General features: G+C 58.9%; 59 protein-coding genes and 2 tRNA genes (1 of these 61 cut by a window edge). 28 read left to right on the plus strand and 33 right to left on the minus strand.

Features of this window, described 5'->3' with window-relative positions; genetic code table 11:
- Positions 1 to 15 precede the first annotated feature (15 nt).
- Positions 16 to 465, minus strand: coding sequence for a MarR family winged helix-turn-helix transcriptional regulator (locus tag SVU69_07010; GenBank protein MDY6942749.1), 450 nt, complete (start codon positions 463 to 465; stop codon positions 16 to 18).
- A 68-nt stretch (positions 466 to 533) separates the two neighbouring features.
- Here SVU69_07010 and ilvE point away from each other — a divergent pair, with 68 nt between their 5' ends.
- Both ilvE and SVU69_07020 read left to right on the plus strand, forming a co-directional pair.
- Entirely contained in the window at positions 534 to 1,409 is an 876-nt protein-coding gene (gene ilvE / locus SVU69_07015; protein ID MDY6942750.1) for a branched-chain-amino-acid transaminase, read from the plus strand.
- Positions 1,410 to 1,557: 148 nt separating this feature from the next.
- Positions 1,558 to 2,019 (plus strand): N-acetyltransferase, encoded by a 462-nt coding sequence (locus tag SVU69_07020; protein ID MDY6942751.1) that lies wholly within the window; start codon positions 1,558 to 1,560, stop codon positions 2,017 to 2,019.
- A 52-nt stretch (positions 2,020 to 2,071) separates the two neighbouring features.
- Here the strand turns inward: SVU69_07020 and SVU69_07025 are convergent, their stop codons facing one another.
- The 4 genes from SVU69_07025 to SVU69_07040 form a co-directional block, all read right to left on the minus strand.
- Entirely contained in the window at positions 2,072 to 2,518 is a 447-nt protein-coding gene (locus SVU69_07025; protein MDY6942752.1) for a hypothetical protein, read from the minus strand.
- A gap of 99 nt (positions 2,519 to 2,617) precedes the next feature.
- Positions 2,618 to 3,331: an endonuclease/exonuclease/phosphatase family protein gene (locus SVU69_07030; protein MDY6942753.1), complete on the minus strand. Its 714-nt coding sequence runs from the start codon at positions 3,329 to 3,331 to the stop codon at positions 2,618 to 2,620.
- Positions 3,332 to 3,335: 4 nt separating this feature from the next.
- Positions 3,336 to 4,040, minus strand: coding sequence for a VTT domain-containing protein (locus SVU69_07035; protein ID MDY6942754.1), 705 nt, complete (start codon positions 4,038 to 4,040; stop codon positions 3,336 to 3,338).
- The gene (locus tag SVU69_07040; GenBank protein ID MDY6942755.1) at positions 4,030 to 5,493 is read right to left on the minus strand and encodes a phospholipase D-like domain-containing protein; all 1,464 of its coding nucleotides are present in this window, start codon (positions 5,491 to 5,493) and stop codon (positions 4,030 to 4,032) included. The genes SVU69_07035 and SVU69_07040 overlap by 11 nt, the downstream gene beginning before the upstream one ends.
- A 299-nt stretch (positions 5,494 to 5,792) precedes the next feature.
- Between SVU69_07040 and SVU69_07045 the strand changes: the two genes are divergently transcribed.
- Positions 5,793 to 7,280, plus strand: a complete 1,488-nt coding sequence (locus SVU69_07045) for a hypothetical protein (GenBank protein MDY6942756.1) — start codon at positions 5,793 to 5,795, stop codon at positions 7,278 to 7,280.
- 23 nt (positions 7,281 to 7,303) lie between these two features.
- Here the strand turns inward: SVU69_07045 and SVU69_07050 are convergent, their stop codons facing one another.
- Positions 7,304 to 7,783: a restriction endonuclease gene (locus SVU69_07050; GenBank protein MDY6942757.1), complete on the minus strand. Its 480-nt coding sequence runs from the start codon at positions 7,781 to 7,783 to the stop codon at positions 7,304 to 7,306.
- 93 nt (positions 7,784 to 7,876) lie between these two features.
- Entirely contained in the window at positions 7,877 to 8,815 is a 939-nt protein-coding gene (locus SVU69_07055) for a class I SAM-dependent methyltransferase (GenBank protein ID MDY6942758.1), read from the minus strand.
- A gap of 212 nt (positions 8,816 to 9,027) precedes the next feature.
- Here SVU69_07055 and SVU69_07060 point away from each other — a divergent pair, with 212 nt between their 5' ends.
- Positions 9,028 to 9,705, plus strand: a complete 678-nt coding sequence (locus tag SVU69_07060) for a DUF502 domain-containing protein (protein ID MDY6942759.1) — start codon at positions 9,028 to 9,030, stop codon at positions 9,703 to 9,705.
- Positions 9,706 to 9,709: 4 nt separating this feature from the next.
- Here SVU69_07060 and SVU69_07065 read toward each other — a convergent pair whose 3' ends face one another.
- The gene (locus SVU69_07065; protein MDY6942760.1) at positions 9,710 to 10,132 is read right to left on the minus strand and encodes a secondary thiamine-phosphate synthase enzyme YjbQ; all 423 of its coding nucleotides are present in this window, start codon (positions 10,130 to 10,132) and stop codon (positions 9,710 to 9,712) included.
- A gap of 143 nt (positions 10,133 to 10,275) precedes the next feature.
- Between SVU69_07065 and SVU69_07070 the strand changes: the two genes are divergently transcribed.
- On the plus strand, positions 10,276 to 11,370 hold the full coding sequence (locus SVU69_07070; GenBank protein ID MDY6942761.1) for an NAD(P)/FAD-dependent oxidoreductase: 1,095 nt from the start codon (positions 10,276 to 10,278) through the stop codon (positions 11,368 to 11,370).
- Position 11,371: 1 nt separating this feature from the next.
- Here SVU69_07070 and fghA read toward each other — a convergent pair whose 3' ends face one another.
- The 4 genes from fghA to amrB all read right to left on the minus strand — a co-directional run bounded on the left by fghA (position 11,372) and on the right by amrB (position 14,992).
- The gene (fghA, locus tag SVU69_07075) at positions 11,372 to 12,223 is read right to left on the minus strand and encodes an S-formylglutathione hydrolase (protein MDY6942762.1); all 852 of its coding nucleotides are present in this window, start codon (positions 12,221 to 12,223) and stop codon (positions 11,372 to 11,374) included.
- Between the two features lie 163 nt (positions 12,224 to 12,386).
- Positions 12,387 to 13,496, minus strand: a complete 1,110-nt coding sequence (locus SVU69_07080) for an S-(hydroxymethyl)glutathione dehydrogenase/class III alcohol dehydrogenase (protein ID MDY6942763.1) — start codon at positions 13,494 to 13,496, stop codon at positions 12,387 to 12,389.
- Positions 13,497 to 13,631: 135 nt separating this feature from the next.
- On the minus strand, positions 13,632 to 14,192 hold the full coding sequence (amrA, locus tag SVU69_07085; GenBank protein ID MDY6942764.1) for an AmmeMemoRadiSam system protein A: 561 nt from the start codon (positions 14,190 to 14,192) through the stop codon (positions 13,632 to 13,634).
- Positions 14,193 to 14,206: 14 nt separating this feature from the next.
- Positions 14,207 to 14,992 carry an AmmeMemoRadiSam system protein B gene (gene amrB, locus SVU69_07090; protein ID MDY6942765.1) on the minus strand — a complete coding sequence of 262 codons (786 nt, stop codon included), beginning with the start codon at positions 14,990 to 14,992 and terminating at the stop codon, positions 14,207 to 14,209.
- Between the two features lie 119 nt (positions 14,993 to 15,111).
- Between amrB and amrS the strand changes: the two genes are divergently transcribed.
- Entirely contained in the window at positions 15,112 to 16,200 is a 1,089-nt protein-coding gene (gene amrS, locus SVU69_07095; protein ID MDY6942766.1) for an AmmeMemoRadiSam system radical SAM enzyme, read from the plus strand.
- Between the two features lie 25 nt (positions 16,201 to 16,225).
- On the opposite strand, the gene SVU69_07100 is transcribed toward amrS, so the two are convergent.
- Positions 16,226 to 16,600 (minus strand): SirB2 family protein, encoded by a 375-nt coding sequence (locus SVU69_07100; protein MDY6942767.1) that lies wholly within the window; start codon positions 16,598 to 16,600, stop codon positions 16,226 to 16,228.
- Positions 16,601 to 16,821: 221 nt separating this feature from the next.
- Between SVU69_07100 and SVU69_07105 the strand changes: the two genes are divergently transcribed.
- Together SVU69_07105 and SVU69_07110 are read left to right on the plus strand one after the other, a co-directional pair.
- Positions 16,822 to 17,604 (plus strand): Sir2 family NAD-dependent protein deacetylase, encoded by a 783-nt coding sequence (locus tag SVU69_07105; GenBank protein MDY6942768.1) that lies wholly within the window; start codon positions 16,822 to 16,824, stop codon positions 17,602 to 17,604.
- Between the two features lie 49 nt (positions 17,605 to 17,653).
- Positions 17,654 to 18,526, plus strand: coding sequence for a DMT family transporter (locus SVU69_07110; GenBank protein ID MDY6942769.1), 873 nt, complete (start codon positions 17,654 to 17,656; stop codon positions 18,524 to 18,526).
- 16 nt (positions 18,527 to 18,542) lie between these two features.
- Here the strand turns inward: SVU69_07110 and SVU69_07115 are convergent, their stop codons facing one another.
- Positions 18,543 to 20,420, minus strand: a complete 1,878-nt coding sequence (locus tag SVU69_07115; protein ID MDY6942770.1) for an autotransporter domain-containing protein — start codon at positions 20,418 to 20,420, stop codon at positions 18,543 to 18,545.
- Between the two features lie 461 nt (positions 20,421 to 20,881).
- Between SVU69_07115 and SVU69_07120 the strand changes: the two genes are divergently transcribed.
- Complete coding sequence (locus SVU69_07120) at positions 20,882 to 21,289, plus strand: hypothetical protein (GenBank protein MDY6942771.1); 408 nt, start codon at positions 20,882 to 20,884, stop codon at positions 21,287 to 21,289.
- Positions 21,290 to 21,408: 119 nt separating this feature from the next.
- Here the strand turns inward: SVU69_07120 and SVU69_07125 are convergent, their stop codons facing one another.
- Positions 21,409 to 22,047: an MBL fold metallo-hydrolase gene (locus tag SVU69_07125; protein MDY6942772.1), complete on the minus strand. Its 639-nt coding sequence runs from the start codon at positions 22,045 to 22,047 to the stop codon at positions 21,409 to 21,411.
- 253 nt (positions 22,048 to 22,300) lie between these two features.
- Between SVU69_07125 and SVU69_07130 the strand changes: the two genes are divergently transcribed.
- A complete protein-coding gene (locus SVU69_07130; protein MDY6942773.1) occupies positions 22,301 to 22,966 on the plus strand; it encodes a VTT domain-containing protein in 666 nt (221 codons plus the stop codon).
- 38 nt (positions 22,967 to 23,004) lie between these two features.
- On the opposite strand, the gene SVU69_07135 is transcribed toward SVU69_07130, so the two are convergent.
- The 3 genes from SVU69_07135 to SVU69_07145 form a co-directional block, all read right to left on the minus strand.
- The gene (locus tag SVU69_07135; GenBank protein MDY6942774.1) at positions 23,005 to 23,775 is read right to left on the minus strand and encodes a methane monooxygenase/ammonia monooxygenase subunit C; all 771 of its coding nucleotides are present in this window, start codon (positions 23,773 to 23,775) and stop codon (positions 23,005 to 23,007) included.
- Between the two features lie 145 nt (positions 23,776 to 23,920).
- Complete coding sequence (locus SVU69_07140; GenBank protein ID MDY6942775.1) at positions 23,921 to 25,693, minus strand: PAS domain S-box protein; 1,773 nt, start codon at positions 25,691 to 25,693, stop codon at positions 23,921 to 23,923.
- Positions 25,694 to 25,842: 149 nt separating this feature from the next.
- Positions 25,843 to 27,027 carry an alkaline phosphatase family protein gene (locus tag SVU69_07145; GenBank protein ID MDY6942776.1) on the minus strand — a complete coding sequence of 395 codons (1,185 nt, stop codon included), beginning with the start codon at positions 27,025 to 27,027 and terminating at the stop codon, positions 25,843 to 25,845.
- A gap of 336 nt (positions 27,028 to 27,363) precedes the next feature.
- Here SVU69_07145 and SVU69_07150 point away from each other — a divergent pair, with 336 nt between their 5' ends.
- The 3 genes from SVU69_07150 to SVU69_07160 all read left to right on the plus strand — a co-directional run bounded on the left by SVU69_07150 (position 27,364) and on the right by SVU69_07160 (position 30,285).
- Positions 27,364 to 27,828, plus strand: coding sequence for a hotdog fold domain-containing protein (locus SVU69_07150; GenBank protein ID MDY6942777.1), 465 nt, complete (start codon positions 27,364 to 27,366; stop codon positions 27,826 to 27,828).
- Between the two features lie 126 nt (positions 27,829 to 27,954).
- Entirely contained in the window at positions 27,955 to 29,226 is a 1,272-nt protein-coding gene (locus SVU69_07155) for a metallophosphoesterase family protein (protein MDY6942778.1), read from the plus strand.
- Between the two features lie 135 nt (positions 29,227 to 29,361).
- Positions 29,362 to 30,285 carry an SDR family NAD(P)-dependent oxidoreductase gene (locus SVU69_07160; GenBank protein MDY6942779.1) on the plus strand — a complete coding sequence of 308 codons (924 nt, stop codon included), beginning with the start codon at positions 29,362 to 29,364 and terminating at the stop codon, positions 30,283 to 30,285.
- A gap of 48 nt (positions 30,286 to 30,333) precedes the next feature.
- Here SVU69_07160 and SVU69_07165 read toward each other — a convergent pair whose 3' ends face one another.
- Positions 30,334 to 30,876, minus strand: coding sequence for a DUF1775 domain-containing protein (locus tag SVU69_07165; protein MDY6942780.1), 543 nt, complete (start codon positions 30,874 to 30,876; stop codon positions 30,334 to 30,336).
- Between the two features lie 205 nt (positions 30,877 to 31,081).
- Here SVU69_07165 and SVU69_07170 point away from each other — a divergent pair, with 205 nt between their 5' ends.
- Positions 31,082 to 31,777, plus strand: coding sequence for a transglutaminase family protein (locus SVU69_07170; GenBank protein MDY6942781.1), 696 nt, complete (start codon positions 31,082 to 31,084; stop codon positions 31,775 to 31,777).
- 55 nt (positions 31,778 to 31,832) lie between these two features.
- On the opposite strand, the gene pqqE is transcribed toward SVU69_07170, so the two are convergent.
- The 5 genes from pqqE to pqqA all read right to left on the minus strand — a co-directional run bounded on the left by pqqE (position 31,833) and on the right by pqqA (position 35,067).
- Positions 31,833 to 32,957, minus strand: a complete 1,125-nt coding sequence (gene pqqE, locus SVU69_07175) for a pyrroloquinoline quinone biosynthesis protein PqqE (protein ID MDY6942782.1) — start codon at positions 32,955 to 32,957, stop codon at positions 31,833 to 31,835.
- On the minus strand, positions 32,932 to 33,207 hold the full coding sequence (gene pqqD, locus SVU69_07180) for a pyrroloquinoline quinone biosynthesis peptide chaperone PqqD (protein ID MDY6942783.1): 276 nt from the start codon (positions 33,205 to 33,207) through the stop codon (positions 32,932 to 32,934). Before pqqD ends, pqqE begins: the two co-directional genes overlap by 26 nt.
- A 17-nt stretch (positions 33,208 to 33,224) precedes the next feature.
- Positions 33,225 to 33,959 carry a pyrroloquinoline-quinone synthase PqqC gene (gene pqqC / locus SVU69_07185; protein ID MDY6942784.1) on the minus strand — a complete coding sequence of 245 codons (735 nt, stop codon included), beginning with the start codon at positions 33,957 to 33,959 and terminating at the stop codon, positions 33,225 to 33,227.
- 8 nt (positions 33,960 to 33,967) lie between these two features.
- Entirely contained in the window at positions 33,968 to 34,882 is a 915-nt protein-coding gene (pqqB, locus tag SVU69_07190; GenBank protein ID MDY6942785.1) for a pyrroloquinoline quinone biosynthesis protein PqqB, read from the minus strand.
- Positions 34,883 to 34,992: 110 nt separating this feature from the next.
- A complete protein-coding gene (gene pqqA / locus SVU69_07195) occupies positions 34,993 to 35,067 on the minus strand; it encodes a pyrroloquinoline quinone precursor peptide PqqA (protein ID MDY6942786.1) in 75 nt (24 codons plus the stop codon).
- Positions 35,068 to 35,230: 163 nt separating this feature from the next.
- Here pqqA and argB point away from each other — a divergent pair, with 163 nt between their 5' ends.
- Entirely contained in the window at positions 35,231 to 36,115 is an 885-nt protein-coding gene (gene argB, locus SVU69_07200; protein ID MDY6942787.1) for an acetylglutamate kinase, read from the plus strand.
- Here the strand turns inward: argB and SVU69_07205 are convergent, their stop codons facing one another.
- Together SVU69_07205 and pyrE are read right to left on the minus strand one after the other, a co-directional pair.
- Positions 36,116 to 36,778, minus strand: a complete 663-nt coding sequence (locus SVU69_07205; GenBank protein MDY6942788.1) for a DUF4124 domain-containing protein — start codon at positions 36,776 to 36,778, stop codon at positions 36,116 to 36,118.
- Between the two features lie 235 nt (positions 36,779 to 37,013).
- A complete protein-coding gene (pyrE, locus tag SVU69_07210) occupies positions 37,014 to 37,655 on the minus strand; it encodes an orotate phosphoribosyltransferase (protein ID MDY6942789.1) in 642 nt (213 codons plus the stop codon).
- A gap of 79 nt (positions 37,656 to 37,734) precedes the next feature.
- Between pyrE and SVU69_07215 the strand changes: the two genes are divergently transcribed.
- From SVU69_07215 to SVU69_07235, 5 genes are all read left to right on the plus strand, one after another.
- A complete protein-coding gene (locus tag SVU69_07215; protein MDY6942790.1) occupies positions 37,735 to 38,502 on the plus strand; it encodes an exodeoxyribonuclease III in 768 nt (255 codons plus the stop codon).
- A 122-nt stretch (positions 38,503 to 38,624) separates the two neighbouring features.
- Positions 38,625 to 39,857 (plus strand): MFS transporter, encoded by a 1,233-nt coding sequence (locus SVU69_07220; protein ID MDY6942791.1) that lies wholly within the window; start codon positions 38,625 to 38,627, stop codon positions 39,855 to 39,857.
- An 11-nt stretch (positions 39,858 to 39,868) separates the two neighbouring features.
- On the plus strand, positions 39,869 to 40,234 hold the full coding sequence (locus SVU69_07225; protein MDY6942792.1) for a Rieske 2Fe-2S domain-containing protein: 366 nt from the start codon (positions 39,869 to 39,871) through the stop codon (positions 40,232 to 40,234).
- A 151-nt stretch (positions 40,235 to 40,385) separates the two neighbouring features.
- A complete protein-coding gene (locus tag SVU69_07230; protein MDY6942793.1) occupies positions 40,386 to 41,117 on the plus strand; it encodes an ABC transporter ATP-binding protein in 732 nt (243 codons plus the stop codon).
- Entirely contained in the window at positions 41,117 to 41,932 is an 816-nt protein-coding gene (locus SVU69_07235; protein MDY6942794.1) for an ABC transporter permease, read from the plus strand. The genes SVU69_07230 and SVU69_07235 overlap by 1 nt, the downstream gene beginning before the upstream one ends.
- Positions 41,933 to 42,045: 113 nt before the next feature.
- Here the strand turns inward: SVU69_07235 and SVU69_07240 are convergent, their stop codons facing one another.
- From SVU69_07240 to thiS, 5 genes are all read right to left on the minus strand, one after another.
- Positions 42,046 to 43,086, minus strand: coding sequence for an NADP(H)-dependent aldo-keto reductase (locus SVU69_07240; GenBank protein MDY6942795.1), 1,041 nt, complete (start codon positions 43,084 to 43,086; stop codon positions 42,046 to 42,048).
- 39 nt (positions 43,087 to 43,125) lie between these two features.
- Positions 43,126 to 44,040 (minus strand): phosphoribulokinase, encoded by a 915-nt coding sequence (locus SVU69_07245; protein MDY6942796.1) that lies wholly within the window; start codon positions 44,038 to 44,040, stop codon positions 43,126 to 43,128.
- 189 nt (positions 44,041 to 44,229) lie between these two features.
- Complete coding sequence (gene trmB, locus SVU69_07250) at positions 44,230 to 44,928, minus strand: tRNA (guanosine(46)-N7)-methyltransferase TrmB (GenBank protein ID MDY6942797.1); 699 nt, start codon at positions 44,926 to 44,928, stop codon at positions 44,230 to 44,232.
- A 20-nt stretch (positions 44,929 to 44,948) separates the two neighbouring features.
- On the minus strand, positions 44,949 to 45,749 hold the full coding sequence (locus tag SVU69_07255) for a thiazole synthase (protein MDY6942798.1): 801 nt from the start codon (positions 45,747 to 45,749) through the stop codon (positions 44,949 to 44,951).
- A 22-nt stretch (positions 45,750 to 45,771) separates the two neighbouring features.
- Complete coding sequence (gene thiS, locus SVU69_07260; GenBank protein MDY6942799.1) at positions 45,772 to 45,972, minus strand: sulfur carrier protein ThiS; 201 nt, start codon at positions 45,970 to 45,972, stop codon at positions 45,772 to 45,774.
- Positions 45,973 to 46,125: 153 nt separating this feature from the next.
- Here thiS and SVU69_07265 point away from each other — a divergent pair.
- From SVU69_07265 to SVU69_07300, 8 genes are all read left to right on the plus strand, one after another.
- Positions 46,126 to 46,199: transfer RNA gene (locus SVU69_07265), tRNA-Gly, on the plus strand.
- 218 nt (positions 46,200 to 46,417) lie between these two features.
- On the plus strand, positions 46,418 to 48,886 hold the full coding sequence (locus tag SVU69_07270; GenBank protein ID MDY6942800.1) for an AsmA family protein: 2,469 nt from the start codon (positions 46,418 to 46,420) through the stop codon (positions 48,884 to 48,886).
- The gene (gene mutY / locus SVU69_07275) at positions 48,886 to 49,959 is read left to right on the plus strand and encodes an A/G-specific adenine glycosylase (protein ID MDY6942801.1); all 1,074 of its coding nucleotides are present in this window, start codon (positions 48,886 to 48,888) and stop codon (positions 49,957 to 49,959) included. Before SVU69_07270 ends, mutY begins: the two co-directional genes overlap by 1 nt.
- 166 nt (positions 49,960 to 50,125) lie before the next feature.
- Entirely contained in the window at positions 50,126 to 50,401 is a 276-nt protein-coding gene (locus SVU69_07280) for an oxidative damage protection protein (GenBank protein MDY6942802.1), read from the plus strand.
- Between the two features lie 154 nt (positions 50,402 to 50,555).
- A tRNA-Phe gene (locus SVU69_07285) sits at positions 50,556 to 50,631 on the plus strand.
- Positions 50,632 to 50,780: 149 nt separating this feature from the next.
- Positions 50,781 to 51,554 carry an alpha/beta fold hydrolase gene (locus SVU69_07290; GenBank protein ID MDY6942803.1) on the plus strand — a complete coding sequence of 258 codons (774 nt, stop codon included), beginning with the start codon at positions 50,781 to 50,783 and terminating at the stop codon, positions 51,552 to 51,554.
- Between the two features lie 91 nt (positions 51,555 to 51,645).
- Positions 51,646 to 52,293 carry a hypothetical protein gene (locus SVU69_07295; protein MDY6942804.1) on the plus strand — a complete coding sequence of 216 codons (648 nt, stop codon included), beginning with the start codon at positions 51,646 to 51,648 and terminating at the stop codon, positions 52,291 to 52,293.
- Between the two features lie 359 nt (positions 52,294 to 52,652).
- Positions 52,653 to 52,901, plus strand: a complete 249-nt coding sequence (locus tag SVU69_07300; GenBank protein ID MDY6942805.1) for a hypothetical protein — start codon at positions 52,653 to 52,655, stop codon at positions 52,899 to 52,901.
- A 127-nt stretch (positions 52,902 to 53,028) separates the two neighbouring features.
- Here the strand turns inward: SVU69_07300 and SVU69_07305 are convergent, their stop codons facing one another.
- Together SVU69_07305 and SVU69_07310 are read right to left on the minus strand one after the other, a co-directional pair.
- Positions 53,029 to 54,195, minus strand: a complete 1,167-nt coding sequence (locus tag SVU69_07305; GenBank protein ID MDY6942806.1) for a glycerophosphodiester phosphodiesterase family protein — start codon at positions 54,193 to 54,195, stop codon at positions 53,029 to 53,031.
- 231 nt (positions 54,196 to 54,426) lie between these two features.
- On the minus strand, positions 54,427 to 54,529 hold the 3' portion of the coding sequence (locus SVU69_07310) for a DUF1269 domain-containing protein (GenBank protein MDY6942807.1). Its footprint extends 410 nt past the window's final position; the window shows 103 of its 513 coding nt (coding positions 411-513); the start codon falls outside the window, past its right edge; the stop codon is at positions 54,427 to 54,429.

Genomic DNA, 54,529 nt, shown 5'->3' on the forward strand with positions numbered 1-54,529 from the left:
CCCGCTATTTTGTGTTTACTCGTCCTGGGATTCAGCGAGCAATGCCATGACCTTCCGCCAGCCTGCTTCGGATTCGGGCCCGGCCTTGGCGAATACCCGCTCGAAGCGTGCCCGCTGATTGCCGCTTAGCTGATTTTCCAGCCTGCTCCCGGTCTTGCTCAGTTGCAGCCTTTTCACGCGCCGGTCGTTGGGGTCGGGGCAAACGTGTATGTGGCCGTCCGCGATGAGTCGTTGTAACGGCCGGTGCAGGTATTGCTTGGAGACCTGCATGATGCCCAGCAACTCGTTGATGCTGCAGCCGGAATTGCGGCCTGTAAAAAAAAGGATGCGGTGGTGGATTCGCGAGTAGCCCAGGCTGGCGAGTCGTGCGTCGGGCTGGGCGGTAAGGGCGCGAAAGCCAAAATGAATTGCCTCCAGGGCGGCGTTGAGTTGTCGTTCGCGCTCGCTGCTATTTGAGTCAACCATGTTGACATACTATCACCGTGCCCCTGAGAATCATAAAGGTCAGTGATGTTGACTTAGTTGGAGGCGATATGTCGGCCCATGGTGTGTGTTGGCTCGGCGGCCAGGTGCTGCCGTTGGCGTCGGCCAAGGTTTCGGTGATGGATCATGGTCTACTTTATGGCGATGGCGTTTTCGAGGGGATACGGTTCTATTCCGCTCGGCCGTTGCTTTTGGCGGCGCACCTTCGTCGGCTGGAGAACTCGGCATCGGCAATCGCGCTGACGCTGCCGTGGTCTGAGCAGGAAATCACAAGCGTCGTTAGCGAGGTGATTGCGGCTTACGGGCAGCCGGACGGCTATATCCGTTTGGTGGTGACACGCGGTGTCGGCGCGCTGGGCATTAACCCCGCAAGCTGCAGCAACCCGGAGCTCATTGTTATCGCCGACGGTCTGCGGATGATCAGTGCCGAGGCTCGCGAGCAGGGCGTTTGCGCCGTTATCGCCTCCACCCGCCGGTTGCCGCTGGATGGCCTGGACCCGCGCGTTAAGAGCCTGAATTACCTGAATCAAATTCTCGCGCGGATCGAGGCTAACCGCGCCGGGGCGGAAGAAGCGCTGATGCTCAATGCTCAAGGCCGGGTGGCGGAAGGAACCGCCGACAATGTGTTTGTGGTGCGAGGCGGTGAGTTGCTCACGCCGCCGGTCACCGATGGCGCGCTGGAGGGAATCACCCGGGGTGTGGTGATGCAACTGGGGCGAGAGGCGGGCTTGGGGGTTCGCGAGGTGAGTCTGGCACCTTATGATCTGTATACCGCCGATGAGTGCTTTCTCACCGGAACCGGCGCTGAGCTGATTCCGGTGCGCGAAATTGACGGTCGTGGCATGAAGATCTGCCCTGGCCCGGTCTACGGGATGTTGTCCCGGGCCTTTGCCGATTTTATCGTTCAGCAAACCGGAGATTTCTGAGCGAGCACGCGTTAGTGTCGGATCTCAGCCGCCGGGTTGAAGAACGGCGAGTTGCGGCTGCCGCGCTGGCCCGGGTCGATGGGAACACGATCAATGCGTCAAAAGCCATCCGGCCCCACGTGGGGCCTATCAGGAGATCGTTAGCATCATGCACGCGGTGGACTATCTTCGCTTGAGTGACATCGACCCAGCGGATCTCCTGCCCTTTTTGAATAGCGAAAAGGTCCGCAAACACTTGATGCAGCACCCGCCGTTTACCGTGGATACCGTAACGGCGTGGGTGAACGCCAAGCTTGAGGTCGACGCCACCGCCGGTTGCCGGGTGAGAGCCATCGTGTGCGATGGGGCGTTGGCCGGGTGGTGCGGCATTCAATTAGAGAACGAAAGCTACGAGTTGGCTATCGTCATCGACGAGCGATTTTGGGGCCTGGGCCACCAAGTGTTTAACGACATGATGCGCTGGGCGAAAGAGCTGGGGCACGCGGAAGTGTTGATCCACTTTCTGCACACCCGGCGGAATTACCGGTTTTTGAACAAAATCGCGAAAGAGGTGTACCAAACCGAGATGTTCGGAACCCGATTCACCACCTACCGATTGCGCGTGGAGTAGGGCCTTAGCGTGCCCTACCCTTCTTGCCGGGCTGGAGAAAGGCGCTCCGGTGCTACGGGGTGGCCATTATCCGCAATGTGTTCGCTACCATGGACAAACAGCCCGTCGCGACAATCGATAACCGGACCAGCTTGCTTACGGCGAATACTTCTTCCCCTCGCTTTTGGTAAAGATCACCGGTGAGCCCGGCGATGATGACGATGGGGGGAAACAGCAGCAAAGAAGCTATCCCGGCCCATGTTTTTCGATACCAGGGGATCTGGTCGTAGGAAAGCTCGGTCGGCGTGGGTTCCGAGCGTGCTGCGATTTGTTCTCTTTTTTCGAAAACGAACGCGATCACAAAAGCGCTTGCAGCCCCGAAGAAGGTCAGTATCCCAATGAGTGATTGGGCCTTATCGGTCATTCGCCCATAGCGCGCGTGCGAGTCCAAACCGATGAAGTAATAAGAAAGACAAAAGGCGACGATTCCTACCAGAACCGCGATGATCAAAGACCGCATTGTCAGCTCCGTTGTGATGCGAAAGCGCCGTATAGTAGCGATATACGATTCTTCTAGATAGGCCCTGCTTAAAAAGAGATCGATCACTCCGTTCGTGGGTTAGGGTTGGTCGCCATAGTGGAGCTGGGCGATCAGCGGCAGGTGGTCGGATGCTTCACGGGCCATGCCACCGCGCTCCGCTCGGACGTCGCTCAACCGGGCAGGCGGGGAGACCCACATTTGATCCAACGAAAACAAAGGGAACCGGGATGGAAAGCTCCGTGGTACGGCACTGGGCACGCCAAAATGGGCCCGTAGCCATCGCAGTGGGCGGCCCCAGAGAAACCACTCGTTGAAATCGCCCATTAACAGGGTGATATCGGCGTGGAAATCCGACTCGCTCATGGCTTGGATCAGGCGGCGGACCTGTTGTCGCCTTTCGTAAGGCTTTAGACCCAAGTGTGTGGCCAAAACTTCGATCACGGTGTCGTTATGCCTGAGCGCGGCGTGAATCGCGCTGCGGGCTTCTCTTTTCTCCACGCTCAAATCGATCAGGCGATAGTCTTGCACCGGCAGGCGGGTGATGAGCGCATTGCCATAGTGGCCTTGTTCCCGGCGCAGGGTGGGGCCAGAGATTACATACCATGCATCGGTGTCTTGATAAGGGGCCAAAACATCCCGGCCGTGGTGATAGGTTTCCACTTCCTGCAGGGCGATGAGATCGGCTTCGAGTCGGTCGATCACACGTCGAACGCGTGTGGGATCAAAACATCGGTCGGTGCCGACACAGCCATGGATGTTGTAGGTGGCCACCCGCAAAGACTGTGTCGGCATGGGGTCAACTTTCGGTTTGTTCGGAGGCGTTGGCGCGATAACGCAAGACCAGACGGTTGAGCCCGAAAACGAGCAGCAGAAAGCAGATGCCGGCAAACACCAGCGAGGCCACCGTTTGCCAGTTGGGGTCTTGCAGGCTGGCTCGCAGCCGGTCGGCAAAGAACGCCAGCGCGGCGATGCCCGGACCCATACCGAAGAGGGTGCCGAGGATATAGTCCCAAAGTCGGATACGATAGGAGCCGCCCACCAGATTGATCACGGCGAAAGGCGCGACCGGCACGATCCGAACGGTGGCGATCGCCAACAGCCCGTTGCGCTCGATCTGCTCGCCGATGGCCTTAAAGCGGTTGTTCAACCGGTCGGCGCCGAGTGTTTTTCCCAACCAGGCGCCGATCGTATAGCCGGCCAGGGCGGCACCCAGCGTACCGGTCATTGCGTAGGCAAATCCCAACCACGGTCCGAACACCAAGATCATGGCGATGTTCAAGGCGGTGACCGGCACCATCAACAAACACGCCACGATGAATATCACCAGCAACAGGACCGGGGCGAGGGGTTGCTGCCGTATGGATTCAATGCCTTGGCGTAAAGCCTCCAGTTCCAGCCACTGGCCCAGTGGCGTAAAACGCCAGGTCAGCGCGAGCAACAGCAGAAATAGCGCCACGCCCAGCGCGGCAAACAGCCGGGGTCGGATTCCATCAGTCGTCATCGAGCAACAGCGCCTTGAGCAGTTCCGCCGGTTCGACGGGTTGTTCCGGATCGGTCAGCTGTTGTTGGGTCAATAAACCCTCCTGGTATTCGGGCAGCTCGGACATCAGTGGGCGCAGCGAGCGATTGTGGGTACGCAAGGCCTCGATGGCCGCCAAGATGCTGCCATGCTCGCCGATGGCCCGGGCGACGGTCGTCGGGTCAGTGTCCAGATGCTCGGCCAACAGGCGGTCGCGAAAGTGCGCGATCCCGCGCTGCTCGACGGCTTGTTCCGGTGTCAGTTCGATGGCCAGATCGCATTCGGTATCCAGCCCCATGGACCGGTTGTTGATATTGGCCGATCCAACCCGCACGAAGCGGTCATCGATGACCAGAGCCTTGGTGTGTACGCGGATGCTGTCTTCGCCGTTCAGGTCCGGAATATGGGGGTAGTAGACCCCCAATCGGTTGTGGCGGTCAGCGTCCTGAAGGTGATTGAGGATGCGCACGCGCATCATGTCCATGGTCTGTTGGGAGAGCCAGCCGTCGGTGCACAGTGGCAAGACGATAATCACTTCCGGCCCGTCCTGGGTTTGCAAGCGCTCAGCCAGCGCCCGGGCGACGGAGTCGGTGGTGAGGTATTGGTTTTCGATGTAAATACTCTTCCGCGCCGCGGGGATGCTATCCAGATAGAGTTGTTCGATTTCCCGAACCTCTGCTTGCTCTCCCAATTTCGGGCGAGTTCGGGCGATGGCGACTTCGACATCGCATAGATCCGGTTCGACGCCTTTCGGCCAAGGCGGTCGGGCGCCATCGGGGATTGCCGGCGGTGGTTCGGGCGGGGTGGTCTCACTGGCGGTGGCGTGTCGCCAGCGCTGCCGGGCCAACTCACCCACGGCGGCAGCCACCGGCCCTTGCACCAACACTTGCACATCGTGATGCGGCCGACCGCCGAGCCCATCCGCCGCGGTCCGGCGCGGGTCGGTTAATTGGTGTGACTGGGTGTCCCAGCGCCCCCGGGCCAAGTCCAAGCCGCCGACATAAGCCAGGTGGTCGTCCACGATCACGTTCTTTTCGTGGTGCGCGCCACCGAACGGGCAGTGGCTATCGAAGCGAAAATACAGCTGCTCGTGAGTCGTCCAACCCAATTTAAGCTCGGTCAGCCATTCCCGGCCTTGGGCCAATAGGGGGGAGTAGTCCCAGTTCAACATGAAAACCCGCAATTGCTCGTGGGCTCTCACCTGCTGATCCAGTAAATTCCGCAGCGTGGGGACCTCGGGTTCCGATTGTTCCGGGCGCAAGCGAAGCCCGCTGAAAAGATCCCAGGTGAGGATAAAAACGCACTCACGGGCGGCGAGGAGGCTGTCGTAGAGCGCGGAAAAGTAGTTTCGGCCGTCGATTAAAAAGGCGACCTTCTCGGCGCGTTCGATTCGCCAGCAATTCCGGCCCGGTTTGAGAATGGGTGTCGACGACATGCTGGGTGTGTCCCCGTGGATTCCGGGTGAGAGGTTATGTTCCAAGATTCCAAATTGCAGCGGTGATGTAAAGCGTTCATCGCAACGGCCAAAGGGTTTGGCACCTCGCTGCATTAAATCGCGAGCGTGGGCTTGCGGATTCGTTTCAGGCCATGGTGGAAACTGTTAGCTAAAATTTCATATTGTCCCTGCGCAGCCGACAAGGTCAGTGGTCGGCGTTTGTCGGCGTGAATCCGGGATATTCTGCAGCCTATCGGGTGGATGCAGGTCATTTCATTGCGGTGTTCGGGAGCAAAAAAATGAAGCAGCACTTATACGTAACCGTGGCGCTCAGCGCCACACTCGGCCTAGGACCACTCACGGCCAACTCGGCGGATGAATCGCTCAGTGCCACGGCCTCCCGGTCCGAGACGGCCACTTTTCCAGCCGGATTCGACTGGCCCGCGAATCCAGAGCGGCTCCAGACCGACATCAGCCAAAAAAATACGCCCGCCCTGCGTGCCCATTCCTGGTGGTTGTGGGCCGGCATCAACAGCTTAGATGACGCTGGCCAGCCGATTTGGTGGGAATGGCCAACCGCCACCCAAACTTATCCTTATCAACCGCATCCCGGCGAGATCAAAAAGCCGGGAAATGCCCATGCCGATCAAACCCAACACGGCCTGCGCGGCAAGAATGCGCTCAATACGCCGATTGATCTCGACGGCCCGATCTACCCTCCGCCAACCATCGTCGATGGCCAATGCCGTTCCACCGCGCTCCCAACCCCGGCGCTGCCGGATGGTCCGCGGTTCCAGTCCAATGGCGACATCATGATTGCCGGGGTGATATACAACGGGAGCGCGTTCGACTGGATACAACAACGCCAACTGTACAACAGCGATGTGCTGACGAAGCGCTGGAACGGCGGGGCAGGCGATAAGGATATCGCGCCTTTTCCGGCAGATTCGATTGTGCTGAAGAATATGTATTGGCCGGTGAAGGGCGATGATTTCACGGCGTTGCCGGTATGGCGCGACAACTTCCCGCCGGGGTATGGGCAATACGCGGGCTACGAAACCTGGGATTCGGTGGTGATCGTCGATCCGCGGGCCAAGGGCCCCCGATCCGGGCAGAGCGGCGTAACACGCTACCTCTACCATGTCCTCGATTCGCAAGGAAAACCCATCGAGCCCAAACTGGCGTCGGGGCCGATTTTTCCCGTCGATGCGTTCTATCATCAAAAGGTCGATGCGGGTTTTCTAACGGCCATGGATCCGCGCGACCGGGCGATTTTGGATGCCTCGGCCTGTTGGTTGTACAACCGTCCGTTCAAGGCCGGAGATTATCTGGTGGCGGTGGCCATGCACATCATCACCAAGGAGATCCCGCAGTGGACTCTGCAAAGCCTTTGGTGGTCGGATCAACCGAATGTTGGCCCGTTCGCGGCCGATCGGCCGGATATCCCCAAAGCGCAAGCGCCGGGCCCGTGGCGGCACTATTTGCTGACCGTGGAGTACGGCATCGAATCCGCTCCCGGGATGTTGCCGGTTTCGTTCAACCCCTACATCGAACTCGCGGCCAGTCATCCCGTGTCCACCAATTGCCGCAACTGCCATATCCGTGCGGCCTGGCCCCGCAGCGGCGCCGTCCAGCCGGCCCCCCAGGCGGTCAGCTCTTATGAAGCGGCCGGTGGTCCCGGTCCTTTGGTGGATATCCAGTTCGACGACCCCGTTTTCGATGAGCTGATGCGGTTGGATTTTCAATGGGCGGTGTCCGACCGCGCGGGCAAACCGCCACGGCCATAACGGGCCGGGTCCCGCTTGCGGGGTTAGCGAGGGGCGGTTTGTCCTGCACCGCTGAGCAGCCGGTGCAGGCCGTCGCCTTCAATGAGTTCGATACCCGCCTGCTCGGCGTACTTTTTGGCGTCCGTGGTGAAATGCCCGGTGGTCAGCGCGATGGCGCCGGCGGCGCCTTCGGCCTTGACCAGTGCGGACAACGACTGCAAGGGCTCCAGCCCCACGAACTGAGCGCGCCAGTACTTGCATTGCATGAGGTATCGCCGCCCTTCGCGCGCCAGGACCAGGTTGATGTCCGCTTCCGGGTTGGGCGGCTGTTCAATCACCCGGTAGCCTTGCCGACGCATACTTTCGGCCACCAGTTTTTGAAAATTCTGCCATTCCAGTTCCCGGAGCCCTTCGAGGCTCCAACCGTTTTGGCGTCGTATCCGCCAGACCACGAAGGCGAATAGGGCCGCCACCGCAAGCAAGGCGATGATGGCGGTTAAGTTGTCGGCGAGGGTGCTCGGCATGTTCGGGTCGGAACGCGATGGTGGCAGGAAAGGGATGCTCCATTGTAGCAGTGCCGGTTCTCGGCAGGCTACGAAGCGATGCGATCTGTGGCCTTAGGTGGCGAGCGCGGTGCCGGAGGTGGTCGGTGGCGTGTGCGTCCGGTCGGGCGCCGCCTGCGGAGGGGCGTGGACGTGTGCCACGTGAATGTACCCCCGCGGTTGGAACGGACCGAGTTCCTCCGCCGGAACATAGTGACGTAAAGACGGCCCCACCAGATCTTCGACCACGATGTATCCCATATGATTGAAGTCGCACGCCAATTCTTCGGCATCGAAGGCGGTGCCGAGCGGTTCGCCGATGGAGCGGAGCAGTCGCATCAGCCATTGGCTGCTGCGAATGGCCGTGCGGTTGTGGTGGTAACGGGCGTCCAGATAATCGAACACCACATCGACGCCGCCTTCGCACAAATCGGCCAGCTCTTCGAACACGTCGGCCACGATATCGATGGGCAAGTAATAGGTGACGCCGAGCCAGTTCACAAAGGTGGGCAGGCTGGGGTCGAAGCCGTTTTTGAGCAATTCCTCGCCAATGGATTGGCGTTGAAAATCGATGGGAATGAAGGTGACATTCTCCGGTACGCAAAGGCTCCGCTTCGCCAGTCGGCGCCGCTTGGCGTTCTGGGTGGCCGGGTGATCCAACTCGAAGACTTTGAGCTCGGCCACCAAATCGGGGCGTCTGACCACGAACGAGTCCCAGCCGGCACCAAGAATCACATACTGGCGCACGCCTTCGTTCATCGCCTGGACCAGTTGGTCTTCGGTGTAGCGCGCGCGCACCAAAACCGACATCAGCGCCTGTAAGATCGGCCGGCGACCCACCGCCCGGGCGAAGTGCCGGTGAAAACGGGGCCGGTGTGTCAGGCGGCGCAAGGGGTATGGCAAAAACTGTTCCGCATACGGATCGTCGAACACTTGGGTGTCCGGCGAATTGGTGGCGGCGGCGCGTAGAAACGTCACGCCGATGGCAGTTAAGCTGCTGATTCCCTTCAGCATACTCGGCATCCTCCAGCGGTTCTTTCGGACCGTGGGCATCAATCCGGTCCGTCACTGAGAAATATAGCCGAGCCATTCCATCCTTGCCGTTTGACTCTGGCGTACCCGGCGGTAGCGGATAGCGGGCCGTATCGGTAGCATTTCCCCACCGGATCGCCCCTGATGACGGGCCGAGTGGCCGGGATTGATTCGCGGACGGGGATGGTGAGCCGATGCCGAAACATTCTTTTATGGCCCGCGCCCAGCGCTACCTGCTAACCGGAGTGGTCACCGTGGTGCCGCTGTGGATCACTTGGTGGGTCTTGCAACTGATTCTCTCGTGGCTGTCGTCGTTTAGTCTGCCGTGGATTCGCGCCTTGTCCAAACAGGTCAATGGCTCGTCGGCCGTGCCGGCGCTGGATTGGCTGGGTCACCCTTGGGTTCAGACCGGCGCGGCTGCCGGTCTGACTATCATCGCTTTGTACTTTCTCGGTTGGGTGGCCACGTTCGTGGTGGGACGCCGGTTGATCGCTCTGGTCGATGCCTTGTTTCACCGAATTCCGTTGGTGCAGACCGTCTACGGCGGGACCAAGAAGCTGCTCGCTGCCTTGGAACAACAGCACGGGGAGTTGCAACGGGTGGTCCTGATCGAGTTTCCCACGCCCCGGATGAAGGCGGTGGGCTTTGTGACCCGGGTGCTCAAAGACCAGGCCACCGGCGCCGAGTTGGCGGCGGTTTATGTGCCGACCACACCGAATCCCACCTCCGGCTACGTGGAGATTGTGCCCGTGGGGCACTTGGTGTCATTGGATTGGAGCATCGATGAAGCCATGAGCTTTATCATCTCCGGCGGGTCCATCGCACCCGACTATGTGCGGTACTCATTGCCCGAAGAGGACAAACCAGCCTAGCGTTTCACGTCGATTCGCCGAGAATCGTCACCGTAATCCGCCGCCGGTGTCCGTGGTGACGGTGTTCCCACAGGAAAACCCCTTGCCAGGTGCCCAGGGCGCAGCGGCCGTCGGTGACCGGTAAGGTGAGATCCGGGTGCGTGAAGATGCTGCGGATATGGGCGGGCATGTCGTCCGGGCCTTCCAGGGAATGGGCGTAGCGCGGATCGCCATCGGGGGCGAAACGCGCCGCAAAGGCTTCCAGATCGTCGCGAACCGAGGGGTCGGCGTTCTCGCAAATAATCAGCGAGGCGCTGGTATGATGTTGAAACACATGGCACAAGCCGCTGCGGATGCCTGACTGGCAGACGATGGCTTGAATCTTGTCGGTGATTTCGTGGGTTCCCCGCCCCGGGGTCGTGATGGTCAGTTGCTCTTGCTTCACCATATCGCTCGTTCCCATTTGCGCGTTGCCATGCCGTACCCTGCCGTTCAATTGTATCTTGGGATCGGCCGGTTTCCTCAGCGCGGGGTCATTCAGCATTCTGCCGTTGGGAGAACGATCTCCCGCGCGAGCTCGGTGATAAACCATTGGACAAGCTGGACTGTGTCGTTGTTGGCGCCGGTGTGGTGGGTTTAGCGGTAGCCCGCAGCCTCGCCCTGCGCGGACGGGAGGTGGTTGTCCTGGAGGCCGAGCCGGCTGTGGGCAGTCAGATCAGCGCCCGAAACAGCGAGGTGATCCACGCCGGTCTTTACTACGCCACTGACAGTCTCAAGGCGCGGCTGTCTCTGGCCGGTCGTACCGCGCTCTATGCGTATTGCCAAAGCCGGTCCATACCCCACCGGCGCGTGGGTAAGTGGGTTGTGGCCACGGGCGAAGCACAACAGGCCGATTTGCGGGCCTTGCAGGCCAAGGCCGTGGCCAATGGCGTGACCGGGCTTCAGTACCTCGATGGCGGGCAAGTCCGCTCGCAATGCCCCGAGTTGGCTTGCGTGGCGGCGCTCTATTCGCCCGATACGGGCATTGTCGACAGCCACGCCTTGATGCAGGCCCTGCAAGCCGAAGCCGAATCTCACGGCGCGGTGGTGGTGCTGCGCAGTCCTGTTGCCGGCGGGCGTGTGGGCAATGGCGAGTGCGTTGTTCAGTTGGCGGATGGCACCGCGTTCGGCTGCCGGAGCTTGATCAACAGTGCCGGACTGTCGGCCACGCAGCTCGCCCGCGCGCTGGCGGGGTTGCCGGCGCGGTGGGTGCCGCCTTTGTATTACGCCAAAGGCCGTTATTTCGCCTTCTCGGGGCGGTGTCCCTTTTCGCAGCTGGTGTATCCGTTGCCGCAATCCGGTGGTTTGGGCGTTCACTTGACGCTGAATCTGGCCGGGCAAGCGCGCTTCGGGCCGGATGTCCAGTGGGTGGACGCGCCAGATTACGGTGTGGATGCGGGCTGTCAAACAGCGTTCGAACAGGCCATTCGGGCCTATTGGCCGGGACTGCCATCCGATGCTTTACGGCCCGATTTCGCCGGGATTCGCCCCAAACTCGCCGGTCCCGGTGAGCCGGCGGCCGATTTTCGTATTGATGGTCCCGCCCAACATGGCGTGCCGGGATTGGTGAATCTGTTCGGTATCGAATCGCCCGGCTTGACCGCCAGCTTGGCCATTGGCGAGTACGTGGCCGATTTGCTGGCCTGAATCAGGTCGCCGCGTTTAAGGCTTTGGCGTGGTGGTTGATATGGTCTTCGATAAAGCTGGCGATGAAGTAGTAGCTGTGATCGTACCCCGGATGCTCCCGCAAGGTGAGTTCCACCCCCGCCGCTTTGCACGCGGTCGCGAAGCGCTGGGGATGAAGCTGTTCGGATAGAAACTCATCGTCCAGGCCCTGGTCGATGAGAATCGGCAAGGTGCTGCCGTTTTCCCGCACCAGGTGGGTGGCGTCATATTCCTGCCAGCTTTGCTCGTCCGGCCCCAGATAGCCGGTAAAAGCATCGCGGCCCCAGGGGCAGCGAGTGGGATTGCATATCGGCGAGAAGGCCGAAACGGAGCGGTATCGCCCCGGATTGCGCAAGTGCGCCACCAATGCCCCGTGGCCACCCATGGAGTGCCCGAAGATGCCGCTGCGTTCGGTGTCGGCGGGAAAGTGGGCGGCGATCAGCTCGGGCAGTTCGCTGATCACGTAGTCGTACATGCGGTAGTTTTCCGACCACGGCGACTGGCGGGCGTTGAGGTAAAAGCCCGCGCCGCTGCCGAAGTCGTAGCGGTCGTCCTCACCGGGTAGTCCCAGCCCGCGCGGGCTGGTGTCCGGCGCAACCAGAATCAGGCCGTGTCGAGCGGCCGCGCGTTGGGCCCCGGCTTTGACCATGAAGTTCTGTTCCGTGCAGGTCAAACCGGAGAGGAAATACAACACCGGGCAGCGTTGCTGCGCCGCCTGGGGCGGCAGATAGACGGCGAAGCGCATCGGGCAGCCACACTGGCTGGAATCGTGGGAATAAAATCGGGTCCAACCGTCGAAGTGACGGTGCTGTTCGATGAGCTCTGGTGCGGACATTCTCAACCCCATGCGCAGTCGATCCGAGGGTTACGATTCATCAGGGTCATCCTAGTCGCTTTCACTTGAAGAAAAACATCGCCGCCTGGGCCGGGCGTGCTCGATTCCGGCGGGCGCCCTTGACGCCTGTTGGCTTCGGCCGCGATTCGCCTTCGTTGCTGTGTTAGAAATGGACCACCGTGCGGATGCTTTTCCCGGCGTGCATCAGATCGAATGCCTCGTTGATACGATCCAATGGCAGGGTGTGGGTGACGAAACGATCGACTTCCAGTTTGCCGTCCAGATACATCGCGACGTAGTCCGGCAGTTGGCTGCGCCCCTTGACGCCGCCGAAGGCGCTGCCTTTCCAGACCCGTCCGGTGACCAGTTGAAACGGCCGCGTGCAGATTTCCTCGCCGGCAGCGGCCACACCGATGATGGTCGATACCCCCCAGCCTTTGTGACAGCACTCCAGGGCGATGCGCATCAGCTGGACCTGACCGACACACTCGAAAGAATAATCCACCCCGCCATCGGTGAGCTCGATGATCACCTCTTGCAGCGGCGCGGCGTGCTCGGTGGGGTTAATGCAGTCGGTGGCGCCCAGTTGGCGGGCGAACTCGAATTTATCTGCGTTGATGTCCACGACCACAATGCGTGCAGCGCCGGCCATTCGGGCCCCCTGCACCACGCTCAAGCCCACGGCGCCCAGACCGAAGACCGCCACGGTGGAACCGGCTTCCACCCGCGCGGTGTTGAGCACCGCACCCACACCGGTGGTGATGCCGCAGCCCAGCAGGCAGACTTTCTCAAGCGGCGCGGCCTCCGGGACCTTGGCCAGCGCGATTTCCGGCAGCACGGTGTACTCGGAAAAGGTGGAGGTGCCCATGTAGTGATGAACCATCCGGCCATCGATGCTGAAGCGGCTGGTGCCGTCGGGCATCAATCCCTGGCCTTGCGTGGCACGAATGGCCTGACACAGGTTGGTTTTGCCCGAACGGCAGAACCGGCAGGTGCCGCACTCCGGTGTGTAGAGGGGAATCACGTGGTCGCCCGGTTTGACACTGCTCACGCCCGCGCCGACCTCCATGACGATGGCGCCGCCCTCATGACCCAATATCGCCGGAAACAGCCCTTCCGGGTCCGCGCCGGAGAGGGTGTACGCGTCGGTATGGCATACGCCGGTGGCGACATTGCGGACGAGCACCTCGCCTTCCTGGGGGGCTTGCACGTCGACTTCGACGATCTCCAGGGGTTGTGCAGCCTTCCAGGCGATCGCGGCGCGAGATTTCATTCCGATGGGTCCTTGTGTTCTTGGGTGTTGGTGGACCGGGACGGTTCCCGGCGTTGCCTAAAAGTAGGCTGGATCGACGCTGTGAACAAGCCTTGCCCCAAACACCGGGAAAATCCCGCGATGGGATTGTGGGCGCTAGCCTGCTTCCGAAAGGAGCGTGGTGTGATAGCGCAACACTTCAACGGTCTCGGACCAATACTCGCCCGGCAAACCGGCTTTGCGCTTCAGTTCACGCAGGAACTGGTGAGGCTCGGGCAGAGTGGACCACACCACCGGGAGGAAGGTGGCGCTGCGTCCGCTTTCGCGCAGAATGAGGCCATCCCGCCCGGGGCGCAGTTGATTCAGTAAATCCTGTTCGGACTCGAAAACCATGGCCTGGGGGATGCTCAGTAGGGAAATTTCGATCTGGGTGTCGGCCAGTTCCCCGCGTTCAAGCGCCGCAAAACGGGGGTCGCGAAATGCCGCGGCGCAGGCGTTGGCCGCCACGTCCACCGCCAGCGGGCAGTGGGCCGCCAAAGAACCAATGCAGCCGGTCAAGCGGCGGTCCATGTGGAGGCTGACAAAGCTGGCCGCAGGCTGCCGTAACGGCTCCGGGAGCGGGTTGAGGGGAACGGTTGGCGCCTGCCCGTGGTTGTCCAACCCGAATTCAATGGCCCGGCGGGCAAGCTGAAAAAGTGTGTCGGCATGGGGGTGCATGGACTGATCTCTCCTCACGCGAGCTGCCAGGCGCCGTAGCCCACCACCCGGTCACGGCCACCGGCCGTGTCGCCGGAGTTGCGAAGATCCGCCGTGGAGACGGACAGTTTGCGTCCGCGCGCGGCGAGCAGCAGTCCGGCAACGGGCCGTTGGCCGCAGGCCTGATGTTCGGCGATGGTTTCGGGCGCGAGGTTTTCAATGGCTTGGCAGGTGAGCCGATCCAGCTTCTTGGCGGTGCGATAGTCGTGGTAGTGAGACAGATCGGAGCTGATCACCACCAGCGTATCGGGCCGTTGCCAAAGCGCCTCGATCACGCCCTGGACGTGCTCCGGTGAAGCCTGTCCCACCAGCAAGGGGACAATGGCGAACGTATCGAACAGTACTTGCAGAAACGGCAGTTCCACCTCCAAACAATGTTCACGCTCATGTGCGAGGTCGGAATAGACAACGCCGCAGCGCCGTCTCAGGGCCGCAATCGTCGTCTGGTCGACCGGGAGGGGACCCAGCGGGGTGGAAAACGCCGTGGCACGGGGGGCGGCAATTCCCCGAACCGGGTAGTGATGGGCCGGACCGATCAGCGCGATCCGGCGTGGTGGCGTGCTCAGGTTTTTAAGCGGTGCGAAGGCTGATGCCGCGATCGGGCCGGAATAGAGATAGCCGGCGTGGGGCGCGATGATCGCGGCGGGTTCCGTGTCACCCGCATCGGCCTCGCCGAGCAACCGGGCGATCGTCGCGCGCAGTTCCACGGGGTTTGACGGATAAAACACACCGGACACGGCCGCTGGGCGTATGGTTTCCATGCAAGGTCTCCAAGCTTGATTTACCGGTTATGGGGTCGTTGTTGAGCGGTTTCAAGTGCTTGAAATAACGAAAATAACCCCCATTGATGAGTGAATTCGGCTTTTTGGTACGTACAACGATGACCGACATTCACCATACCGTTCCGGGGCGCTACTGGCATCGGCTGGAGGACGGGCGCTTGCAGTGCGACCTGTGTCCACGTTTCTGCAAGCTCCGGGATGGCCAGCGCGGGCTGTGTTTCGTTCGCGCCCGGGAAGGCGAGCAGATGGTGCTCACCACCTACGGACGTTCCAGTGGATTTTGTATCGACCCCATTGAGAAAAAACCGCTCAATCATTTCTATCCCGGCAGCCCCGTGCTGTCGTTTGGCACCGCCGGCTGCAATTTGGCCTGCAAGTTCTGTCAAAACTGGGATATCAGCAAATCGCGACAGATGCATACGCTGGCCGATCAGGCCATGCCCGAGCAGATCGCTCGAGCGGCCAAGGCTCATGGCTGTCAGAGTGTGGCTTACACCTACAACGATCCGGTGATATTTCTGGAGTACGCGGAGGACGTGGCGCAGGCCTGCCGGGCCCTCGGTGTGCACAATGTCGCCGTCACGGCCGGGTATATTTGCGACGCCCCCCGGGAGGCTTTTTTCAAGCACATGGACGCGGCCAATGTGGATTTGAAAGGCTTCGATGAGGACTTTTACTACCGCACGACCGGCGCGCATCTGCAGCCGGTGCTGGAGACCCTGCAGTATCTCAAGCACGAGACCCACGTGTGGCTGGAGATCACCACGTTGATTATCCCGGGCGCCAACGATTCGTCTGCGCAATTACACGCGATGAGCGAGTGGGTGGCGGCCCATCTCGGGCTGGACGTGCCGTGGCACTTCACGGCGTTTCATCCCGACTACCGGATGCCGGATCACCCCCCGACCCCGGCGGCGACCTTGCGTCAGGCCCGGGAGATCGCCCGTTCCAAGGGGATCCGTTACGTCTATACCGGTAATGTCCATGACCACGACGGCGGCTCGACGCATTGTCACGCGTGCGCAGAGCGCTTGATCGGTCGGGATTGGTACGTCCTGGATACGTGGAATTTGACGGCGGATGGCTGTTGTCGCCGGTGCGGCACGCGCTGTGCGGGGCATTTCGCTGAGCGCCCGGGTGACTGGGGCGCCGGGCGCTTGCCCTTGCGGATGGCCGAATTCGCTTGATGCGAGTTCACCCCCTACACCGGATTTACCAGGGCAGGGGGTTGTGGGCTCGGGCGACCGCGATGATATAGGCCACCGTGATCAGCGCACCGGCGAACGCCGCCAATCGGACGGTCAAGGTCTTACCGCGTTTCAAGGCAATGGTTCCCAGCACGATATAAACGACCAAACCCAAGACCTTCGCCGTCAGCCAGTGGTTGACGAACGGATACTGACCGATCTGAAACAGCAAGCCGATGGCACTAACGAGTAGGATGGTGTCAACGACGTGGGGGACGATCTTCACGCAGCGTTGCTCCAGCCGCACCGGCTTTCGCACCATCCAATAGCCCCGGAGAATGAATAAGCCTACGCTAAGGGCGACCGTGGTTAGGTGGATATGGCGGAGCAAGATGTACATCCGTTCCTCTCTTTGTTGTTTGCGTTGCCGGTGAGGGGTCGGGATGGATCGCCTGACCGGAATCATCGCCCGCCAGTTTACGGTAGTTGATGCGGTTCGTCTGTGTCACGCCAATCGAAATCCGCCGTGATACGTTAACCGTGCGGGGCGGTTGAGCCGTCAGGGCGCTCGCTGTGACACGTTGAAGTCCACACGCGGCCTGGGTTAGGGAGCAGGATCGAATGGTTGCGAATGCGTTGTGGCATGAACCCTTGCGGCGGGCTGCAGAGTTGATTCGTCAGTCCCGGCGGGTGATCGCGCTGGTGGGAGCGGGGATGTCGGTGGACAGCGGAATTCCCACCTTCCGCGGGCCCGGTGGCTTGTGGCAGCGAGTGGGCGAGCCCAGCGATGACGATTTTCGGGATTTTCTCGAGGACCCCGAGGCTTGGTTACAGCGCCGGATGACCCCCGGCGGCGCCGAATCGGAAATGCTCCAGGGACTGCTAAACGCTCAACCCAACGCGGGCCATCGCGCCCTGGCCAAGCTGGAAGCCGAAGGCATCGTTCAATTTTTGGTGACACAGAATGTGGACGATCTTCATGCTCGGGCGGGGAGCCGCCAGCTCGCCGAAATTCACGGCAATATCGCGAAAACGCGCTGCCTTGACTGCGGAAGTCGCCAGCCGTTCGACATCGCATCGGGCCAAGCGTGGCCGCTGGGGACTTGCCCTTCCTGTGGCGGCACGATGAAAACCGATGCGGTGCTGTTCGGTGAGCCGATTCCGGCCGATGTCATGACACGCTGTGAACAGGAAGTTGCCCGCAGCGATTGCATGTTGTTGCTTGGCACGTCCGCGGGCGTGTTTCCCGCTGCGGGATTACCGCTGGCGCTGCGAAAAAAAGGCGGCCGGTTAATCGAAATCAACCCGTATGTGACGGACATTAGCTCGGATTGCGAGGTGGTGATCCGCGCCAGTACCACCGATGCACTGCCGGCGCTGGTGAGCATGCTGGTGGGAGAATGAGTGCAATCGTCGGGTTTCCCGGCGTGCTTTACCCAGTAGGTGACTAAACGTGTCCTGGTTGTGGCTGGCGCTCGCCAGCGCGTTCGCATTGGCCACCGCCGACGCCTTGACCAAAGGACGGTTGGCGCATCGGCCGGCGGCCGAGCTGATGTTCGCGCGCTTTTTGTTTCAGGCGCTGTGGCTGGCACCGGTGTTGTGGCTGATGCCGCCGGATTGGCCTGCACCCCCTTTCTGGGGGTGGCTCGGCGCCATGGTTCCCCTCGAGCTGCTGGCCATGTACAGCTACATGCGCGCTATCCAAAGCAGTCCGTTGGCGTTGACGCTGCCTTATCTGGCTTTCACACCGGTGTTTATTACCGTCACGGGCTGGGTGTTGCTGGGCGAGCGCTTATCGTCCACCGGCGTGGTGGGCACGTTTTCGGTTGCTGTGGGGGCTTATCTTCTCAACATTCGGCATTTGCGACGAAATGGTCGCTTGGCGTGGCTGGCGCCATTGGCGGCGATTTTTCGGGAGTTGGGCTCGAAATGGATGCTGTTGGCCGCAATCGTGTTCGCTTTTACGTCCGTGATGGGCAAGGGCGCGTTGCAGTACATGGCGCCGATATCCTTCGCGGCCTTGTATTACGTGATTCTGGGCGGCGTGGTGGCGTTGGGGTTCGTGCTGACCCAACCCCGTGTGTTCGTCGACGTGGGTCGAAATGTTGGGGCGCACAGTTGGGTGGGCGTTTTCATGGTGGCGATGATCGTGTGCCACTTTCTGGCCATCCAACATGTGGAAGTGGCCTATATGATCACCGCCAAACGCACCAGCTTGTTGTTCGGCATGATCTACGGCGCGGTGTTGTTCGGCGAGCCGGACATTCGACGGAACCTGCTGGCCGCGGCCTTCATGCTGCTGGGGGTGTTTCTGGTGGCCCTTTAGGTTTTGGCGCGGGCGGTCAGAACCGCCAGCGCAGCTGCACAGAACCGGTTCGTTCTTCCCAGTCGTCCCGCTCGAGCACGGTCTGATAACTCAGCCGAAGGCCGATGTGGCGGCCCAACTGCCAGTCCAGAGCCGTTGCGACGACGAATGCGTCGGGATCATCGAACACTGTCTCCACGACCACCACCTGCGCGGTGGGCAGGGTGACCGATGCTTCGTCTTCCTGGTTGAGGAATTCCCGTTGGTAGCCGACTTCCACCACGGGACGAAGCTGCGTGCGGCCGAGATTCAGGTCCGCGGCGAGCTGAATGCCGGCCATGGCGAGCAGCGAGCTGGCCTCGGCTTCTTGCACCTGCAAATTCAACGGTCCGCCGTCGCGTTCTTCGTAGGCGTCGATCTCGGTCCGGGCGAATGCCACGTCTACGACCGGTCCGAAGCGCAGCGGGCCCAACCCGAAGTTGTAGCCGGCGCGGCCTTCGGCCGAGAAGGTCATGCCGTCGGTTTCCCCGTGGGCGATGGGGTAGACCGACAAGCCGGTGTGGCGCTCAATCACGCCGAAGTCCTCAATCGCAAAGCCCAGCCGGGCGCCGGCATAGGCATGCTCACCGGTCATGGTTACGAAGCCGTTAACGGCGATTTCATCGAGTTCGATCCGGCCCAGTCCATCGCTTAACGTCGCTTCGGACTGGCCGTAGCCCAGCGCGATGCCGAGGCTCGCCGTGTCGGTCACGGGAAAGCGAGTCCCGATGCCCGCCGCCCAGGCGTCGTGCTCGAAGCCGACCGTTGCGCTGTTCGGGTCCCGCTCACCCTGGATGCCGCTGCCGTAGAAAAACAGCGATCGCCGGCCGTGCCGTTGCTCGGGTTCCGGCGCCGGTACCGGCGCGCCGGCACTGGCCAGTTGGTATGGTTGGGTCAAAGCAACTTGTTCGCCCCCCGTTGCTGGCCGCGCCGAGCCGTTGGCCAGTTCACTGTTCAGCAGTGCGCCATGGGCGCGTGTCATCAACAAGGCCGATTGGGCCGCAATGGCGGGAAACGACGGGCCCGCATCCACGGCGTGAATCGTACCGGTAACCATCTCGGCGATGGTTTGCTGCGTCTGGGGGAGTGACCCCAGATCATCTTCGAACAAGCTGCCGATCACCGGCAGACGCGAGGCCAGATTCAAATTTTCCGACTGAGGTGTGATGCCATAGCGCTCCGGGTTCGCGGCAATGTCTGCGCCCAAGCCTTCCAGGTCCACCAGGTAGACTTTTAGGCCCGCCTCCCGGCTCAGTTCGTCGAGTTGTTCGGCCAGCGCCATGTTGTCGGCATTGCGGCTTTCGGTCTCTTCACCCGATACCGCGGTGTTGAAAATCACAAACCGGTTGCCACCGGCTTCCGACAGGTCGCGAATTCGTTGTTCCAGTTCGCCCGAGTTCACCGAGTTGCCAAGATTGAAAGCACCGCCGGTCAGCCGACCGAGTTGCTCAATGAGCTGGGACTGAGGCGGGTTGAGAATAATCAGATCGGTCTCGGAAAAACCGAGTTCGCTCGATGGCTCGTCCGCTCCCAACGCCGAGTCCATCAGATTTCCCAATAACCGCTGGCCAAGACCGCGAGTGTCCGGTTCGGGTTGATCGAACGTGGGAGAGATAAAGCTCACTTGATCAGCGGGGATATCGAGCGACTCACCCAGCTGGGTGAGCCAGTCCCTGGTTTCCACCTCCGGTCCCGTGATGCCGCTCACCCGCGATGAGAGCCGAACCAAGGGGCCCGAACCGGAGATGGTGTCTGCGCCGGGGGTGGAGGGGGAGCCAATTACGTAGATCGAAGGGCGCTCTTCAGCCGCCCAACTTCCGGGTAGTACTGCCAGACTCAAACAAAGTGCCACGGCAGTTCGGATTTGCTCCGCCATCTTGATACCTCTCAGCGCGCGTCAACAATCGCGAGCGGTTTTGCAAAATTCCTAGATCAATCGGCGAGTTGGGCAAATCATTGAGTGTTCTGTTTGGGCAGCGAGCCTAAATTCTGTGTCTCACTGAAAGTTCTAGCAGACTTGTGGCGCTTGTGGGCGCAAGGTGGAGAACCGATCGCCAAAAGATTTACGGCGGGCGCTATCAGCGAGGAGACAATTAACCGAACGGCGGTTCTGCTGGCGGACACCACAAACTGTAGCCGTTGGATTGATTCGGTTCCCAATCCGAGTGATGTTCTAATGCCGGCAAAAAACGTACAAAAATGGGCCTTGCGGATCGTTCGAAACGCCGGTAAACCGTTTCTGACGGAAAACGTCGAGGTCAGTCATGCATGCAGGGTATTTTCGGCAGCGAAATATAAGCCAGGTCTTATCCAATCACTCAGATACTAAGGCGTGAGATGAATAGATTTAGAATTTTCCTCCTGGTATTGGCGCTATTGACTACCGGCTGTTCCGGCACGCAGGTAATGATCGTGCCTGCGATCGAGATCAAAGGGTATATCGGCTCTGATCACTATGATTCGATCGAACTTCTCGAGAATGAGATTTGGCTGAAAAAAGGTGGGACACTTGTGGCCACTAGAGATGGCTTTGAAAGTTCTATTGACGATCTTAAAGACGGTTTTGCTGTTGCCTCAGAAAATGGTGCGAAAGAACTCACGTTGTCCGACAGCAAGTACGGGTTTGTAGTCAGGCTTCCTGACTACAGCACGATATATATCGCAGATAAAAACAATATGACTCATTGGGCATTGATCAGTATTCAATCGGAGTTGCTCGATGAATACTTGTCGTCTTTGGAGTAATGACTCTACCTGTACAGTGACAGTATTCACTTGGCATATGCCCCTCCAAGTTTCGTAATGCCCCGGCACGTGGTGGCCGACGATTCCGGCTGATTTTCCGGGTGGCGAAGCTCGCCGCTTTAACCGAACTGGCCGGACACGAACGGATTGGTGCGTCGTTCGTGGCCGAAGGTGGATTCGGGGCCGTGTCCGGGCACGAACACCACGTCGTCCCCCAAGGGGAACAGCTTGTCCTTGATTGATCGGACCAGCTGCTGGTGATCTCCGCCGGGAAAATCCGTTCGCCCGACCGAACCGTTAAAGAGCACATCGCCCACTTGGGCGAACCGGCTTTGCGGCTCGAAGAACACCACATGACCCGGCGTGTGCCCTGGGCAGTGGAGTACTTGTAGGGTCAGGCCTCCGAGGGTGACTTCATCGCCATCCTCCAGCCACCGATTGGGGGAAAACGTGCGGCCGGGGAAGCCGAACATTTGGCTCTGCTGCGGGATCATGGTGATCCAAAATTGATCCGCGCGATGAGGACCTTCCACCGGCACCTGCAGCCGTTCGACCAACTCGGCAACGCCACCGACATGATCCATATGCCCGTGGGTGGCGAGAATTTTCTCCACCGTGAGTTGCTCGCGTTCAATCACCGCCATCACGCGATTGAGATCGCCGCCCGGATCGATGATCGCGGCCTGGCGCGTTTGTTCGCACCACACGACGGTGCAATTCTGCGCGAAAGGGGTAACGGGAACGACTTCGTATTTCATGTGGTGTTGGTCGCGGCGAGCCTTAAGACAACAGATGTGGTCGGGGACAAGGTTAAAGCCGATCGATAAAGAAAGAAAGCGATTCAAAATAACTAACTGGGTCGGTCGCACCGGGTTAGACGGTGGGCAGGCTTGGCTGCTTCGTGGGACAATGGCGATTCGCGACAGGCCACCTTCAGCGTTCACGGAATTTGTCGTCGCTTCGAAGGTCTCATCACCTGCCTGTTTGGGTTATCACACGCAAATTTTCTCCATGTCACCAAATCGAAAATTCATCTGGGTGGTCGGTACCGCCGTTTTGGCATTTGTGTTGTTGAACCTGACTCCGCTCAGTGCGTTGCTGGAAAGCCACCAAAGCTTGAAAGCCGCATTGGCACAATCCGGTGTCTGGGCGCCGGCGGTGTTTACCGGGGTCGGGGCGTTATTGGTGGCACTGGGAATGCCCCGTTTGACGCTTTACCTTCTGGGTGGCGCGGCCTTCGGATTCTTGGAAGGCTTGGTTTGGGCCCAGATCGGCAGTTTGTTGGGTTCGTTGTTGTTGTTCGAGGTCGCTCGCTGGGGCAGCCGCGAATGGATGGCTCAGCAGCGTGAGCGCATCGACGGGCGCTTTTTGGCGTTGCTGGATCACCCGACGGTGATGTCCGTTTTTATGTTACGTCAGCTCCCCATCACTGCCGGTGTGATCAACATGATTCTGGCTCTGAGTCCGGTGAGCAGGGCAACCTTTCTGCTGGGCAGCTTTCTGGGGATGTTACCGCAGGGCGTGATCATCTCCCTGATCGGCAGTGGCTTGGGCAAAGATTCGCCCCAGCTCGCGGCGCTGCAGTTGGTGAGTGGGTTGCTTTTGATGTTGGCTTGGGGGTTTTGGGGATGGCGAGCTTGGAGTTCGATACGAACCCCTGGAATCAAAGGCGGGTGACGGGCGTCCACACCCATCACCCGCTTGGTTTATTTGGGTTAATCGGATTGCAGGCGCGTTAAGGTCGCCATCTTGGCCAGGCATTGGACAGTAAAGCCTGTGAGCCCGAAAAATCCCCACCCCAATACGACAAATCCCCAATGGATGGGGGCGGCGAACAGTTCTTCCGCATAAAAGAATGTATGTCCCCACTCATTGAATCCGAGATTCGGCATGATCAGAATGGGCGCCGCCACCACCAGGGCCAAGGGAATGGAAATCCGGTGGCGGAAGTCCGGTAGCCGGGTATGGACCCACACAAAGCCCATGGTCATGGCGCAAGCGGCTGCGGGAATACCGAAATAAAATAAACCGATATGGGTCGGGGTAAAGTCAGTATCCCGGATGGTGACCTGATGCCATGCGGCATCCGATTCCACCCAAATGCCTACCGCAGCCAGAATGATCAGGCTGCCCAGCGCGGTTGCCCCCAGGGTGGCCTGGTAGCGTGCCAACTCCGTTTGAGGACTGATCGGATCGGCGTCCGACTCTCGCGTGAACCATAGATACGTGACGCCCACTAACCCCACCAAGGGAATGGCGATGATCTGGGTCCAGAACAAAGGCATCCAGTAAGTTTGAAACTCGGGCGAGAAGTAATCGAGTCCGGTAGTGAAGGCGTAGTTGTGCTGATACCAGCGGTAGATGCCCAGCGTGATCAGGGCCATTCCCACCGGTATTCCCAGTGTTTTCCAGGGAAATTTCAGTGACGGGTTGGCGAGACGGGCCGCTCTGGCACTGGCGGCAGAGAGTTGATCGGTGTGCGACATATAAGCCCCCTCGGAGCAGTACCCCCCTGCTCCTTTTATTATTGTGTTTCGCTCGTAGCGGATGGCCGGTACCGACCCCCGTCGTCGGCTGATCCAGCTTCGCTTGTTGGGTTATCGGCTGCGCTCAAAAAGTCTTGAGTGCGTTTCACGAAGCCATGTCGCTGGCCTCGCCGGGATTCGCCGGCGGTCCCGGCAACGTGAAGTAAAATGTGCTCCCCTGGTCAATCACCGATTCAGCCCATACCCGGCCGCCGTGCTTGGAGATTACGCGCTTGACGGTCGCCAGCCCGATGCCGGTCCCTTCGAATTCCGAGGCCGGGTGGAGTCGTTGAAACGGCGTGAACAGTTTGTCGGCATATGCCATGTTGAAACCGGCCCCGTTATCCCGCACGAAAAAGGCCGGTTCACCTTGGATGGTCGTGTGTCCGACCTCAATGTGCGCACGGCCAGTCCGCAGTGAAAATTTCCAGGCGTTGCCGAGCAGATTTTCCAAGGCGATTCGTAACAGTTTCGGGTCTGCCCAGGCTCGCAGATTGGGTTCTACCTGGGTGGTGACGCTATGCGTGCGATCGTTATGCGCCAACTTGGTGATTTCGGCTTGAGCCATTGAAGACAAATCGATGTCGCGCTGGCGCAGGGTTGCCCGCGTGACGCGGGACAGCAGCAGGATGTCGTCGATCAGCTGATCCATCTCGGCGGCGCCCTTGCTGATCAGCTGCATGTGATTCCGGCCGCGAGAGTCCAATTGTTGCGCATAATCGGCTTTGAGGTTGTGGATGAGGCCGCTGATTGCCCTTAACGGTGCCCGCAGGTCGTGGGAGACCGAGTAAGAGAACGATTCCAGCTCCCGGTAGGCGTCCTCCAACTCGGCCGTGCGTTGGGCGACACGGGATTCGAGTTCTCGATTGAGTTCGCGAATTTCCTGTTCGGCGCGTTTGCGTTCGGTGATGTCCTGATAAGTCCCCATCACGCCGATTATTTCCCCGGCTGCGTTGCGAAGCGGTACCTTGGTGGTCTCCAGCCAAATGGTGTCGCCTCGCGGGGTGGTTTGCGGTTCTTCATAGTGGAGTTTGGCTTCGCCGCTGGCGATTACCGCGGCATCATCTGCGCGATACAGTTCGGCTTGTTCGGACCAGACCAAGTTCCGGTCGTCTTGTCCAAGGATCTGCTTTGTCTCGTCGAGCCCCGCATCCTGCGCGAACAGTTTGTTGAAGCCCAAGTAGCATAAATTGCGGTCTTTCCAAAAGACCCGGACGGGAATCGCGTCGAGCACGGTTTGCAGCATCACGGCTGCGTCCAGCATGTCCAGTTGGGCCTTTTTGCGATCGGTGACGTCGAGCCGGGTTCCGATCATCCGGCGGGGTTGGCCGGTATCGCTGGTTTCCACGATCCGGCCTCGGTCTAGCACCCAGCGCCATTCGCCCCCGTCATGGCGGATTCGGTAAACGGCTTCAAAGTGATGGTGGCCGGCTTTGAGATGATCGTTCAGCGCTTGACGGACCGCGTCGGCGTCATCCGGGTGAATGCCGGTAAACCAGTCGCTCATCGAAATGTGCGCATTTTGCTGGCCATCTGTGTCGCCACTGGACCGTGAGGGCGTGAGGTGAATCTCGTCGGCGACAACGTTCCAGTCCCACAGGATTCCCTGAGCGTTCTCCAAAGCAAGCTGGAGCAAAGTTTCCAATTCGTGTTTGGACGCGACCACCGCGCCAGCGGGCGTGCGGGCGCTCCAGTCGCTCGAGGTGGCGGCTACAGTAGCGCCAGGCGCACTTGGACGTCGCCAGCGACTGATGGGGATGTAGGCGAGTGGATCTCGGGTCCGGCCAATCCACAGCGCGGCGGCGAAAAGGCCCGGAAGAACGATGAGTATCAATGCCCACGCTACGCCGGGTTGTTCAGCAAACCAGCTGGAAATCATCGACGTTCTCTATTTTCCGCTGCTTGTAGAGTCGTAATAACTATATAAGTCGTTATGACGTTAAGTTTCTTAAGAATAGTTCAGAGAAACTTTCGTAGCAGATGGGCAAACGTCGGTTCTAGTGAGACAGGGAATTGACTCGATGCCGCTCAGGCGCGGGCGATGAGAAGCGGAACGTACATCTCCGCAGGGCTGGTTCCTCCGTGAACGCCCAGTTGATCGTGTGGGCGTTCCCCCGGCACGTGGTCGTGAACGATCCAGTTGTCTTTCATGATCAGGCAATAGTCGCCCACACGTTCCCTCAGACGGGGGTGGGGTGTGCCCGTGCCATACCAGCCGGCGTCTATCAGGTCGGCGCTCGAGTGAACGGTGAGATAGGGTTGCAGTTCGTCGGCGATATAGTCTTTGAAGCTTCGTCTTTGGTGCGGCTTCACATAGCAGTAAGCCACGCGACGTTCGCCGCACAAAGGACGGGCGAGCGTGTCGGTCAGTTGGGGGTGATCGGCCAGATCGATATGCCGCTCCGGTGGGGAGTCGATAAAACCGTGGTCGGCGGTGACGACGACTGTGGCGTTTGAGCCCTCGATACGTTCCAAAAACTCACCAAAGGCTTGGTCCAATTCCCCCAGACGCTGAGCGACTTGCTCACTGGCAATGCCGTGATCGTGGGCCAACGCGTCGATTTCGGAGAAATACGCGTAGGTATAGCTTTGGCCCTTCGCCTGCTTGATGACGGTTTCCAGGGCGGCGAACAATTCATCGACGCCTTCGTATCCGATCCGTTTGGCCCGGCCCGAATGATATTGATTAAAGGGCGACTCGACGATTTTTCGCGGCGAGACCACATAGGCGTGTCGATGGATTCGGTCGAACACCGGGGCATGGATGAACAGTTTGGCCGGCAGTTGGGCCGGTGCGGTGCCCAAGGGCCCACGACCACGGCGGTATAGCGGCAAGGTGGCGATGACCCGGTCGATTTCCGAGAAATACATATGCCACCCCGTCAATCCGTGTTGTTGAGGCGGTACGCCTGTGAGAAACGTCGGTATGGCGCTGGCCGTGGTGGAAGGAAAGACCGAGGTTAGCCGGCCGCCATACTGTTTTTGCAGGCATGGTGCGCGATCGGTGCCTTTCAAGTGCTCGTCGCCCAAACCATCGACGACGAGCAGAACGAGATGGTCGTTTTGGTCCAATGCCGGTTGAGGCGTGCTCAATGGTGGTAGGTCCGGTACTGGATTGGCCCCGCAGGCCTGGGCGATGGACTGGATCAGATTGGCGATGCCAGCGCCTTGATAATCGGGCCGCACTTGGGCGGCATGTGGGTCATCATTCATTGGGCCAACCATGGGTTCGAAATAGCAAGCGGGCGCGGCATCGCATCGGAATTGCCTTTGGCGCTTGGGGGGAGGTTGTCTTGGGCCGTTACGGTTTTGACAAACAAGATCAACATCCCGCGCCGGGTCTTCTATTATGCCGCAGCTCTGGCCTCAGGTGGGTTTAGTGTGTTGCACTTGAACTTGGGTGTGCGCGGTTCCGGGGAACGGCTCTACCGATAGACTGCGAGTCTTCGTGGGTTGACCGCGTGTGTAAGGCGGAGACACCCAACGGACGTCTATGTGATCCAGGATGGATCCTAAGGACCCGGTCGATGACAAAACAAGGAGAGATTCATGGAAGAAACGACCGCGATTCGCTGGTTCAGGCGAATTCAGAGAATTCCGTTTCATAACGCGCTGATCGTTTTCGGACTTAAGCTGGCCGCGCCCTATTCGGCGAACATTCGGCCACGGATTTTGAAGGCCGAGCCGTGCAGTATGGAAATCGCCATGAAAAAGCGGCGGGCTGTCACGAACCATATGCGTACGGTTCATGCGGTGGCCATGGCAAATCTGGTGGAACTCACAGCATCGGCGTGCGTGCAGATGAGCATTCCCCGCAGCGCCCGTTGGATACCCAGTGGACTGAATATCCGCTACTTGAAAAAAGCCCGTTCTGACCTGCGCGCGGTATGTCGGTTCGATCCCCCGGACTGGCAGACCAAACAAGACATCGAGATACCCGTGGACGTTTTTGATACCGAGGGCGACAAGGTGGTGGCCGCGACCTTGTTGATGCGGATCGGTCCTAAGCTCTGACGGCGATCGTCCCCCGCCGGACCATCAGGTCCTGCAACAGTCCGCCGATATGCTGAGCATGGTTTGCTGTGCTGGTAAGACGCGCAGTCAGCGATGGACGTTTTTCGTGATGAAAAGGGGGGGCTTATGAGTTCACGAATCGAATCCGCGGGTCCGGCGGGCTACGCCAAGCACACAGGGGCGCTGATTTGCGCGTTGTGTTGGATGTGCTGGAGTGTTACTGGGGCGGCGGCTCCTCGCGGAGTCCACTTGAGTTTCTCTGAAGACCCCATGTCCAGCCTGACGGCGGTTTGGTTCACCGACTCGCGGGTCGATCCGGGCTCGCAGGTCCAATACGGCACACCGGCGGGCACCGAATGCACCGTGGGTGATTTGATGCTCAGCGCCCTGGGTCGCAGCAAGCGAACTCCCGGGGTTGAGTCATTGACCCATGAGGTGGTGATCCGAGATCTGCCGTCGGGAACGGACCTGTGCTACCGCGTCGGTACGCCAGGGGATTGGTCGCCTGTGTGGCGAACACATACGGCACCGGCCGCTCCGCAAGGTTTTCGTTTCGTGGCATTCGGCGATCACGGCACTTCCGAGCTGAGTGAAAGCACCTCAGCCCAGGTGGCGGCGGTGGAGCCGGATTTGGTGCTGTTGGCAGGCGATGTGTCCTATGCCAATGGCGATCAGCCGATTTGGGACGAATATTTTGATGACCACCAATCGCTCTATGCCACCGTTCCGTTGATGACCGCCCTGGGCAACCACGAACACGAGGACTTCAGAGGTATTCGGGCGTACCGAAACCGATTGGCTTTGCCCGGCAACGAGGTGTTTTACAGTTTCGACTATTCCAACGTCCACTTTTTGGTGCTGGACGGCGGGGTGAAAGCATTCGATCCCCTGGGGCTGATCAGTCAGATCCCGATTAGGGAGTGGCTGTTTGCGGTTCGCGATTTGCGGGGTGCGAAACAGCGAAAAGAGCTTGGCGAGATCGACTTTATCGTTGTGATGCAACACTTCCCGCTTTATTCGAATCACGCCACGCGTGGCAACGAGCTGGGTTTGGCGGCCATTTTGGAGCCCCTATTCGCCGCCTTTGATGTGGATATGTTGATCACCGGGCACAATCATCACTACGAGCGTTCCAAGCCCATGCAATTCGGCCAGCCCACCACTGATGAATTGACGGACTACCTAAACCCTCAAGGTTACATCCAGGTGATCACCGGGGCCGCCGGACGCTCGTTGTATGACTTCAAGCCGGAGGACCAGTTCGCTCTTTGGTCTGCCGCCTGGGCACGCCGTTATCACTTCGTTCAGTTCGATGTGGACGGTCCCGTCATGCAGGTCGAGGCGATCGCCACCGACGAGATCGGCGGCGTGATCGACCAGTGGTCGCTGACCCGCTGAGCGTGCTCCATTCGTCGGATCCGTTCGTTAACCCCTCCGTCCTCCTTCGTCTCTGGCCTTGCCTATAGTTATTTCGAGGGCATGGCGTTGTGCGGTCATGCCCTGAGCGGAGACGGTAAATAGGAGGGAAGAACCATGTCCGAGATTCGATATGACGGCCAAGTGGCCGTCGTCACCGGTGCGGGTAACGGGATTGGTCGCGCCCACGCCAAATTGCTGGCAGCCCGGGGTGCCAAAGTCATCGTCAATGACCTTGGCGGTGGTGTGGATGGTACAGGAAGCTCGCGGTCGCCCGCGCAACAGGTCGTGGATGAAATTCGTGGCGATGGTGGTGAGGCCGTGCCGGATTTCAATACCGTGGCCACGGTCGATGGTGCCGAAGCGGTGGTACAGACTGCACTGGATGCCTACGGACGTCTGGATATCCTGGTCAACAACGCGGGTATCTTGCGCGACAAGTCCTTTAAGAACATGTCACCGGAGATGTTCCAGGCGGTGATTGACGTGCACTTGTACGGTACGGTCTGGATCTGCCGAGCGGCTTGGCCGGTGATGTATGACACCCAGCAATACGGCCGCATCATCAACACCAGCTCTTCGTCCAGTCTGGGCAACTTTGGTCAGACGAACTACAGTGCGGCCAAAGCCGGGATCATCGGTTTTTCCCGATCGCTGTCCGTGGAAGGCGCAAAACGAAACGTCAAAGTGAATGTTCTGTGTCCCGGCGGTGTGACCCGAATGACAGAAGATTTAATCGGCGGCTTCTTGCAAAGCCAGAACATCAGCATGGACCCCGAGATGGTCAGTCCAATGGTGGCTTACCTGGCCCATCGCGATTGCGCTTATACCGGCGAAATATTTGCCGCTGCCGCGGGGCGGTACGGTCGCCTGTTCTTCGGCGCGACACCCGGTTATTTCAATCCCCAGGCGGCGCCGGAGGATGTTCGGGATCACATCAAACAGGTCATGGACCCGGCAGACTACGTTTTGTGCCGCAGCGCGGCCGACGAAATGCAGCTCATGAGCAAGACGAAAACCGGTGAACCCCAACCGGCATAAAATCGGCGGGCCCGGAGTGCTCACCCAGAGGCTCCGGGCCCATGGTTCCTACCTCAGGGTATCCACCTCTGAGATTTCCGGGGCGGTGATGGTCAGGTTGGGGACTGTTTCGTTGTCCCAGATGTTTTGGCCGCGAATGCACTGCTGAACGGTGGGGAACTCCAGCGTGATCTGGTCAGTTCCTTGCGGAAGCTCGGGCAGGGTCAGTCGGAATTGGAACACCTCGTACTGGGCGTCGGGGAGCAACCCCAGAGACCACTGGATGGCGGTTACATCTTCAAAATAGAGCGTGCCGTGGCTTTCGAAGGGCTCCACCGGGCCGCGCTGCGCTCTGACCAGCCACTGCCGCGTGTAACGGGGTTTGATTCGCATGGCGGCCGGTGTCACGCCCGGTCCGTTGGGCATTTGTACCTGTACGCTCCGGGTGGCGCTGCCCTCACAACCATGGGCGATCCGCAGCCCCACTTCCACCGTCTGGCCGGCGACGAACGTGTCTTCCACGAATACCGCGTGGCCGTGAGCCGTACCGCTAACAAACGCCAGCAATGCGCCGGCGAGAATTGCGCCGCTCATGGGCGAATGATGGTGCACGTTTAAGACCTCCGTGTGAATTTCGCTAATGGCGCTGTTCCTGTTTTGGCTCAGGGGCATTGTAGGTACGACTGTTGGTTCAACAGGATGCGGCATGTTGTCGCGGCGCCCCGGGTTGTGTGTCGTTCCCATCGGGTGGGATGGACTTGAACGGCTGTTTAGGGCTTACTGTAGCGAACGAAATATCGAGTCATTTGGAGGGGGGATGGACGCATATTTGGCTTCCACAGAATTCTTAGACTGGGATACGCCGGCGGTGCGCGATTATGCCCAGGCGGCAGTCGGCGACGCCGACTCGGCCCGCGAGCGTGCGGTTCGGCTTTACTACAAGGTTCGGGACGGCATTCGCTACGATCCGTATCGTTTCCGTCTGCATCGCGGCTATTTCAAGGCCAGTGAAATCGCCCAGCGTGACCGGGACTATTGCGTTCCCAAAGCGGTTTTGTTGGCGGCCGCAGCGCGAGCGGTGGGGGTGCCCTCACGCGTCGGCTTCGCCGATGTGCGCAATCACCTGGCGACGGAGAAAATGCGCGCGATGATGCAAACCGATGTGTTCGGCTGGCACGGATATGCGGAGCTATGTATTGATGGTCAGTGGTTCAAGGTGACCCCGGCGTTCAATCTGAGCCTGTGCGAAAAGGCGGGGGTGCGTCCGTTGGAGTTTGATGGCCTCGCGGATGCGATTTTCCACGAGTTCGATTGGGAAGGTCGCCGCCATATGGAATATTTGAAAGATCACGGCACCTTTGCGGAATTCCCCTACGAGGCGATGCTGAAGGGCATGGCGGACGTTTATCCCGAGCTGATGGGCCCGATGGCGAGCAAGCTGCTGGCGGAATTCGGCGGCGAAGATTTTGAGCAGGCTATCGCACAAGAGGCGCAGCACCCGGCGGGCCGCTGAGGTGGCGATGACGGATTTCAATCACCGCCAACGGGTCGGAACTACCGAAGCGGGTTTAGCGTTCGCTGAGCTTTTTAGAGTTTTTCGGGGTGCGGAAAACCAACGGTGCGTTTGGTTCGGACGCCGCCTCGGCCGTGATGTTTTGAATGAGCCCGTGATGGGGTGATTTATCGCAAACCGGATCGGCGTTGGCGGCATCACCGGTCAACAGATACGCTTGGCAGCGACAGCCGCCGAGATCTTTGGATTTTTCCGGGCAGGTGCGGCAGGGAGTTTTCATCCACGCGTCGCCGCGATACTGATTGAAGGCGGCGGACTCGTACCAGATGGTGCGCAGAGCATGGTCCTTGACGTTGGGAAATTCCAAACCCGGAATCACTTGCGCCGCGTGGCAGGGGAGTGCGGTGCCATCGGGGGTGATATTCAAAGCCAGCTTTCCCCAACCATTCATACAAGCCTTTGGCCGCTTTTCGTAATAATCGGGCACGACATAATAAATTTTCATCGCGCCCTGGTAGTCGGCCCGAAACACCTCAACGTCTTTCTCCGCTTGTTCCAGTTGGGTCCGCGTGGGTAACAGCGCGGACCGGTTTATAAGCGCCCAACCGTAGTATTGCGTGGTTGCCAGCTCCACATAATCGGCGTCCAGACTCTGCGCCAGGCGCAGCATGTCGGGGATCTGGTGCAGATTGTGGCGGTTCAACACAAAGCATAAGACCATGGGGTAACCGACGGATTTAACCGCCCGGGCGATATCCAGCTTGTGCTCGAATGCGCGCGTTCCCGCCAGGTGATCGTTGAGCTCCCGTGTTGCTGCCTGGAAGCTGACTTGGATGTGATCCAGCCCCGCGGATTTGAGCGCTGCGATGCGCTCACGGTCGAGGCCGACTCCAGAGGTGATGAGGTTGGTGTAAAAACCCAGTTCCCGCGCGTGTTCAACCAGGGTTTCCAAGTCGCGCCGGGTGGCTGGTTCGCCGCCGGATAATCCCAGTTGCGCGGCACCCAACGCCCGTGCCTGCTGGAACACGTCAATCCATTGCGCCGTGGTGAGTTCCGCTTTGGTCCGAGAGAAATTGACCGGGTTGCTGCAGTAAGGGCATTGCAGCGGGCAGGCGTAGCTCAGCTCGGCCAACAGCCACAGCGGCGGATTTGAGTCAGCCATCTTCATGGATCCAGCCATTGGCCTTCGCGGTACTCAGAAATTCAATCACGTCGGCCTGCAGGTCGACATCCGGAAAGGCGTGTTGCAAATTCGAGATGATTTCCGCTTCGGTCAGGCTGCCGTCGCAACGTTTGAGAATTTCGGCTGCGCTCGGGTTCAAGCGCACCATGCCTTCGGGATAAAGCAATACATGGCTGTCCTGCGCCGGTTCCCACTGTAAGCGGTAGCCGGGCCGAAGGCCGATTCGATGGTCAGGGCTTGCGGGCATAGGCGTCCGGACGGTTTCTAGTCGTCCACATTGAAGTAGGGCGGCATATTCAAGCAGTAGGCCATGTACATGGCATCTAGCATGGTCCAAAGGACATCCAGCTTGAACTGCAAAATCTGTAGGGCCCGTTCCTGGTGTTCGCGGGTGTGGAAGTACTCCAACGTAAAGGTCAGACCATGGTCCACGTCGCGACGCGCTTCCTTTAGGCGGTTGCGGAAGTACTGCAGACCTTCCTGATCGATCCACGGGTAGTGTTCGGGCCAGGTATTCAGCCGCTCCTGGTGGATCTTCGGCGCGAACAGTTCGGTCAGTGAAGAGCAGATGCCTTCCTGCCAACGGGCTCGGCGGACGAAATTCACATAGGCATCGACGGCAAAGCGAACGCCCGGCAACACGTGCGTTTGGGATTCCAGTTCTTCCCTGCTCAAGCCAACCGCTTCGCCCAGGCGGATCCAGGCCTCAATGCCGCCTTCATCGCCTGTGCGTCCGTCATGATCGAGTATGCGTTGAATCCATTCCCGCCGAATCTCGCGATCGGGGCATTTCGCTAGCAATGCGGCATCTTTCAGCGGGATATTGATCTGATAGTAAAAGCGGTTGGCGACCCAGCCTTGTATCTGCTCCCGGTTGAGCTGGCCCGTGGCCATTTGGCTTTGAAACGGATGGTAGATGTGATAACGCCGCTCCAGCGCGCGCAAGTGTGCTTCGAATTCTTCCCGCGTCCAGGGTTGGGTTTCGCTGGCCAGTGTCATGGGTGCCCTTACAGTGTGAAATCCATGCCGTCGTAGGCGACTTCAATGCCTTCGCGTGCCAGTTCGGCGCGCTCGTTGGAATTCTCGTCTAATATTGGATTGGTGTTATTGATGTGTATCAATACCTTACGCGGCTTTTTCAAGGGTCGGAGCAATTCAATCATGCCGTTCGGTCCGCTCTGTGCGAGGTGACCCATCTCCGATGCCCGTTTCATTCCCACGCCGCGACGTTGCATTTCATCGTCCGTCCAGGTGGTGCCGTCGACCAAGAGTAGGTCGGCGTTTTCCATATAGGGTAAAAGATGCGGCTCGAAGTTCCCGAGCCCAGGTGCGTAGAACGCAGATTGTCCCGTTTTTTTGTCCTCGATTTTCACGCCGATGTTGTCCCCCCAGTGGGCATCTTCCCGGTGCGGTGAATAAGGGGGGGCTTTGCTGGACAAGGGCACGGGTACGAAACGTAAACCGGCCACCTGAGGAATCTCGAATTGCGGTTGCTCCAGGTCGATCCGTTGCCAGTTGACGCCGCAGTAGTGGTTGAGCATGCTCAAGACCGGAAAGCCGCTGGTAAGATCCTGATAGACCTGATCGGTGCAATACAGCGCTAGCGGCTGACTTGATTCCCGGAGCGTCAGAAGGCCGGCGGTATGGTCGATCTGGCTGTCCATGAGCACAACCGCCACGATGCCGGAATCCCGTTTGGCGCGGGCCGGTTGCAGTTCCGGAGTGGCGATGATCTGCTGGCGGATGTCGGGTGAGGCGTTGATCAGAACCCACTGGATTCCATCGCCGCTGACGGCAATGGAGGATTGGGTGCGGGGCGATGCCTGGATTTCCCCACGCCGATATCCGGCGCAGTTGTCGCAATTGCAGTTCCATTGTGGGAAACCGCCGCCTGCCCCTGATCCAAGGACGTGAATTCGCATGGCTTGCTCGGCCCGAGTGGGCTCATTGAGGGTCCGTTAAACGGCGACGGCCCGGAACATGCAGTTTTAGCGTGCGCCGGGCCGTCGGTAGGGTTTGTCGATCAGCCGGCTTAGCGGTTGAAGATGTACATGGTGACTTCGAAACCCAGTCGTATGTCCTGATAGGCGGGTTTGGTCCAGTTCATCGGTTTTATCCTTTCCTTTTAGGTGTCCGTATCGTGGACACTCGGGTAAAAAGTTTGTTCCTCCGAACGCCCCATGTTACTGCCGGACGCTTCCGGTGCCAAGGTCGTCGGATGCCATTCCCGCCTATAATAGCCATTCCTTGCCAAGCCGGAGATTGATTTCATGGCCTTGAATTCCGAAGCCGCAATGAATGTTGCCCGGGTTTTGACCGAGGCGCTTCCGTACATCAGGCGGTTCGCCGGTCGCACGGTGGTCATCAAATACGGCGGCAACGCCATGGTGGATGAGCGACTCAAAAGTGGATTTGCTCGCGATATCGTGTTGATGAAGCTGGTGGGTATCGACCCGGTGGTGGTGCATGGGGGCGGCCCGCAGATCGGTCGCTTGTTGGAGCGCATCGGCAAGGAATCCCGATTCGTCGAAGGAATGCGCGTGACCGACAGCGAGACCATGGACGTGGTGGAAATGGTGCTCGGTGGTTTGGTGAACAAGGAAATTGTCACGCTGATCAACAACCACGGCGGTCGAGCGGTGGGATTGAGCGGTAAAGATGGCAATCTGATCCGCGCGCGTAAGTTGACCCTGGATGTCGGTGGAGGCGATGCGCTCTCGGATATCGGTTATGTCGGCGCGGTTGAGAGCGTCAACCCTGAAATCGTGCAAATGCTCGATCAGGGTGATTTTATTCCCGTGATAGCGCCCATTGGCGTGGGCGAAGATGGCTGCTCCTACAACATCAATGCCGATCTGGTGGCCGGCAAGATCGCTCAGGTGATGCAGGCCGAGAAGCTGATGCTGCTGACCAATACACCTGGGGTGCTGGACAAGCAAGGGGGACTGCTTACGGGTCTTTCTGCGCAACAGGTCGATGATTTGATTCAGGATGGCACCATATCCGGGGGCATGCTTCCCAAGATCCGCTGTGCCTTGGAGGCGGTCCAGAGTGGGGTGCGGGCCGCCCACATTGTGGACGGCCGGGTCGAGCACGCCGTTTTACTGGAGTTGTTTACCGACGAGGGGGTTGGAACGCTGATTCGCGGTCTTTGATTACGGCTCTGAAGAGACCATCGCCCCAGGTGCGCGAGCACCGCTTTGCAGTTCGCGAAAGCGCTGCAGGTCGGCGCCGAAGCGTTCGGAGTTGGTTTTCATTTCCGCTTTGCGAGTGGCAATGTAGCGCTCGGTGGCCTCCAGTTCGGATCGGTTCTTGCCCATGCTGGCTTCGAGGTAAGCTGGTATGTCACGATCCTTTTGGGAGTACTGCACAGCTTGAGCTTTCTGGTCAGCCAGTTTTTGCAAGATTTGGGCTCGCTGCTGTTGGGCGTAGTCGACCAGGACTTGCAGGTCGCGCAAACGGGTCTGGCGGGCATCGACAATTTCGGCTTCGCTGGCGTAGGTGCGCAGTAAGATAGCGTCTTTGCGAGCGCGCTCGGCGGCGGCCGCCTCCACTCTTTCTTGCTCGGCGAGTTCGGCCTCTGATTGCTGCGTCTTGGCTTCGAAGACTTGGACGGTGCGGCCGTGTTTGTTGATTTCAGAGCGGCGATGCTCGGCGTTCTCGGGCGGCACTCGGTCGCCATAATGAACATTGCCGTTGGCATCGACCCATTTGTACATCTTGCCGGCAGCAAATACGGGCCCGTTGCCTGAGGCAAGCAGGAAAGCGCCGATGAAGGCGATTGTTAGACGAGTGATCATGTCGCGTTCCCCTTTCATTATCGTTATAAGGGTCGCTAGCCATTATTCTTTCGAGGCGACAAGCTCAAAGCTCACGATCGACACTGAAATAAAGTGTCCCCGTCAGAGGGCTGTCGCGTTGGGCTCTGGGGGAGCGGCGGCAACCGCTTGGCGCCTCGTTTTTTCGTACACGCCTAGGTGTTAGCGGCAGCTTCTTGAGAAAGCTTTAGCCGGACTTTCCGGATCGGTGGAATATCCGTCAAATCGGCGGGTTCTAAGCGCCGTATTTTCGCCGGTAGTCCTCGACGGACGCCAACATGCCGCTGTTGTCGGCCGTTTGACGCAAGTGGCTGAGTATGTCGTCCAAGTTGGCGATGCTGATCACGCCCAGGCCCAGGTTCTGTTGGACCTCCTGCACCGCCGATAACTGGTTTGGACCGCGTTCCTGGCGGTCCAGGCAGACCACGACCCCCACGGGATCGGCACCGGCCGCTTGAATGATGTCGATGGATTCCCGCACGGCGGTACCGGCTGTCATGACATCGTCGATGATGACGACCCGGCCTTGTAAGGGGGCACCGACCAGTTGTCCGCCTTCGCCATGGTCTTTGATTTCCTTGCGGTTGAAGCACCAAGGTACGTTGCGTTGATGCCGATCCGCCAACGCGACAGCGGTGGCTGAAACCAACGGGATGCCCTTGTATGCCGGTCCGAACACCATATCGAATTCCAGGTCCGACGCCATCAGGGCATCGGCGTAAAAACGGCCCAGACGCGCGAGAGCGGCGCCGGTATTGAACTCACCCGCATTGAAGAAGTAGGGGCTGATGCGGCCGGATTTTAGGGTGAACTGACCGAAACGCAGGGCATTGCCTTCGATGGCGAAGCGAATGAATTCTTGGCGGTTGTGGGGCATGGTCGCTCGGCTTTGCGGTTGTGTGATCATGGGCACGCGTTATGATACACGGCGACACTCGTTTTCGCTCAGGAAGCCAATGCGCATCATCACTGTCAACGTCAACGGTATACGAGCCGCCGCACGCAAGGGTTTTTTCGACTGGCTGGAGCAACAACAAGCCGATGTGGTTTGCGTTCAGGAAACCAAAGCCCAGATTCATCAGCTCAAAGATCCGGTATTTCATCCGCCGGGCTATTTCGTGCACTACCACGATGCCGTGAAACCAGGGTATAGCGGGGTGGCGTTGTACAGCCGCCGGGAGCCCGATGATCTACAGGTGGGATTGGGTTGGCCGGATGTGGACGCGGAAGGACGTTATTTGGAAGCGCGGTTCGGCGATCTTGCAGTGGTCTCTTTATATATGCCGTCCGGTTCCTCCAGCGACACTCGGCAACAAGTGAAGTTCGGCGTGATGGATCGGTTCATGCCCTTCTTGAGGTCCCTACACGAAACGTCTCGCGACTATGTCATTTGCGGTGATTGGAATATCGCCCACAAAGCCATCGATTTGAAGAACTGGCGTTCGAACCAAAAGAACTCGGGTTTCCTGCCGGAGGAGCGGGCGTGGATGGACGAGTTGTTCGGCCCGGCCGGATTCGTCGATGCCTTTCGGGTCGTGAATCAAGAGTCGGATCAGTACACTTGGTGGTCGAACCGGGGGCGGGCGTGGGACAACAATGTGGGGTGGCGTATTGACTATCATGTGGTGACCCCCGGCATGAAGGAGCGAATTCAGCACGCTGCGATCTACAAAGATCAACGCTTTTCCGACCACGCACCTTTGACTATCGACTATGCCGATTAGCCCGGCCCCGTGGCATTGTCGGCGAACCGGCTCAGTGCACGTGCCGTACATCAATAAAATCAATGGCGTGCGCCGTGCGGCATGATTACCGTGAGATTCTGACCAACCCCCGCGTTGCTGCGATGTTGGCGTTGGGGTTTGCCTCGGGTCTGCCGTTGGCGTTAAGCGGTGGCACCCTGCAGGCGTGGTTGGCGACGGCGGATGTCGATATCAAGACCATCGGCGTGTTCTCCCTGGTAGGACTGCCCTACACAATCAAGTTTCTTTGGGCACCGATCATGGATCGCTATGTGCCGCCGTGGTTCGGGCGCCGGCGTGGCTGGTTGCTCTTAACGCAGTTTGCTGTGCTGACGGGCCTGGCGTTCATGGCCACGCTCTCTCCCGGTGATGCGGTGATGGCACTTGGTGCCGCGGCGTTGTGGATCGCATTTTTTTCCGCATCGCAGGACATTGTTTTTGATGCCTATCGCACGGATGTTCTGCGTCCGCCAGAGCGTGGTCTGGGGGCCGCTGTTTCGGTATTGGGCTACCGTGTCGCCATGCTGGTATCGGGTGCGCTGGCTTTGATTCTGGCCGACCAGGTCGGGTGGCAGTTGACCTATCGTCTGATGGCGGCGGTGATGGCGTTGATGATGCTTGTCACCCTGATTTCTCCGGAGCCGGAAGGCGACAACGTGGGGCCTCGATCCCTCAAGGAGGCGGTTGTTGCGCCCCTGAGCGAATTTCTGTCACGTCCGGGGGCGTTGGCGTTGTTGGCGTTGATTGTTCTATACAAGTTTGGAGACGCTTTCGCCGGGACACTGACCACGGCGTTCTTGATAAAAGGCGCGGGTTTTACGCCCACCGATGTGGGTGCGATCAACAAGGGTATGGGCGTATTGGCCACTTTGGCCGGCGCCCTGGTCGGTGGCAGCCTGATGGTGCGAATGGGATTGGTGCGGGCGTTGCTGCTGTTCGGCGTGCTGCAGGCGGTGACCAATTTGCTATTCGTGGGTTTGGCCGTTACGGGTAAAAACTATCCGCTGATGGTAGCGGCCATTGCGGGAGAAAACCTGGCCGGTGGCATGGGAACGGTGGCGTTCGTGGCGCTGCTGATGGCCTTATGTGACCATCGCTACACGGCCACCCAATACGCGCTGTTTACGGCGTTCGCTTCCATGGCCCGCGTGTTTATCGGCCCCCCCTCGGGTCTGGTAGTGGATGCGGTGGGTTGGGCCAACTTCTTTTCAATGACATTTTTGCTCGCTTGGCCCGGCATTTGGTTGGTTTGGCGCATGCGGGCCGTGGTCATTCGGGCGGAAGCGCGTCCCCAAGCGATGCCATCTCAAAAGGCATCGACGGTGAGCACCGACTGACCGAGGGACGCATGTTAGAGCCGCTGCGATTATGCCGTTACGATGAGATTGAAGACCCCGGCAGCCGAGGGTTTCATTTCGGTGATCCGTACCAGGGCGCCAAATTTTTTATCGTTCGGCGGGACAAGGAGATCTGGGCTTACGAGAACAGTTGTCCGCACACCGGCGCCCCCATGGATTGGCAGCCTGGTCAGGTGTTGAGCCTGGACAAGTCTCTGATCCAATGTGCGTTGCACTTCGCCCAGTTTCGATTTGAAGACGGTTTGTGTCTTCACGGGCCCTGTCGGGGGCAGAATCTGGTGCCCGTTGCGATCGAGCGGCGCGGCGATGAAATTTGGCTGACAGATGCCGTCATGCTAGAGCGTGCTGCAAACTAGTTTGTCGGTGATGGAACTGCGGTGAAGATCGGCAGCCGATAATCGGCAAAGTGAATTTTGTGATTGTGGAGAATTACCCAGCAGCCATGATTGGATTAGCGGTACGCTACCGAGCAAGAATAGTAAAAAACCCCATGGAGCGACATCAGTAATGCAGCCGGTGGTCTTGGCGCAGGGATTGTGCAAGCGGTTCGGCAGCATACGTGCAGTTTCGGATGTTAGTTTTCAGGTGGCGTCCGGGTCCATCACGGCCTTGTTGGGGGGCAATGGCGCGGGAAAGACCACCACCATTGCCATGCTGTTGGGTTTGTTGGTTCCAACGGCCGGCCAGATCCAGATTCTTGGGGAGAATATGTTGCGCCATCGGCATCGTGTGCTGCCGCGTATGAATTTTTCCTCCCCTTATGTCGATTTGCCGCAGCGACTTACAGTGTGGGAAAACCTTTCTGTTTACTCGCGCCTGTATGGCGTTCGTCACCGCAAAGAGCGCATTTTGGAATTGGCCGAAGAGCTCGATCTCAAGCAATTTTTGGATCGGCCGTACCGTTCTCTGTCTGCCGGTCAGCGAACGCGGGTGGCACTGGCGAAATCGATGTTGAATCAACCGGAATTGCTGTTACTCGATGAACCGACGGCGTCTTTGGACCCGGATACCGCCGACCGGTTGCGTCGCTACTTAATGGATTATCGGGATCGAACGGGTGGGAGTATGTTGCTGGCCTCGCACAATATGCGCGAAGTCGAGCAGCTGTGCGATCACGCCGTGGTGATGCGGGCCGGGGAAGTCGTCGTCGAAGGCAGCCCGGATGCGCTCATGCAGCGCTTCGGTCGCGGCGATATGGAGGCGGTTTTTTTGGACATCGCGCGAGAGGGCGCAGATTGATGGCCGTCGCATCAACGATTCTGGGATCACTCAACCGCGTCTACGCGATGCTACTGCGCTATTTGTATTTGCTTCGCGGTTCGTGGCCGCGCGTGCTGGAACAGGCCTATTGGCCGACCGTCCAGATGATCATCTGGGGCTTTATCACCCAGTTCATGGCGGGGCAGGTGACTTGGGTGGCGCAGGCGGCCGGCGTGTTCATCGCCGCCGTTTTACTGTGGGATGTGGTGTTTCGCAGTCAACTCGGCGTGTTTGTGGTGTTTTTGGAGGAGATCTACGCCCGCAATCTGGCTCAACTGTTCGTCAGTCCGCTGCGTCCTTGGGAAATGGTGGCTGGCCTGTTGTTGATCAGCATGTTGAGAACGCTTATTGGCATCGGCGCGGCCGCGCTGTTGGCCATTCCGTTTTTTGGCTATTCCATTTTCGGTTTGGGATTGCCGCTGGTGGGTTTTTTCGCCAACTTGTTGGCCTTTGGCTGGAGTATGGGTTTGATCGTTTCCGCTTTGCTGCTGCGCTACGGCTTGGGCGCAGAGAGCATCGCCTGGGCGTCGATTTTCGCGCTGGCGCCGATCAGCGGTATCTATTATCCCATCGAAACCTTACCGGCCTGGTTGCAACCGGTGGCCTGGTTGTTACCCACCGCCCATGTGTTTGAAGGCATGCGCAGTGTGATGTTCACGCAAACCTTTCACTTGGCCCACATGCTTTGGGCGGTGGGTTTGAACTTGGCGTTTCTGGGTATCGGTGTGGGCGTCTTTTTATGGACCTTTCGCATCGCGCGGGAGCGGGGGCTATTGCTTCAACAAGGGGAATAAAGGTTGGCCCGAGTTGAGTTGGCGCCGGCGGTTTTGGGTTATTGGGTCACCGGTATGGCGCCGAATCGCCTTTCTCGCTTCAAGGATGCATGCGCCGAGGTTTCAGTGTCCTACTAAGGCGCGGGGTTGGGGTGTTCCTTATGAATGGCTTCAATGGACTTGAGCACTTCATCGGATAGGGTCAGTTCCATGCTTTTAACGTTCGCCCGTAATTGCTCCATGCTCGTCGCACCGATGATGTTAGCCCCCAAAAATGGGCGCGAGTTGACGTACGCCAAGGCCATTTGCGCCGGATTCAGGCCGTGCTCGCGCGCCAGTTCCACGTATGCCACGGTGGCTTTTTCGGCTTCGGCATTGGTGTAACGGCTGAAGCGTTCGAATAGCGTTAAGCGGGCTCCGGCTGGGCGCTGCCCCGCTAGATATTTTCCCGAAAGCACGCCGAAAGCCATGGGGGAGTAAGCCAATAAGGGGACGTCTTCGCGATGTACGACTTCGGCCAAGCCGATTTCAAAGGTTCGGTTGAGCAGATTGTAAGGGTTCTGAATACTGACCACCCGGGGTAAACCGAGGCGTTCGCTGACTTCCAAAAACCGCATCGTGCCCCAAGGCGTTTCGTTGGAAAGGCCGATGTGGCGGATTTTCCCCTCAGCGACCAGTTCGCCCAGCGCGGCGAGGGTTTCAGCAATGGGAACGTTGGTTTCTTCATCTCTGTGGGTGTAGCCGAGTTTGCCGAAAAAGTTGGTGCTGCGGTCCGGCCAATGGAGTTGATAAAGGTCGATATAGTCGGTTTGCAGCCGTTTCAGACTGGTTTCGACTGCTGCTTTGATGTTTGGGCGATCAAGGCGGGGCTGGCCATCACGAATCCAGGGCAGCCAATTGGCCCGGCCTGCGACTTTGCTGGCGATAATCAATTGGTCCCGGCCGCCCCGTCGGCTGAGCCAGTTGCCAATGTAGGTCTCGGTTCGGCCCTGGGTTTCGCCTTTGGGCGGCACGGGATACATTTCCGCGGTATCGATGAAGTTGATGCCCGCCTCGAGGGCGTAATCCAGTTGCTGATGGGCCTGTTCTTCGGTGTTCTGTTCGCCGAAGGTCATCGTGCCCAGGCAAATCTCACTGACCTTCAGATCTGATCGTCCAAGTCGTCGATATTGCATGGCCGGTGCTCCTTGCTCGCGCGGGTTTATCGTGCGCTGTTAATGCTCGAGTGAACCGTTGTTCTCGGGGTCCCGTCGGCGGGCCGATTTTTTCTTCGCGATCATTTCCTCAATGATGGGCATCAATACCACCTCCATGGCGAAACCCAGTTTTCCACCGGGCACGACGATGGTATTTCTTCGCGACATGAACGAGCCATTCAGCATGCTCAAAAGATACGGGAAATCCACCGGGAGCTTGCGAGGGTCCTTAAAGCGAATGACCACAAAGCTCTCATCAGCGGTCGGGATGTCTTTGGCGATAAACGGGTTGGAGGTGTCGACGGTGGGGACGCGTTGGAAGTTGATATCCGAGTGAGAAAATTGGGGGACGATGTAGTGCACGTAGTCGTGCATACGTCGCAGAATCGTGTCCGTGACGCGTTCGTGGCTGTAGCCTCGGTCTTGGGTGTCCCGATGGATTTTCTGGATCCACTCCAGATTGATGATGGGTACGACCCCGATGAGCAAATCGACGTGTTGCTCGATATTGATGCTGTCGGTGATGACGCCGCCGTGCAGGCCTTCATAGAGCATCAAATCAGTATCCGAAGGAATATTTTCCCAGGGTGTGAAGGTACCGGCCTTCTGACCGTAGGCGCTGGCTTCGGCGTCGGTGTGCAAATAACGGCGGAATTCGCCTTGGCCGTGGGTGCCGTAGTCGCGAAACAGCGTTTCCAGTTTATCGAGCCGGTTAGCGGCCGGTCCGAAGTGACTGAATTTTTCGCCCCGAATGGTCGCCCGGTGGATCTGCTGTTCCATGCTTTCACGATCATGGGCGTGAAAACTGTCGCCTTCGATCACGACCGCTTTCAACTCCATGCGTTTGAAAATGTGTTCAAACGCGCCGCGCGTGGTACTGGTGCCGGCTCCGGAAGAACCGGTCACGGCGATAATCGGGTGTTCACTCGACATACGTTACAACCTGGTGGCGACTCGGGAAACTGAGTCAGTCGGCTTCGGTTCGCTGGGTACGAACCTGTTTCCGCGGACAATTCCGCTAAGGCGTCGAATCGGCGCCAACCTGCTTTTTTATCATAGTTTGAAGGATGCGTGGTGGGCCCGTTCTGCAAGGCGGGGTTCAATGAAAGGATCGTCAGCGCGTCAACAGCGCGTGAACATCAGGTCTCGCACGCAGTGGCCTAGGCGCAATCCGCGCTGTTCAAAACGAGTCAGTGGCCGTTCGGCGGGCCGTTCGGCATAGCGTCCGTGTGAGGCCAGATTCTGGAACGCTTTCGATCGTTCCAATGTGGCCAGCATGTGTTCCGCGTAGTCTTCCCAGTCGGTGGCAAGATGCAGCAGGCCGCCCACAAGCAGTCGGTCCGCCAACAGGGTTAGGAACTCGTCCTGGATGATCCGACGTTTATGATGGCGCTTTTTGGGCCAGGGGTCGGGGAAGTAGACGTTGAATCGCGAAACGCTGGCCGTGGCGATGTGACGCTTTAGGAATTCGACGGCATCACCCATGACGATGCGGACATTGTTCAATTCCTGCTCATCCAATTGGTTCAGCAGACGACCGACGCCCGGGCGATGAACCTCGATGCCGATGAAATCGTGCTCGGGTTGGTTGGCTGCCATGGCCGAGAGTGCCTCGCCGTTGCCGAATCCGATCTCGATGGTCAACGGCGCATGGCGAGCGAAGTTCGCCATGGGGTCGATCGGCCCTTCTGTCGTTGCCAGGGAGAAGCGCTCAAGCAGGGTCTCCAGTGCGCGCTGTTGGGCGTCCGTGAGGCGACCTTCGCGGCGGACGAAACTGCGCACGCGGCGCTGTTGTACGGGCTGGGTTGAGGTATCCGACATGGTGGGTTTCAGATGATTGATCAGGAAATGGTGCCTTCCACCGGTGATGAGGCGCTGGCGTAGCGCTTGCGTGGAATCCGGCCGGCCAGAAAGGCTTCGCGACCACTTTCCACTGCTTTTTTCATGGCCGAGGCCATCAATACCGGGTGTTTGGCGCTGGCAATGGCCGTGTTCATGAGCACTCCGTCACAACCCAATTCCATCGCGATGGCGGCGTCCGATGCGGTCCCCACGCCGGCATCGACAATGATGGGGACATTGGCGTTTTCGACGATGGTCAGAATGTTCCATGGATTGGTCACACCCAAACCCGAACCAATGGGGGAGGCCAGCGGCATCACCGCCACGCAGCCCATCTGCTCCAGTTGCTTGGCGATGATGGGATCGTCGCTGGTGTAGACCATGACCTGGAAATCGTCGGCGATCAGTTCCTCGGCGGCTTTCAGGGTATCCACGACATTGGGGTATAGGGTTTTCTCATCCCCCAAAACTTCCAGCTTGACCAGGTTGTGTCCGTTAAGCAGTTCGCGCGCCAGCTTGCAGGTTCGAACCGCGGCCCGGGCACTGTAGCAGCCTGCCGTGTTGGGCAAGATGGTGTAGGTCTCGGGCGAGATGACGTCCAATAGATTCGGCGCATCCGGGTTTTGACCGATGTTGGTTCGCCGCAGTGCCACGGTGACAATTTCAGCCCCACTGGCTTCGATCGCGTCCCGGGTTTGCTCCAGATCGCGATATTTTCCCGTGCCTACCAACAGCCGTGATGCGTAGTTCTGCCCCGCGATGGTGAGCGGCTCGGACGGATTCGGTGCAGTTTCAGTCATGAGTTTTGGGTTCCAATAGCGCTCAGCCGCCACCGACGGCGTGGACGACTTCGATGCGATCGCCGGTATGAAGTCTGTAGGATCCGTGCTCGCTGCGCGGCACGATCTCACCATTGATCTCCACTGCGATGCGGCTTTCGGTGAGATCCTCACTGTCCAGCAACTGCGAGAGCGTGTATCGATCCGGGACGTGTTTGGGTTCGCCGTTAAATGAAATGTTCATCGTTGAGACCTGTTCGCATCCAGTGCCAAGGGCGGTGCGAATGTTTTCGGTAAACACCTATTCTATTAGAACGAAGCCGCTGACGGGAGAGCGGCGATCATCTTAGGATCTTTACACAAGCCGATCTTAAGGTTTAATTTGATGGCCCCGGACGCGGGTGTAGTTCAATGGTAGAACCTCAGCTTCCCAAGCTGATGACGTGGGTTCGATTCCCATCACCCGCTCCAAATCCGTTGCCCGATCCATCCGAACTTGCCTACGCTTTGTCTGCCTAACGGATGCAAAGCCACTTGCGTTTGCTCGCTACGTGTCGGCCAGAGTACAACTCGGGTGGTGATCGGGTTGCCCATTCACGCGTTATGGCGTGTCTCCACTCCTCGGGCAGCATGTCACGAACGTATTGTTGGGTAGCGCTTCAGCCACGATCAATTCGCGGGAGTTCGCAATGAGAAGTCTGATGAAGTTTCTGGGTATCGCGATCGGCATCGTCCTTTTGCTCATCGTGGTGACTTTTGCTGCTGTCGCGCTGCTCGTCGATCCCAACGACTATCGTGATCGAATCGAAACGTTGGTGGCTGAACAAACCGGCCGCGAGTTGCGAATTGACGGGGATATCAAGCTGGCGTTCTTCCCCTGGATCGGCTTGGAGATCGGCGCGGTACGTCTCAGCAACGCGCCCGGTTTTGGCGACGAACCCTTTGCGGCCGTGAACGAACTCACTGCGCGGTTGCGGTTGCTGCCACTGCTCGAGCGGAATATCGAGTTCGGAACGCTCGTTTTGGATGGGTTGCGTCTGAATCTGGCGGTGGATAAGACAGGCCGAACCAACTGGGACGATCTCCTGACCGCCAGCGAGTCGGCCGAGCCTGCGCCCAAACCGGAGCCGGAAGGCGAAGTGACAACTGAACCCGACGGCGAGGTGGCGGGCGGTTTTTCCATGGAGTCTTTGACGGTTGCCCGGGTGCGAATATCCGATGCCGCTTTCAGTTGGGATGATCGCCGCGCGGGCAGTCTGTATCGGGTCACGAATCTCAGTGCCGAGACGGGCCTGGTTCATTTGGGGGAAAGTTTTCCCGTCAGCATTGCCTTCGATTTTGACAGTTCTGAGCCAAAGTTGAGTTTGCACGCCGAGCTTAAAGCTGAAGTGGGTTTGGATCTGGCGGCGCAAACCTACGCGATCAACGACTTGCGCATCACTACCGAGGCTCGGGGTGATGTGATTCCCGGCGGCCAGATCGATGCCGCCCTGGCGGCGAATGTGCTCGCAGATTTGGCCAATGGGCGCTTGGCGGTGGGCGACCTTCGTTTAACCAGCCCGGCCGTCGCCATCGACCCCTCGATGGTCTTTAGCGACATTGAGCTTGGCGGTGAGGTATCCGGCGACCTGAACGCCATGCAATTTACCATTCCGGCGCTGCAGTTGTCCGCTAGGGCCGAAGGCGAAGCCATTCCCGGTGGGCCTCACGATCTCAACGTGGCGCTCAACGGTGCAGTCGATTTGGAAGCCGACACCGCTCGCGTCGATAAGCTGAGCATCCAAGGCGCAGGGCTCCGCGTGGAGGGCGATGCCAAAGTCCGAAATTTAACCGGGGCGTTGGCGTACACCGGTACGGTGCGTTTGGTTGAGTCGTCCCCGCGGGATGTCCTGGCCACGCTGGCCATTGAAATCCCTGAGACCAGTGATCCCGAGGTCTTGCGACGCGCGGCGTTGACGTCCGGATTCTCGGGAAACCTTGATGCCGCGAAGTTACAGTCGCTGCTTCTGACGCTGGACGAGACCACGATCAAGGGCGATCTCGGCATCGGTTGGTCCGGCAAGCTGGCCGTGACCGGAGATCTCGCCGCGGATCGGCTCAACGTCGATCGCTACCTGCCACCAAGCGCGGAAGAGCCGGCGCCTGATGTGCCAGCGGAACCGGTGCCCGACGATGGCGAAGCCACCGAGGATGTTGAGTTGCCGCTGGAGGTGTTACAGCAGTTCGATGCCAACGTCCGCGTGAGATTCGCCGAATTGACCGCCATGGATGTTGTTATGAAAGACGTCGAAGTGGCGGTTCGTCTGAACAACGGTTTGCTCGAAGCCTCACCGTTTCGCGCGGCGTTGTACGACGGCACGTTTGATGCTGATATTCGAGTCGACGCCCGGCCGGGTAAAGAACCCACGATGGTGGCTGCGCCTCGGGTCAAGGGTGTGCAGATTGGCCGTTTGCTGGAGGATTTTGCAGGGGGTGAATATCTCACCGGATTGGGGAATCTGGATATTTCCCTGCAGGGACGGGGTGCGACCCTCAACAGTCTCCTCGATTCCGCCGCAGGCAAACTGAACTTCGAGTTTCGAAACGGTGAAATCGTGGGTATCGATCTGCTTAACCAGATACGCCGCGCCTATCTCAAATTGCAGAATCTCGACCCCGGCCCTGAGGAAGTGGAAGGCACGACGCCTTACACGGAGTTGACTGGTAGCGCCGAATTGGGCAACGGAGTCCTTAACAATCGGGCGCTGACGCTCTCCTCGCCGCTGCTCAGTGTCAGTGGGCAGGGCCAACTGGATGTTCGCTCTCTCGACTTGAATTACGTCGTGACCACCACCGTACTCACGACCGGAATCGGTACGGCGGATAAAATACTCGGCCAGCTTAAGGGGCAACCGATACCCGTTAACATTACCGGTCCGGTCACCAGCCCAAAAGTCAGGCCGGATTTGCGCGGAATGCTGGAAGCCCGAGCCCGTAAAGAGCTGGCTGGCGAGCAAGAAAAGCTACAACAGAAGCTGGATGAGGAGTCGGCGAAGCTCCAAGAGAAACTCGAGAAAGAGCAGCAAGAGTTGGATGAGAAGCTTCAAAAAGAGCAGGAAAAGCTCAAGAAAAAAGCCCAAGAGAAGATCGACGAAGGCTTACGCAAACTGTTCGACTGATGGACTGGGAGGGCGGGGCTGACCCGTCGGTATTCGCCGATCGGTTGCTGAGGTGGTTTGACCATGCCGGGCGACACGATTTGCCCTGGCAGGGAACCGGTGATGCCTACCGGGTCTGGGTCAGTGAGATCATGTTGCAGCAAACCCAGGTTAACACGGTGATCCCGTACTACCAGCGGTTCATGGCGCGGTTTCCTGACGTGACGGCTCTGGCCGCCGCGTCGGAAGACGTCGTCTTGGGAGCGTGGTCGGGCCTGGGCTATTACGCCCGGGCCCGAAATTTGCACCGTGCGGCCCGACAGGTGGTCGCTCTCTACGATGGCCGTTTCCCGGTCGAGTTCGACCAGCTGATCAACTTACCCGGTGTGGGTCGTTCCACTGCCGGCGCCATTGCGGCCTTAGCCGCCGGGCGACGTCATCCCATTCTCGATGGCAACGTCAAACGCGTGCTCAGTCGCCTGTTCGCGATCGGTGGCGATCCGTCGTCGGCAAGGGTTCAGCGCGCACTGTGGGATATGGCCGATACGCTGACGCCACGGGTTAGGGTGGCTGATTACACCCAGGCGGTCATGGATCTAGGTGCCACCGTGTGCACGCGGGCTCGGCCCGACTGTGCGCAGTGTCCCGTGTCGGATCTTTGCTCGGCTTACCGTCAGGGCGAGCAGCACGCGTTTCCTGCACCCCGTCGGCGGGTGCGGATCAAAACCCGGCAACTGTGTTTCGTCATCGTCGGGCGGGCGCGTGATGAGGTTTTACTGGAGCGCCGAGCGGCAGATGGAATTTGGGGCGGGCTCTGGTGTTTTCCTGAGGTTGCTGATTCCCGAGGCGTCGATGAATGGTGCCGTGTTCATCTGGGCGTTCCGGTTCAGGCGCGGGAAGTGTGGGACCCCATAGAGCATGTTCTTACTCACCTACGCTTGAAGATCACGCCGGTCAGGGTCTTGATGCCTCCCGGTTCAGTCGATGCACCACAAGCTGCCTATCGACGCGGGGTTTGGTATACAATTGGCCAGCCGGCGCCAGGGGGGCTTGCCGCGCCTGTCCGAGCACTCATCAATCAGCTGTCGTTGTGATTTAGCCTTGAGTTTTGGAGAGGGCAAACTCAGGGGGGCTATGGTCACGGGATCAGGAATTCGGCGTGATTAGATGGTTGCAAGTCGCGATGCGGTCTTTCCTGGATGACGCGATTTGGCTGATTTTCGTCAGTCCGACACCCAGAAACTGGTGGAGACGAATACGATGACAAGGAAGGTTCAGTGCGTGAAGCTCAATAAGGAAGCGGAGGGGTTGGAGTTTCCCCCCTACCCCGGGGAACTGGGGCGGCGCATCTTTGATTGTGTGTCCAAGGAAGCGTGGCAGCAGTGGTTGCAACACCAAACTATGCTGATCAACGAGTATCGTTTGACCCCCATTGATCCCAAAGCACGGAAGTTTCTCGAGGAGGAAATGACGCGCTTCTTTTTCGGCGAAGGGGGTGTCCCACCCAGCGGATACGTGCCACCGGAAAAGGCTTAGGCATCGCGGCGGTAGGGCAAACGGCGGTGCGTGGAGTGTGGTGTTTTGGCACCCCTTGAATCGTGTGATGCTTGACGAAGGCTTGGCGGGCCGCTTTAATACCGCCCTCACGCTTCGGGAATCGCCCGCGAGCGTATTGACAGATATCGTTTGAGGCCAGGTAGCTCAGTCGGTAGAGCAGCGGACTGAAAATCCGCGTGTCGGTGGTTCGATTCCGCCCCTGGCCACCATTCATTGCCCCCTCTTTTCGGTGCTGATCGAATCCACCGGCCATGGCTTTCAGCTGCGGCGGATTCGGAGACGATGCCGTATCATTATTGCTATGCATCCAGGTGACCGCGGGAAATTTGGATTGGGCCGACGGTTCCGTTGGGCCGCGATGGGTTTCGTCTTTCTGGTCTGTTGCGTGGGGGGTGGCATCCATTGGTGGTGGTTTCCCGCTTGGTCAGCCCAATATCGCCCAGACCGTTCCGGCGAATGCGTGATTTTCCTCCATGGGTACGGTCGAAGCGCCTTTTCCATGAGCAAACTCGCGCGCGCGCTGGATGATTTGGGCTATCTCATCGTCAATGAAGGTTATTCTTCTTTCGTTACTGCTATCGAAGAGTTGGCGGACGCCGTGGTGGCTCGAGATGTGGCGAGCTGCCGGGCGCAAGGTGCTAAGACCATTCACTTCGTCAGCCACTCCTTGGGCGGGATACTGGTCCGTACGTATCTCGCGCGCCACGATCTGAAAGAGTTGGGACGGGTGGTGATGCTCAGCCCTCCCAATCAGGGCTCCGAGATTGCCGATGAATTGGGCGAGATTCCGTGGCTCAGCGCTTGGCTCGGGCCGGCATCTCGGCAATTGGGTACGGGTGCGGACGATTTGCCTCGTCGCTTGGGGCCGGTCGATTATCCCGTGGGTGTCATTATGGGGAACCGTTCGGTTAACCCTTTTTTCTCCTGGATTATTCCGGGTGAGGATGACGGTACCGTATCCGTGGCATCCGCCCGCCTCCGGGGAATGACGGACTTTCTGCTGGTCTCTCACAGTCACACGTTTATTATGTTCGCGAACGATGTTGCGGAGCAGGTTGCGCACTTTCTGCGATACGGTCGCTTCGACAGTCCAGTCGAGGCAGATTCTTCAGAAAATGCGACTGCCTTTTGATTATCGTCAAGTCCATCCGATGTCCTTACGATAATTTGATCCGACGAGTGCGAAGGGAATCCCCGAAAATTTTCTGCAAGAGGAGCGGGCCATGTCGTTAATACACGAGCTACGAGAATCGGTCGAAGCACGACTTGATCGTTGGGAGTCGCTGGCAGAGGCGCTTGAGCTCCAGCTGCAGCTGGGTCGTAAGGAGGCCTTGGATCGCTTCGAAGATGAGAAGCAGCGATTGACCGAACGATTAGAAGCGATGGAAAAGCGATTCGAAGAGACGACCGGGATCGCGGACGATATGCGTGATTCCGTGCGCGGCCAAGTTGAGCATCTCCGAGTCCAGTTGGCGCTTGGCAGGGCTGAGACGCGTGACGCCTACCAGGAACAGAGAAAAAATATTCTCGCGGGTATCCGGAGTTTGGAAGAGCGTTTGGACTCGGCAGGTCATCAGTTGGGTCAGGAAAATGCCGAACGACTCGAAGCTGTTACCAAGGACTTGATCCGGGCCGCTGACCGGTTGGTGGCGGAACTGGAGGCGCTGGAATACCAGTTCGAGGTGGGTGCGACCACGGCTCGTCAACAGTTGGACGATCTCCGCAAGGATGTGGTTACGCGCGCTCAAAGCATCCGCAAACGATTGCGTGAACAGGGCAGTAAAGCGGAAGACAAAATGGAAGCGTTCGAAAAGGATATCTCCCAAGCTGCATCGCAGGCGAAACAGGCATTCAAAAAGCTGTTCTCGTAAGGTATTTTCAAACCAGACTTCGATCCATGCATACACAAACGGGGGGTCCTCGGTAGCCGGCGATGCCCCTGCCCTTCGGGCGATTGCGAGGTCTGTCTTTTCATTGACATCTGATCGACCCGGATCGTCAATGTATTGTCACCCTCATCATTGACAATGAGAAAGCGCGAATTTGATTGCCTGTTGGCAACCTTTTTTGCGCCCATTCCGGCTCGGATACGGCCAGTTTCAAGCTTTTTCGCTTGGCATCTTTTTTGCTTAAAGCTTATTCGCTGGTTAGTCATGCTTGCGAAATGGCGGTGCGAAAGAGCCGCTGCTTTCGTTAAGCGCATCGAAGAGACTTTGAGGAGGATCTTGCCGTGGAGAAGCTTGAGGTGCCGACGAATGACGGTATCACCCTGGAAGAGTTGGGCATTGCCATGGAAGGGCGGCGGCCGTTGACGCATGATGAAGAAGCGAGGGCCCATGCCATTCGCATTCTGGCACAAGAAATTCAGCGCAACCTGAAAAATGCGCTAATGGACGGGGCCGAAGACCGTTACATATCCGAGGCTCAAATGCGTTTGGAAGAGTCCGTGATGTGGGCGGTTCGGGCGATCGGTGTATAGCTCTTCGGGCGTGCGCATAGACGCAAGACCGGCCGTCACTTGCTCTCCCAGGCGGGCGTGATGGGTCTCAGGTTTGCGGATGACCCGGCGATGCGTGCCCGGAACGATCAGGTTTGTCACCGCTCGCTCAGTTCATGCTGTTCTGTGCAATTGCTGGCTGTGCCGTTTCATCGCCCTCGAATTCAGCCCGAGAGAAGCCGTCGGGTATAGGCGCCGCGCAGCCCCAGCGATCGGTTTGCGCGGTCCCGAGCAGGCTGTCGTCCTCACTAAAGAACTTCACCGTCTTTTGAGGCACCCCCAAGCCGTTGTTCGCGTTGACCAGGCAAGCGGAGGGCGCGTCGTCTATGGTATCCAGTTGCACGACCGTCGGTATGGGGTTTTTCATGGCGGCGCGGATGACATCGACTTGATTGACCTGTGCACCGTCGGCACCCATTGACCTTCCGAGTTCGAACTGCTCTGCCTCACGGTTCGGTCCCTGATCGTAGCTGTGGGGGATGATCCAACCGCATCCATCGTGAACCGCGGCGATTTTTTCAGCTGTGAAGCGTGTTAATCGCGAACCGAAGACGCTGGATGTGAACGTCTCGAAGAACAACCGCCCGGATCGCTCTTTTCCGCTGAGGTTGAATATGAAGCGCGCACGGGGGTTCAGGCCATGGATTCGCTGTGCGATCACGCTTTGGGCGTTAAAGTACGATCGATCGATCAGGCCTTCATGCCGCCCGACCAAGTTCATCAGTTTTCGATAGTTCCGAACACTTTTCAGGTCAAACTCGATTCCGCCTCCCGCTTCCTGGGCCAAGGCCAGAATCTCGTCCAGAAACGGCACAGGGGACGGATCGTACTCACTCCCGGACCAGGGCGCGTAGTCGGCGGCGTTGAGCTGCCTGATCTGGTCCGAGTTCATGAGGTCAACCCGGCCTGTGCCGTCGGTGGTTCGATCTGCCGTGGCATCGTGCATCGCGAAAAAATGCCCGTCCACCGTTTGGCGCACGTCGATCTCGATCACGTCGGCCCCGTACGCAAACGCATGCCGATAGGCCCACAGTGTGTTCTCCGGCGCCAAGTTCACACCGCCTCGATGGGCAGAGATGAACGGTGTCTTAAGGCCTTCGTCGGGTGTTTTCGCATTGACCCAACGGATGGGCTGCAAGGTTTCCTCGCAACCGGGATTCGCTGCGGGCAGCTCTCGTGCTGCCGCGGCTTGGGGCAGGACCATCAGCGCTAACGCAACGAAGATGAGCGCCATCAGTTCTGGATGAGATGGGTTCGTGTTGGACCGCAAGCGCATCGATGTCCCCTCCTGACGTTCGCTGGTCAATGCTGTTGGGCATAACCAAGATGTCGGCCGGAGAGGTCGTCGTCATGAGGGGGCCGTGACCGTTTCGTGTCGTCGGCTGAAGGAAGGGGTTGGCGGCCTCATGGTGCCGATGTGATCGGGGTGAGGCCGATTTTGGGGGATCGATCGCGAGTTACGAGAGCCGTATCCGGCGTTGGCTCGAAATGAACGCTAGCCGGCTGCTCAAGGGAACGTCGGCAAATGGGACTCCACGCCGGCTATCTCGGCTTCCGGATGGTGGCTCTTAACGAGTGTTTCGACCTCGTCAATTTGCGAGCGCGGAATG

It is taken from the genome of Pseudomonadota bacterium, assembly GCA_034189865.1.
GTDB lineage: Bacteria > Pseudomonadota > Gammaproteobacteria > UBA5335 > UBA5335 > JAXHTV01.

What these genes read in the sequence shown, in the direction of transcription:
- SVU69_07115 (MDY6942770.1), bottom strand. Translation starts at nt 20,420, where the DNA reads ATGGCGGAGCAAATCCGAACTGCCGTGGCACTTTGTTTGAGTCTGGCA.
- SVU69_07150 (MDY6942777.1), top strand. Translation starts at nt 27,364, where the DNA reads ATGGAAGAAACGACCGCGATTCGCTGGTTCAGGCGAATTCAGAGAATT.
- SVU69_07045 (MDY6942756.1), top strand. Translation starts at nt 5,793, where the DNA reads ATGAAGCAGCACTTATACGTAACCGTGGCGCTCAGCGCCACACTCGGC.
- SVU69_07020 (MDY6942751.1), top strand. Translation starts at nt 1,558, where the DNA reads ATGCACGCGGTGGACTATCTTCGCTTGAGTGACATCGACCCAGCGGAT.
- SVU69_07220 (MDY6942791.1), top strand. Translation starts at nt 38,625, where the DNA reads ATGTTGGCGTTGGGGTTTGCCTCGGGTCTGCCGTTGGCGTTAAGCGGT.
- ilvE (MDY6942750.1), top strand. Translation starts at nt 534, where the DNA reads ATGTCGGCCCATGGTGTGTGTTGGCTCGGCGGCCAGGTGCTGCCGTTG.
- SVU69_07105 (MDY6942768.1), top strand. Translation starts at nt 16,822, where the DNA reads ATGGTTGCGAATGCGTTGTGGCATGAACCCTTGCGGCGGGCTGCAGAG.
- amrB (MDY6942765.1), bottom strand. Translation starts at nt 14,992, where the DNA reads ATGGAAACCATACGCCCAGCGGCCGTGTCCGGTGTGTTTTATCCGTCA.
- SVU69_07010 (MDY6942749.1), bottom strand. Translation starts at nt 465, where the DNA reads ATGGTTGACTCAAATAGCAGCGAGCGCGAACGACAACTCAACGCCGCC.
- SVU69_07235 (MDY6942794.1), top strand. Translation starts at nt 41,117, where the DNA reads ATGGCCGTCGCATCAACGATTCTGGGATCACTCAACCGCGTCTACGCG.
- SVU69_07170 (MDY6942781.1), top strand. Translation starts at nt 31,082, where the DNA reads ATGGACGCATATTTGGCTTCCACAGAATTCTTAGACTGGGATACGCCG.
- trmB (MDY6942797.1), bottom strand. Translation starts at nt 44,928, where the DNA reads ATGTCGGATACCTCAACCCAGCCCGTACAACAGCGCCGCGTGCGCAGT.
- SVU69_07050 (MDY6942757.1), bottom strand. Translation starts at nt 7,783, where the DNA reads ATGCCGAGCACCCTCGCCGACAACTTAACCGCCATCATCGCCTTGCTT.
- SVU69_07280 (MDY6942802.1), top strand. Translation starts at nt 50,126, where the DNA reads ATGACAAGGAAGGTTCAGTGCGTGAAGCTCAATAAGGAAGCGGAGGGG.
- SVU69_07270 (MDY6942800.1), top strand. Translation starts at nt 46,418, where the DNA reads ATGAGAAGTCTGATGAAGTTTCTGGGTATCGCGATCGGCATCGTCCTT.
- SVU69_07225 (MDY6942792.1), top strand. Translation starts at nt 39,869, where the DNA reads ATGTTAGAGCCGCTGCGATTATGCCGTTACGATGAGATTGAAGACCCC.
- SVU69_07255 (MDY6942798.1), bottom strand. Translation starts at nt 45,749, where the DNA reads ATGACTGAAACTGCACCGAATCCGTCCGAGCCGCTCACCATCGCGGGG.
- SVU69_07030 (MDY6942753.1), bottom strand. Translation starts at nt 3,331, where the DNA reads ATGCCGACACAGTCTTTGCGGGTGGCCACCTACAACATCCATGGCTGT.
- mutY (MDY6942801.1), top strand. Translation starts at nt 48,886, where the DNA reads ATGGACTGGGAGGGCGGGGCTGACCCGTCGGTATTCGCCGATCGGTTG.
- pyrE (MDY6942789.1), bottom strand. Translation starts at nt 37,655, where the DNA reads ATGCCCCACAACCGCCAAGAATTCATTCGCTTCGCCATCGAAGGCAAT.
- SVU69_07055 (MDY6942758.1), bottom strand. Translation starts at nt 8,815, where the DNA reads ATGCTGAAGGGAATCAGCAGCTTAACTGCCATCGGCGTGACGTTTCTA.
- SVU69_07040 (MDY6942755.1), bottom strand. Translation starts at nt 5,493, where the DNA reads ATGTCGTCGACACCCATTCTCAAACCGGGCCGGAATTGCTGGCGAATC.
- SVU69_07130 (MDY6942773.1), top strand. Translation starts at nt 22,301, where the DNA reads ATGTCACCAAATCGAAAATTCATCTGGGTGGTCGGTACCGCCGTTTTG.
- pqqE (MDY6942782.1), bottom strand. Translation starts at nt 32,957, where the DNA reads ATGGCTGGATCCATGAAGATGGCTGACTCAAATCCGCCGCTGTGGCTG.
- SVU69_07025 (MDY6942752.1), bottom strand. Translation starts at nt 2,518, where the DNA reads ATGCGGTCTTTGATCATCGCGGTTCTGGTAGGAATCGTCGCCTTTTGT.
- SVU69_07080 (MDY6942763.1), bottom strand. Translation starts at nt 13,496, where the DNA reads ATGAAATCTCGCGCCGCGATCGCCTGGAAGGCTGCACAACCCCTGGAG.
- SVU69_07035 (MDY6942754.1), bottom strand. Translation starts at nt 4,040, where the DNA reads ATGACGACTGATGGAATCCGACCCCGGCTGTTTGCCGCGCTGGGCGTG.
- SVU69_07140 (MDY6942775.1), bottom strand. Translation starts at nt 25,693, where the DNA reads ATGATTTCCAGCTGGTTTGCTGAACAACCCGGCGTAGCGTGGGCATTG.
- SVU69_07215 (MDY6942790.1), top strand. Translation starts at nt 37,735, where the DNA reads ATGCGCATCATCACTGTCAACGTCAACGGTATACGAGCCGCCGCACGC.
- SVU69_07240 (MDY6942795.1), bottom strand. Translation starts at nt 43,086, where the DNA reads ATGCAATATCGACGACTTGGACGATCAGATCTGAAGGTCAGTGAGATT.
- SVU69_07100 (MDY6942767.1), bottom strand. Translation starts at nt 16,600, where the DNA reads ATGTACATCTTGCTCCGCCATATCCACCTAACCACGGTCGCCCTTAGC.
- SVU69_07145 (MDY6942776.1), bottom strand. Translation starts at nt 27,027, where the DNA reads ATGAATGATGACCCACATGCCGCCCAAGTGCGGCCCGATTATCAAGGC.
- amrA (MDY6942764.1), bottom strand. Translation starts at nt 14,192, where the DNA reads ATGCACCCCCATGCCGACACACTTTTTCAGCTTGCCCGCCGGGCCATT.
- SVU69_07155 (MDY6942778.1), top strand. Translation starts at nt 27,955, where the DNA reads ATGAGTTCACGAATCGAATCCGCGGGTCCGGCGGGCTACGCCAAGCAC.
- SVU69_07125 (MDY6942772.1), bottom strand. Translation starts at nt 22,047, where the DNA reads ATGAAATACGAAGTCGTTCCCGTTACCCCTTTCGCGCAGAATTGCACC.
- argB (MDY6942787.1), top strand. Translation starts at nt 35,231, where the DNA reads ATGGCCTTGAATTCCGAAGCCGCAATGAATGTTGCCCGGGTTTTGACC.
- SVU69_07305 (MDY6942806.1), bottom strand. Translation starts at nt 54,195, where the DNA reads ATGCGCTTGCGGTCCAACACGAACCCATCTCATCCAGAACTGATGGCG.
- amrS (MDY6942766.1), top strand. Translation starts at nt 15,112, where the DNA reads ATGACCGACATTCACCATACCGTTCCGGGGCGCTACTGGCATCGGCTG.
- SVU69_07295 (MDY6942804.1), top strand. Translation starts at nt 51,646, where the DNA reads ATGTCGTTAATACACGAGCTACGAGAATCGGTCGAAGCACGACTTGAT.
- SVU69_07135 (MDY6942774.1), bottom strand. Translation starts at nt 23,775, where the DNA reads ATGTCGCACACCGATCAACTCTCTGCCGCCAGTGCCAGAGCGGCCCGT.
- SVU69_07205 (MDY6942788.1), bottom strand. Translation starts at nt 36,778, where the DNA reads ATGAAAGGGGAACGCGACATGATCACTCGTCTAACAATCGCCTTCATC.
- SVU69_07065 (MDY6942760.1), bottom strand. Translation starts at nt 10,132, where the DNA reads ATGGTGAAGCAAGAGCAACTGACCATCACGACCCCGGGGCGGGGAACC.
- SVU69_07230 (MDY6942793.1), top strand. Translation starts at nt 40,386, where the DNA reads ATGCAGCCGGTGGTCTTGGCGCAGGGATTGTGCAAGCGGTTCGGCAGC.
- SVU69_07245 (MDY6942796.1), bottom strand. Translation starts at nt 44,040, where the DNA reads ATGTCGAGTGAACACCCGATTATCGCCGTGACCGGTTCTTCCGGAGCC.
- thiS (MDY6942799.1), bottom strand. Translation starts at nt 45,972, where the DNA reads ATGAACATTTCATTTAACGGCGAACCCAAACACGTCCCGGATCGATAC.
- SVU69_07290 (MDY6942803.1), top strand. Translation starts at nt 50,781, where the DNA reads ATGGGTTTCGTCTTTCTGGTCTGTTGCGTGGGGGGTGGCATCCATTGG.
- fghA (MDY6942762.1), bottom strand. Translation starts at nt 12,223, where the DNA reads ATGTCCGCACCAGAGCTCATCGAACAGCACCGTCACTTCGACGGTTGG.
- SVU69_07120 (MDY6942771.1), top strand. Translation starts at nt 20,882, where the DNA reads ATGAATAGATTTAGAATTTTCCTCCTGGTATTGGCGCTATTGACTACC.
- pqqB (MDY6942785.1), bottom strand. Translation starts at nt 34,882, where the DNA reads ATGCGAATTCACGTCCTTGGATCAGGGGCAGGCGGCGGTTTCCCACAA.
- SVU69_07160 (MDY6942779.1), top strand. Translation starts at nt 29,362, where the DNA reads ATGTCCGAGATTCGATATGACGGCCAAGTGGCCGTCGTCACCGGTGCG.
- pqqC (MDY6942784.1), bottom strand. Translation starts at nt 33,959, where the DNA reads ATGACACTGGCCAGCGAAACCCAACCCTGGACGCGGGAAGAATTCGAA.
- pqqD (MDY6942783.1), bottom strand. Translation starts at nt 33,207, where the DNA reads ATGCCCGCAAGCCCTGACCATCGAATCGGCCTTCGGCCCGGCTACCGC.
- SVU69_07060 (MDY6942759.1), top strand. Translation starts at nt 9,028, where the DNA reads ATGCCGAAACATTCTTTTATGGCCCGCGCCCAGCGCTACCTGCTAACC.